Source organism: Nonomuraea sp. PA05, assembly GCF_008086045.1.
Classification (GTDB): Bacteria; Actinomycetota; Actinomycetes; order Streptosporangiales; family Streptosporangiaceae; genus Nonomuraea; species Nonomuraea monospora.
The window spans coordinates 111773-168587 of the sequence record NZ_VSEY01000021.1 but is presented as its reverse complement, the minus strand read 5'-3'; the positions used below and the strand labels follow the sequence as shown (position 1 = coordinate 168587).

Here is a 56815-nt window from a genome sequence, read left to right as displayed (position 1 = left end):
AACGCCCGGCCATTCACCTCCCCGCAGCCGTCACCTACACCCATCCCAGCGCCTCCACCCCTCAGATCCTTCTGATCAGGAGCCGCGCGGAGCACGTGTTGAGGGCCGAAGCCCCAGCCAGGTGACAAAAGGTGATGAATCAGTGACGCATGTCGCTGGTGCGCTCTAGGATCGGAACTGCCCGAACCCCCCGGCGGCAAGGAGACGACGGTTGATCGCGACGGCGGCGGCGCGGTGACGCTGCTCGCGGGCCGCTACCGGCTGCTGACGGAGCTGGGGCAGGGCGGCATGGGCACCGTCTGGCGGGCCATGGACGAGCTGCTCCGCCAGGAAGTGGCGATCAAGGAGGTCAAGCTCCCGCCGAACCTCGGCGAGGCCGAGCACACCGAGCTGGTGGACCGCACGCTGCGCGAGGCGCGGGCCGCGGCGGCGCTGCGTGACCACCCCTCCATCGTGACCGTGCACGACGTGGTGCTCGACGACGGACGCCCCTGGATCGTCATGGAGCTCGTCCGGGGCCGCTCCCTCGACCGGGTGGTACGCGACGAAGGCCCCCTGCCGCCGGGCCGGGTCGCCGGGATCGGCCTGCGGATGATCGAGGCGCTGTCGGCCGCCCACGCGTCGGGCATCCTGCACCGCGACGTCAAGCCCGCGAACGTGATGCTCACCGACGACGGCCGCGTCCTGCTGACCGACTTCGGCATCGCCACCATCGCGGGCGACGTCGCGCTCACCCAGACGGGGCTGCTGAGCGGCTCGCCCGGCTACATCGCCCCCGAGCGGCTGCGCGGCGAGACAGACGGGCCGCCCGCCGACCTGTGGTCGCTCGGCGCCACGCTGTTCACGGCGGTGGAAGGCGCCCCGCCGTTCTCGCGGCACAACGAGGCGGCAGCGCTGGCGGCGGTGCTGATGCAGGAGCCTGCCCCGTTCCGGCTGGCGGGGCCGCTCGGGCCGGTGCTGGCCGCGATCCTGGACAAGGACCCGGGACGGCGCTGCTCCCCGGAACAGGCGAGCGCCTGGCTGGCCACCATCGCACAGGGCGCCGCCGCACCTCCCGGCGAGGGCCGGCCCTTGGCTCAATCCCTGACCGGTGCCCCAAGCACCCGAACCCCCCATCCGCCCGGCCTGGCCTCCGGACCGGCACCGACCATCCCGTCGCGCCTCCGTCACCGCCGCTCCAAGGTCATCCTCGCCACCGCCCTCGCCCTCACCCTGACGGCCGCCGCACTCGTCGTGGTCATCCCGCAGATCTATCCGAACGCCATCCGCCTCATCGGCTACGCCCTGACCCCGCGGAACACCTCCACCCCCACCCCTCGCCCGGCCACCCCCACACCCTCGAAACCACCACCCGCCCTGATCGGCGAGTTCGAAGCCTGCGACCTGCTGACGAACGCCCAGGTCCGCTCCCTCTTCGCCCACTCGGCCAAACGCCAATGGCTGGTGGAGGCGAGCTGCACCTGGCGCGGCGGCGACTACCAAACCCTGTCAGTGATGGCCTACCGCGCCCCGAACGCGTCAACGGCCGCCATGATGCACCAGCAGACCCTGAAGTTCATGCGGGACGAACCCAAACGCACCCCCGGCACCAAGGTCCGCCAGGGCCCGGCGGTCGGCGACGACGCGTTCAGCCACACGGGTCCGATGTGGCAGGGCTCCCCGGTCACCACCACCAAGATCGCTTTCGTGGTGGCGAACGTCTCGGTGACCGTCACGATGCAGAGCCCGCAGCGCGGCCACGCCGCCGCCGACAAGGCCGCCAGGCTGGTCGCGGCGGCACTGGGAAAGCGCAGGCAGGCAGCGGGCACAGGGTGACGCCTCATCTAAAGTGATGCCATGCCTCGTTTCCGCCACATCCTGGACACCATGGCCGCCTACAAGCCGGGCAAGGCCGTCGCCGCCCCCGACGGGCGTTCGTACAAGCTGTCCTCCAACGAATCCCCGTACGACCCGCTGCCTTCCGTGGTCGAGGCCATCGCCGAGGGCGCGCGGCAGGTCAACCGCTACCCCGACCCTGGCTCCGTCAAGCTGACCGAGGCCATCGCGGAGCGCTTCGACGTGCCGGCCGAGCACGTCGCGCTCGGCCCCGGGTCCGTGACGGTGGCGCAGCAGCTCTTCGAGTCGGTGGGGGAGCCGGGCGTCGAGGTCGTGTACGCGTGGCGGTCGTTCGAGGCGTACCCGCTGCTGGCCGACCTGGCCGGGGTGAAGTCCGTGATGGTGCCGCTGGCGGGCGAGGACCACGACCTGGACGCCATGGCCGAGGCGGTCACCGACAGAACCAGCATGATCTTCGTGTGCAACCCGAACAACCCGACGGGCACCGCCATCCGCCGGGGCGCGCTGGAGTCGTTCCTCGACCGGGTGCCCGAGGACGTGCTGGTGGTGCTGGACGAGGCCTACCGCGAGTACGTGCGCGACGAGGACGTCCCCGACGGCCTCACGCTCTACCGCGAGCGGCCGAACGTCGCCGTCCTGCGCACCTTCTCCAAGGCGTACGGGCTGGCCGGCCTGCGGGTCGGCTACCTGATCGCGCCCGAGCCGGTGGCGACGGCCGTCCGCAAGACGGTCATCCCGTTCGCGGTCAACCATCTCGCCCAGATCGCCGCCATCGCCTCGCTGCGGGCCGAGGACGAGCTGCAGGAGCGCGTCGAAGCGGTGGTCAAGGAGCGCACGCGGGTGCGGGAGGCGCTCATCGCGCAGGGCTGGACGGTGCCGCCCACCGAGGCGAACTTCGTCTGGCTGCGCCTCGGTGCGCGCACCCCCGTCTTCGCCGAGGACTGCGCGTCGCAGGGCGTGGCGGTGCGACCGTACGGGGAGGAGGGCGTGCGGGTGTCGATCGGCACGCCGGAGGCGAACGACGCGTTCCTCGCCGCGGCGGGGGAGTTCCTTCACTCGAAGTAGCGGCCCAGGTCAAGGTCAGGCGAGGTAGTGGCCCAGGTCGGGTTCAGGCGAAGTAGTGGCCCAGGTCGAGGTCGGCGAGGAGGCCGGGGTGGGCCGGCTGCCAGCCCAGCAGGCGCCGGGTGCGCTCGCTGGAGGCCGGGTTGTCGAGCGGCACGATGCCCGCGAGGAAGCCGAAGTGGGCCTCGGCCTGGTCGGACGGGATGGCGGCGACGGGCACGTCCAGGCGGCGGCCGATGACCTCGGCGATCTTCAGGAACGGCACGCCCTCGTCGCCCACGGCGTGCAGCCGCGCTGCCGCGGGCGCCTGCTCCAGGGCCAGCCGGTAGACGCGGGCGGCATCGCGGGTGTGGACGGCGGGCCAGCGGTTGGCGCCGTCACCCAGGTAACCGGACACGCCGGCGGCCCGCGCGGCGGCGATGATCAGCGGGATGAAGCCGCCGCGGTCCAGCTCGCTGTGCACGGTCGGGGGAAGCCGGACGACCGAGGCCCTGATGTCGCTCGCGGCCAGCTCGATCGCGTAGTTCTCGGCGCCGATCCTGGCGTGCAGCCCGGCGCCGGAGGGCAGCACGTGCTCCTCGGTGCCGGTGCGTCCTGACGGGTGCGCCAGCACCGCCGTCCCCGCCGTGCCGACGAACGGCTTGCCGGTGCCGGCGAGCGCCTCACGGAACGCCCGCAGCGCCGCCAGGTCGGCCTCGACGGCGGTGCCGAAGTCGCCGGCCATCATGGCGTCGTGCTCGAACGCGAGGTGGATGACGCCGTCGGCGGCGGAGGCGGCCTCGCGCAGGCCGTCGAGGTCGTCGAGGTCGCCGCGCCTGACCTCGGCGCCGAGCGCCTCCAGCGCTGCGGCGGAAGCCTCGGAACGGGCGAGGCCGACGACCTCGTGACCGGCGGAGAGCAGCTCGGGGACGACGGCGGAGCCGATGTGGCCGCTGGCTCCGGTGACGAGAACACGCATGGGGAAGCCTCCTAGGCCCTCAGTGATGGGACTTGGTCTTATCACCGTAGCATGCGACGGGACCGAGTCTCATCGCGCTAGAATCCGACCATGGCACGATGGGAGCCGAACGCACGCGAACGCCTGGAACGGGCGGCACTGGAGCTGTTCGTCGAGCGCGGCTACGACAGCACCACCGCGGCGGAGATCGCCGAGCGGGCGGGGCTGGCCAAGAGCAGCTTCTTCCGGCACTTCAGCGACAAGCGGGAAGTGCTCTTCGGCGGCCAGGACGTGCTCAACCGCCTCTTCGCCGACGCCATCGCGAGCGCCCCCGCCGAAGCTACGCCGATCGAGGCGCTCGGCGCGGGGCTGGAGGCGCTGGCGAGCGTCTTCAACACCGAACGGCACGGCTGGGCCCGTCAACGCCAGGCCATCGTCGTCAGCCATGACGACCTGCGGGAGCGCGAACTGCTCAAGATGGCCGCGCTCACCGCGTCCATGGCGGACGCGTTGCGCGAACGCGGCGTCCCCGACCCGGCCGCGAGCCTGGCGGCGGAGGTCGGCTGCCTCGCCCTCCGCAACGCCTACACGCGGTGGGTCGACCCGGCCAACGACCAGGGCTTCGCCGCCCTCGCCCGCCAGTCACTGCACGACCTCAAGACCGCCACCGCCGCCCTCACCTGAACCCGCCTTCCCGCCGCACCCGCCATCGCGCCGCGTCCGCCACGCGCCCGCCTCCGCGTTGCGCCCGCGACCCCCGTCTACCGCGCGCGGCGTCGCCGGGCGATGAGGAGGCCGGTGATCCCGGCGCCTCCGGCCAGCACGGTCGCGCCCCCGACGAGCCAGCTCGCGTCCCTGCCCCCACCCGCCGCGGCCGCGACGACCGGCGCCCCCACGGCGGCGGCCCCACCGGAGGCGCCAGCCCGCCGGAAGACCACATCCGAGCACGAGTAGTAGGTATCCGGAGTGTCGGAGTTCCGCCAGATCGTGTAGATCAGATGCCGCCCACTCCGCGCAGGAAGCCGCCCCGAGATCCGATAACTCCCATCCCTGAACGCAGGATCCCGAGCCTCAAGAAACGGCTCCCCCTCAAGATCGCCCCACCTCAACGGCTTCCCCGGCCGATACCCCTTCTTGGTGACGAACATCCGGAACGTCCCCCGGCGCGCAATGGTGCCGCGGTACTTGAAGACGAACCGCGCCCCGGCCCGCACAGTGGTGGCGGGCCAGTCGTCCCGAGCCAGGTCGAGCCCCTTGAACGCGTCCAGCCCACCGCTGCACAGCTTCCCGTCGGGGATCACCCGCCGATCCCGCCCGCCCACGTCCGCGACCCGCACCTCGTCCCAGCCCCGCGGCAGCACACCCCCGCCGGCCCGCACCGCGGCCCGGCAGGCAGCGGACCGGACGGTTCGCGCGGGCCCTTCTGAGCCGCAGGCGGCGGCCCGGCTGAGCGGGTCCTCCAGTGCGCCGTGCGCGCCCGCGGGCGCACCGGCCACGAGAACTCCCGGCAGCAACGCCACGACCACGACACCCACCCGGTACGACCACATCCGGCGGCACCTCCCACGGGAGGTACGGCCCTCCGGCGGCGCAGGTTCAGGCGGTGACCTTTTCGGGTTCCGGCACGGCCCTGGCTCTGGCGCGCCGCTCCGTGGAGACGACCAGGGCGACGCCGACCAGGATCACCAGGCCGCCGAGCACGATCTGCAGGGTGACGTGCTCGTTCACGACGAGCACGCCCAGGATGACGGCCACGATCGGGTTGACGTAGGCGTACGTCGAGACGAGCGAGATGGGCGCGTTGCCGAGCAGCCACGTGTAGGCGGTGAACCCGACGAGCGACCCCACCAGGATCAGGTACGCCAGCGCCGCCCACGACCGCCCGGAGATGGCCGCCACGTCGAGCCGTTCCCCGACGGAGGCGCTGACGACGGCCAGCCCGACGCCGCCGGCGAGCATCTCGACGGCGCTGGCGGTCCACACGTTGGGCGGCATCGGGATGCGCGACGACAGGAACGAGCCGAGCGACCACGACACGGACCCGAGCAGGATCACCACGATCCCGGTCGTGCCGGCGCTCTCGCCACCGCCGTTCAGCGACAGCGCGGCCACCCCGCCGAACCCGACCAGCACGCCGACGAGCGTCAGCAGCGCGGGCCGGTCCCTGAACGCGAGCCTGAGCACGACCAGCCACAGCGGCACGGAGGCGACGAGCAGCGCGGCGAGGCCGCTGGAGATGTGCTGCTCGGCGACGGCGACCATGCCGTTGCCGCCGGTGAGCAGCAGCAGCCCGACGAGGGCGGCGCCGGCGAGTTGCTTGAGCGTCATCCTGAAGGGCGCCAGCCGTTTGGTGACGAGCAGGAAGGCGGCGAGCAGCAGGGCGGCGGAGACGAACCGGAGGGAGCCGTGGAACAGCGGCGGCATGGTCTCGATGGCGATCTTGATGCCGAGGTAGGTCGAGCCCCACACCACGTAGACGATCGCCAGGGCGCCCCAGACCATCAGGGTCCGGCGGCTGTCAGGGGTGTTCGCGCTCATGACTCATGAACTTACAGGGCAATACCGACAAAAGCCCGCGAGTATCAGACTTCGGACTGTGGCGGGATATTAGCGATAGGCGGCTTTCGTGCCACTGGTGGCGTCACCAGCGCGAACGGCAGGATCGAGGCATGCAGAACGAGTCCGCCATCGCCCACTTCGCCGCCCGCCTGTCCTTCGAGACCGACGTCTCCGACGTCGCCGCCGACCTGGCCGCCGGCACCCCCGGCCTGGTCGTCGTCGACTCGCGCAGCCACGAGAGCTGGGATCAGGGCCACATCGAGGGCGCCGTGCACCTGCCGACCCGCGAGATCGCCGCCAGTGCCGAGGCGATGGTGGCCAAGGACGCGACGGTCGTCACGTACTGCTGGGGCCCCGGCTGCAACGGCGCCACCCGTGCCGCGCTGGAGTTCGCCAAGCTGGGTTACCGGGTCAAGGAGATGATCGGCGGCTTCGAGTACTGGGCGCGGGAGGGCTTTCCCGTCGAGACCGCCTCAGGCGTCACACGTCGCCCGGTGGACGCGCTCACGGCACCGATCTCCGGCGCCGTCTGTGCGTGTTGACCGGAGCGTGAACGGCGCTCCAGCGCCCCCACAGCGCCGTACAACCGTCTTTCCGGCCCCGTTATGCCCACAAGTCAGCCCGAAACCCGCCAGATCACTACCACCGAACGAGCCGGCCGCTCGAAATCGGCTGTAAGTCATCGCAATCGCCCGACAACGACGACGCGCCGCGGCGGGGGAGGGATTTGGTGCCCCCGTCCGAATCTCGTCGATCGGGGGCGTCGGAGAACATACCCCCTTCTACACGGGCCAACCAATTAGTTCACAAGAGTCAAGCCGCAAGTTCGCGAAGCTGACACCTGCCGTCAATGTGCAGGGCATGCGAAGGGGCGGACCCGCTTGTGGCGGGCCCGCTCCATGGTGGCCGGCTCAGCGCGGACCGAGTTTCTCCACGATCAGCCGGTAGAGCTGGCGTGGCCTGCCGGGTTGCGGAGTACGGTTCGGCGGAAGCGGCCACGCGAGTCCCTCGTCAACCAACGTGCGCAGCAACCGCCGGGCCGTACGAGGCGTGACCCCCAGCATCTTGCCGGCGCCCTCGGCGTCGACCACGGTGTCGCCGCCTTCGAGCTTGGCCGCCAGCCTCGCCAGCACCTCCACCCCCTTCGGCTTCAGTGCGGTGGCCCCGGTCGGCGGCATCCGCGGGGCCGGGATGAGCGCCCGCCCCTCGCGGTCCACCGCGAAGCCCTGTGCCTGTTTGCCCGCCTGTGTACGGGCCAGCGCGGCCCTGGCGTGCGACTCGGCGTCGTGCGTCGTGCGCCCCATGCCCACACCGACCTCGACCGCCAGCCCCAGCTCGTCCCTGATCCTGGCGGCGAACGGCAACACTCTGAACCCGTCGGTGGCCGCCGCGATCGAGCCCCTGGTCGCTGTCACCAGGTAGCTGTGATCGTCGATCGGCCAGACGGTGGCGTTGATCCTGTTCGCCTCCTGGACCAGGAGCCGGTGCAGCGACAGCCGCAGCTCGTCGCGCCAGTAGCGGGGCGCGGCGCGGCGTACGGGCTCACGCAGCGTCGGCACCTCCACCAGCACCACGGTGAGCTGCGACTCCTCCAGCCGGTGGTGTGCACCGAGCAGCGCCGCGGTGTGCAGCGCCGTGCGGACCGCCGCGGAGGTCGGCCTGATCCTGATGACCGGCACGCCCGCGGTGTGCAGGCGTTCGGCCACCGCCGGCAGGCACGTCAGCGCTCCCGTCGTGGCGCCCTGCCGGGCCAGGCGTTCGTGGTAGGCCGCGATCGTGCCGGTGGCGCCCGGCTCGTCGCGGCTGTGCACGTCCGCCGCGGGGATGCCGAGGTCGGTGTAGGCCTCCTCGACATCGGCCCTGCTGACCACGTCGATGCTGACCCGTTGCGGGTCCATGCGGGTGTCCAGCGCCGCTTTCGCCAGCGCCGCCACCAATGCTGCTCCGCCGAGTTGCACGTACGTCGCGGGCATCGTCAGCACGCCGGAACGCCTGGCCAGGTCATAGGGGACCGGGCTGGCGAACAGGCACGCGTCGACACCGGGACCGAGCCTCGTCACCTTGTCGGGCGCCTCCTGCTCGTCGCGGTACGCGGCGGCGACCAGGCGACACGGAAGTGGTGCCGCGGCGTGACCCATCAGCATGACTCGCTCGACCAGGTCGTGGGGTCCGACCACGCCGATGGTGAGGTCCGGTGTCATAGCGCCCGGGCGTGACACTCGGGGAGTTTCTTCGGCCCTCTCGACCAATGTTCGTCCCATCCTGCCGTCCGTTGCAGTGCTCTCTTTTGGAACGATCGCTCGCGGGGGCCGTAATGTCACGCCCGACTTTTCCGGAAAGCCGTTCTGGTTGACCGCCCGACAACATGTTTTAGCAGCTCAAGGAGGTATTTCTCGCGTTTTTTAGCGCTCGGAAATCTCTCGTGTAATGTCCGCCCCGAGAGCGCGCATTCGCGCGGCGAGATGCGCGTGGCCGCGGTCGATCAGGTAACCGGAGTCGATCACGGTCTCCCCTTCGGCCGCCAGCCCGGCCAGCACCAGCGCGATGCCGGAGCGCAGGTCGTGCGCCGTCACCTCGGCGCCCTTCAGCGGCGTGCGCCCGCGCACGACCGCCCGGCTGCCGTCGACCTCGACGTTCGCGCCCATCTTGTTCAGCTCGCCGGCCAGCGCGAACCGGCCGTCGAAGATGCGCTCGTGGATGTAGCTGGTGCCCTCGGCCAGCGCGGCGACGGTCATCATCGGCGACTGCAGGTCGGTGGCGAAGCCGGGGTAGGTGTCGGTGATGATGTTGATCGGACGCAGCGGGCCGTCGCAACGGACGTGCAGGACGGCGCCCTGGCGGTGGAACTCGACCCCCATCTGCTCCAGCTTGTAGCGGACCACCCCCAGGTCGAGGCCGGTGCCCACCAGGCTGACCTCGCCCCCGGTGAGTGCCGCCGCCATCGCGAAGACGCCGGCGTCGAGGCGGTCGGGCATCACGGTGTGCTCGACGGCGTGCAGCTCCTCGACGCCCTCGACGGTGATGAACCCGGTGCCGCCGCCGCTGATGCGCGCGCCCATTTTGGTGAGCATGTCGATGACGTCGAGCACCTCGGGCTCCAGCGCCGCGTTCTCGATCACGGTGGTGCCCTTGGCCAGGGCGGCGGCCATGATGAGGTTCTCGGTGCCGGTGTGCGAGGGGGTGTCGAGGTAGAGCGTGGCCCCGGTCAGCCCGGCCGCCTTGACGTGGATGACGGTCTCGCCCTCGTCGACGATCGCGCCCAGCCGTTTGTAGCCGAGGTAGTGGAAGTCGAGGTTGCGGCTGCCGAGGTTGCAGCCGCCGACCCCTTCGACGACCGCCTCGCCGAGGCGGTGCAGCAGCGCCGGGGTGAACAGCACCGACCCGCGGAACCGCCTGGCGATCTCGGCGGGCAGGACGGGGCTGTTCACCCGGGAGGCGTCGATGACCAGCGTGCGCTCGGACTCGTGCAGCTCGACGTAGGCGCCGATCGCCTCGGCCAGCTCGACCGCGCGGCGGACGTCTTCGATGATCGGCACATTGCGCAGGACCGTGCGGCCCTTCGGGGCGAGCAGGGCCGCACCGATCATGGGCAGCACGGCGTTCTTCGCGCCCTGAATGAACGCGGTTCCACGCAGTGCGTTGCCACCGCGCACGCGGTAACGGACCATTCGTGCGGCTCCTTGAATTCAGCGGTGAGGGCTCGATCGGGCCAACAGTAGTCGCTCACACCACATGACCCAGCCGAATCATCCGCTAAAGGAAGACCCCGTGACGCGCTCATACGCTTCTAGGTATCGCTGCCGTGTGCGCTCGACGACGTCGTCAGGAAGCCGAGGTGGTGGGTTTCCTGAGGCTTTGTCCCATCCGGATTCGGGCGATAGTAGCCAATCGCGTACAAATTGCTTGTCAAAAGAAGGTTGCGACCTTCCCGGCTTCCATTCGTCGGCCGGCCAGAAGCGGGAGGAGTCGGGGGTCAGCACCTCGTCGCCCAGCGTCAGCACGCCCTCGGAGCTCCAGCCCAGCTCGATCTTGGTGTCGGCCAGGATGATGCCCCGCTCGCGGGCGATCTCCGCGCCGCGCGTGTAGACGGCCAGCGTGATCCGCCGCAGCTCCGCCGCGAGCTCCGCGCCGACCTCCGCCTCCACCTGCTCGTACGAGATCGGCTCGTCGTGCTGCCCCATGGGCGCCTTGGTGGACGGTGTGAAGATCGGCTCGGGCAGCCGCGACCCGTCCTCCAGCCCTTCCGGCAGCCGCACGCCGGACACCGTGCCGTCGGCGCGGTATTCGTTCAGCCCGCCGCCGGCCAGATATCCCCTGGCCACGCACTCGACCTGGACCATCTTCAGCGGCCTGCACAACACGCTGCGCGGCTCGTCGCCCGGCGCCACCACGTGGTTGGGCACGACGTCCTTGAGCTGGTCGAACCACCACAGCGACATCTGTGTGAGGATGGCGCCCTTGTCGGGGATGTCGGGCTCCAGGACGTAGTCGAAGGCCGACAGGCGGTCGGAGGCGACCATCAGCAGCAGGCCCTCGTCGGTCTGGTAGAGGTCGCGTACCTTGCCGGAGTGCAGATGCCTCATCGGGCGATGTCCGTTCTGTGGAAGGAGCCGCGCATCGTGATCCGGCCGGCCAGCTCGTAGGCCGCACGGCGCGCGCTCTCCTGGTCGGGGCCGTGGCCGACGACGGTGAGCACCCGCCCGCCGCTGGAGACGAGAGTGCCGCCGTCGAGCGCCGTGCCGGCGTGCAGCACGTACGCGCTCTCCGTCGGCTCAAGCCCCGTGATCGCGTCGCCCTTGACCGGCGCCTCCGGGTAGTTCTCCGCCGCGACGACCACGGCCACCGCGGCGCCGTCCTTGAAGACCGGGTCGAGCCCCAGCTCACCGGTCGCCGACGCCATCAGCAGCCCGCCGAGCGGCGTCTCCAGCCGGTCGAGCAGCACCTGCGTCTCCGGGTCGCCGAAGCGTGCGTTGAACTCGACGACCTTCGGCCCCTTCGAGGTCAGCGCCAGCCCGACGAACAGCACCCCCTGGAACGGCAGCCCGCGCCGCGACAGCTCGCCGATCGTCGGGTGCACGACCTCCCGCATGACCTGCTCGGTCAGCCCCTCGGGCGCCCACGGCAGCGGCGTGTAGGCGCCCATGCCGCCGGTGTTGGGGCCCGCGTCGCCGTCGTAGGCGCGCTTGAAGTCCTGGGCGAGCTGCAGCGGCACCGCCGTGCTCCCGTCGCACAGGGCGAACAGCGACACCTCGGGACCGTCGAGGTACTCCTCGATCACCACCCGCTCGCACGCCAGCGCGTGCGCGAGCGCCTTGTCCCTGTCCTCGGTGACGACCACGCCCTTGCCCGCGGCCAGCCCGTCGTCCTTGACCACGTACGGGGCCCCGAACTCGTCGAGCGCCGCCGCGGCCTCCTGCTCGGTGGCGCACGTCCTGGACCGCGCGGTGGGCACGTCGGCCGCCTTCATGATCTCCTTGGCGAACGACTTGGAGCCCTCGATCATGGCCGCGTCGCGGGAGGGCCCGAAGCAGGCGAAGCCCGCCTCGCGCACCGCGTCGCTCACCCCCGCCACGAGCGGCGCCTCGGGCCCGACCACCACGAGATCGACCCGCAGCCGCCCGGCCAGCGCGGCGACCTCCCCTGGGTCGAGCGGATCGACGGCGTGTACGGTCGCGACCTGCGCGATGCCAGGGTTGCCTGGCGCACAGTGGAGCTCGCTGACCTGGGGATCGAGGCTGAGTGAACGGCACAGGGCGTGCTCACGCCCTCCGGAACCAATGACTAGAACGCGCACGCGGTCCATTGTCGCAGGCCCGCCGCCTGGCACAGGCGCAGGTCGCCAGGACACCAAATGCCGGAATAGGCAAGGAACTTTGTGGAGTTCTACCTGAGCCGACGCCCTCCTGACGAGTATCGTCGGATAGGTTCACCCGCCTGTGGTAACTTAGGGCGGCTTTATGGCGTCTCGTGTGATTGGAGGTGGTCCGGGATGAATCCTGGTGATCCCAGCAGTACGTGCTTCCGCACGTACGGCCCACGTACCCCCGACCGCTCCAATCCGGCAGCCTGATCGTGCCTCCACGCCATATCTGTGTTGATTGAGGTGACTTCATCGCGCGTGGAGCGTCCCTGGTCGGGCGGAGAGGGACTGCCATGCGCTCGTCCACCCTTTTCCGTCGCATCAACCGTCACCCCGTGCCGTCGCGTGTCCCGCACTCGCTCCCGAAGCAGCCTGTGCGTGAGGTCTGCGTGCCGCCGGTCGCTTCGATAGTCGAGTTCGGCGCCTACGTCCAGGGCAGGAAGGTCGTCGCCCCTGGCATCGTCGAGGCGCTCGACCTCGTCCGCGCGCACAACAAGAGCACCGACGGCGCCCGGGCGTTCGTCTGGGTGGGCCTGCACGAGCCGGCCGCGCCCGAGGTGGAGTGGCTCTCCGAGGTCTTCGGCCTGCACCCGCTGGCCGTCGAGGACGCCGTCAAGGCCCACCAGCGGCCCAAGGTCGAGCGGTACGGCGAGTCGCTGTTCATGGTGCTCAAGACCATCGCCTACCTCGACCACGACGAGCTGACCGCCACCAGCGAGATCATCGCCACCGGCGAGATCATGGTCTTCCTCGGCGCCGACTTCGTGGTGACCGTCCGCCATGGCGAGCACTGTTCGCTCGCGGGGGTGCGCGAGCGCCTGGAGGACAAGCCGAAGCTGATGAACCGCGGCCCGGCCGGCGTCCTGCACGCCATCTCCGACCACGTGGTCGACCAGTACCTCCAGGTGGCCGACCTGATGCAGCTCGAACTGGAGGAGGTCGAGGCGACGGTCTTCGCGGACGTCAGCTCCCGCGACATCAACCGCATCTACCAGCTCAAGCGCGAGATGCTGGAGATGAAGCGGGCCATCACCCCGTTGCAGTCGCCGATGGCCGCGCTGCCCCAGCGCCGCGTCATCCCCTCGGAGATGCGCGACTACTTCCGCGACGTCGGCGACCACCTGTCACGCGTGTGCGAGCAGGTCGAGTCCTCCAACGAGCTGTGCAGCTCGATACTGCAGGCCGCACTGGCCCGCTCGAACGCCCTGGCCAACGAGGACATGCGGAAGATCTCCTCGTGGGTCGCCATCCTGGCCGTGCCCACGATGATCGCCGGGATCTACGGCATGAACTTCGACTTCATGCCGGAGACCAAGGCCGTCTGGGGCTATCCGGCGGTGCTGGCCGTGATGGTCACGGCCTGCGTGCTGCTGCACCGCGGGTTCCGCCGCAACGGCTGGCTCTAGACACCCACAGGCTTGAGCGGGCCGACCGGCTCGGGCAGCTCCAGGCCCCGCTCCCGCCACAGCTCCCGCATCCGGTCGGGGTAGTCGGTGACGATCCCGGCCACCCCCAGATCCAGCATCCTGGCGCCCAGGGCCTGGTCGTTGACGGTCCAGACGGCCACGTCGAGCCCGGCGGCGGCGGCCTGCGCCATCAGCGTCTCGTCCACCATGACGTGCTCGGGCGAGAGCGTGGTCGCTCCGGCGTCGCGCGCGGCGGCCGGCACGTCGCCGCCGTTGACGGTGCCCTCGTTCCAGTGCAGGGTGTCGAGCTCGATCAGCGCGAAGCGCCGCGTGCCCGGGGCGATCTTGGCGGCGTGCGCGATGATCCGCCAGTCGAAGCTGAGGATGGCGGCGTTGCCGAGCCTGCCGTGCCGGTCGAGCTCCTCGACCACCATCTCGGTGAACAGCTCGGGGTCGGCCGTCAGCGCGGGACGCGTCGGGTCGGACTTCAGCTCGACGTGCATCCGCACGTTCTCGGCGTCGTAGGCGCCCGCCAGCCCGAGCACCGCGCCGAGTGTCGGCATGCGCGTCTCCGGCATCGCGACCTGCGTCAGCGCGAACGGGTCGTCGGGGTGCCGCGGCAGCCGCACGCCCACGTCGAGCGTGCGGAGCTGGCTCAGGGAGAGCGAGTTGACGGGCTTGCCGACGTACGGGTACAGCGGGTCGCCGGCATGCAGCGGACGCCGGTCGGCGCTGGTGACCGCGGAGACCGTGAGATCGTGCGTGAGCACGAGGCGGCGGTCGGCGGTGAGCGCCACGTCGAACTCGAGCGCATGCACGCCCAGCTCCATCGTGCGGCTCATCCCGGGCAGGGTGTTCTCCGGCCAGAGGCCGCGAGCCCCCCGGTGACCATGAATCTCAACGCGCACAACCGGGACCCTACCTGGCACGAGGCGTGTCAGGGAGGTGCCACGCCGTGTCCTTTTTATCCTGCTACGCCCGGTCATGGCGTTCCGGGTAGACAATAGGCTGTTCTCTATGACGGAGGTCCTCAAAGGTGCCCATATCCCGACAGTTCGGGCATGGGTAGAGGGGTGGGTCATCTCCCGCAACGCCCCCCAACCCGTGGCCGAGCCCTGGGGCCTGCGCGTGGACGTCGGCCTGCCCGGCCACGTGGCCAGGCACATCGTGGCCGCCCCGACCCCGGACACCCTCCGCCGCCTCATCGGCACGATCACCGCTCCGGGAACCTGGCTCAAGCTGTGCGCCCCCGCCGAGGCCGTCGCCCCGCTGCTGGCCTCGCCCTGGGCCGTCCAGGACCCGGAGTTCATGATGACGGCCACGCTCACGCGCGGCACCGTACAGCCGCCGCCGGGCTACCATCTGGCCGTCACCACCAGGGCGGGCGTCACGGCGGCCCGCCTGCTGACGGACGCGGGCGAGGTCGCCGCGCGCGGCCAGTTCGCCGTCGCGGGCAGGACCGCCGTCGTGGACCAGGTCGAGACGGCCGCCGGCCACCGCCGTCGCGGGCTCGGCACGGTCGTCATGCGGACGATCGCCGCCACGGCCGCCTCGATGGGCGCCCGCACGGGAGTGCTGGTGGCCACCGCCCAGGGTCAGGCGTTGTACTCGACCCTGGGCTGGACCCTCCACACGCCGGTGACGGCGGCCGTCCTGACGTCGGGCTAGACCAGCGAGCGCACCACGATCGTCTGGTCGCGGCCCGGGCCCACGCCGATCGCGGAGATCGGCGCGCCGCTCATCTCCTCCAGCGTCCGCACGTAGGCCTGCGCGTTCGGCGGCAGGTCCTCGAACGACTTGGCGCTGGTGATGTCCTCCTGCCAGCCGGGGAACTCCTCGTAGATCGGCTTGGCGTGGTGGAAGTCGGTCTGCGTCATGGGGATCTCGTCGTGCCGCACCCCGTCCACCTCGTACGCCACGCACACCGGGATCCGCTCCAGCCCGGACAGCACGTCCAGCTTGGTCAGGAAGTAGTCGGTGACGCCGTTGATGCGGCTGGCGTACCGGGCGATCACCGCGTCGAACCAGCCGCAGCGGCGGTTGCGGCCGGTCGTGACGCCGTACTCGCCGCCGGTCGTGCGCAGCCAGTCGCCCATCTCGTCCGTCAGCTCGGTCGGGAACGGGCCTGAGCCGACACGCGTGGTGTACGCCTTCAGGATTCCGATGATCTTCGTGAGCCGGTTCGGCGGGATGCCGGCGCCCGCGCACGCGCCGCCCGACGTGGGGGAGGAGGACGTGACGAACGGGTACGTGCCGTGGTCGATGTCGAGCAGCGTGCCCTGACCACCCTCCAGCAGCACGAACTTGCCCTGGTCCAGCGCCTTCGACAACACCAGCGAGGTGTCGGCGATGTGCGGCTTGAGCCGCTCGGCGTAGGCGAGGTACTCCTCCAGCACCGCGGCCGGGTCGATGCCGCGCCGGTTGTAGACCTTGGTCAGCAGCTGGTTCTTCTCGGTCAGCGCGACCTCGATCTTCTTGGCGAGGATCCCCGGGTCGAGCAAATCCTGGACGCGCACGCCCATGCGGTAGATCTTGTCGCCGTAGGCGGGCCCGATGCCGCGCCCCGTCGTGCCGATCTTTGCCTTGCCGAGGTAGCGCTCGGTGACCTTGTCCAGCGCTTTGTGGTGCGGCATGATCAGGTGCGCGTTCGCGCTGATCAGCAGCCGTTCGGCGGAGATGCCCCGCTCGGCCAGCCCGTCGATCTCGGCGAGCAGGACGCCAGGGTCGATCACCACGCCGTTGCCGATGACCGGCACCACCTCCGGCGACAGGATCCCCGTGGGGAGCAGGTGCAGTGCGTATTTCTGATCACCGATGACCACGGTGTGGCCAGCGTTGTTGCCCCCCTGATAGCGGACGACGTAGTCGACGTCGCCACCGAGCAGGTCGGTGGCCTTGCCCTTGCCCTCATCGCCCCACTGGGCACCAACGAGAACGGCAGCCGGCATGGTTCAGTCTCCCGAGCACAAAACGAAAACCCCTGGCGCAAGCGCGACAGGGGCTCTTGCGTAGAGAGACTACCCGAACGTGCCTATTCGTCCCAAGGGCTAGCCCTTGGTCAGCGCGTCGTAACCCGTCTCGGTGCTGTCCTTGAGGAACTGCTGGCACCGCTCGGCCTCGTCCTTCTCGCCGATCGACTGCGCCGCCCTGGCCAGGGCGTACAGGCAGCGCAGGAACCCGCGGTTCGGCTCGTGCTCCCACGGGATGGGACCGTGCCCCTTCCATCCGCTGCGGCGGAGCGCGTCGAGCCCGCGGTGGTAACCCGTGCGGGCGAAGGCGTAGGAGGTCACGGCGTGCCCCTGAGCGAAGTACTCCTCCGCTAGAGCGGCCCAGGCCGCCGGGTAGGCGGGGAAACGGGCGGCCACGTCGGAGGCCTTGACACCCGACTCCAGCGCCTCCCTGGCCTCGGGCAGGTCCGGCAGGTGAGTCGGGGGCGGCCCGGCGAGAAGGTTATCCATAGGACAAGTCATACCCGCCGGGCCGCTGAACTGGCTAGGAGATCTTCGTCCCAGCGCTCTTGAGGCTCTGGCACGCCTCCAGCACGCGGGCCGCCATGCCCGCCTCGGCGGCCTTGCCGTACGAGCGGGGGTCGTAGGCCTTCTTGTTGCCGACGTCGCCGTCGATCTTGAGCACGCCGTCGTAGTTCTTGAACATGTGCTCGGCGACCGGGCGGGTGAAGGCGTACTGCGTGTCGGTGTCGACGTTCATCTTGACGACGCCGTAGGAGATGGCTTCCTGGATCTCCTCCAGCAGCGAGCCGGAGCCGCCGTGGAAGACCAGGTCGAACGGCTTCTCCTTGCCGTACTTGGCGCCCACCGCGTCCTGGATCTCCTTCAGCACGCTCGGGCGCAGCTTGACGTGGCCCGGCTTGTAGACGCCGTGCACGTTGCCGAACGTGGCGGCCAGCATGTAGCGGCCCTTGTCGCCGACGCCCACCGCCTCGGCGGTGGCCAGCGCGTCTTCCGCCGTCGTGTAGAGCTTCTCGTTGATCTCGCCGACGACGCCGTCCTCCTCGCCGCCGACGACGCCGATCTCCATCTCCATGATGATCCGCGCGCGGGCGCACTTCTCCAGGAGCTCCTTGGCGATCTCCAGGTTCTCGTCCAGCGGTACGGCGGAGCCGTCCCACATGTGCGACTGGAAGAGCGGGTCGAGGCCCTTCGAGACCCGCTCCAGGGAGATGTCGATCAGCGGCCGCATGAAGCCGTCGAGCTTGTCCTTCGGACAGTGGTCGGTGTGCAGCGCCACCGTGACGGGATACTTGGCGGCCACCACCCTGGCGTACTCCGCCAGCGCTGTCGCGCCCGTGACCATGTCCTTGATCGTCGCTCCCGAGAGGAACTCCGCGCCACCCGTCGAGACCTGCACGATGCCGTCGCTCTCGGCCTCGGCGAAGCCGCGCAACGCGGCGTGCAACGTCTGCGAGGACGTCACGTTGATCGCCGGATAGGCGAACCCGCCGGCCTTGGCCCGGTCGAGCATCTCAGCGTAGATCTCCGGAGTCGCAATAGGCATGATTCATCTCCCTGAGAAGTTGCGGCTGCACGCCAGGGCCCAGTATTCCGGCTCCCTACCCTCTCGGGTAGTGACAACGCGTGCTTGTTGGTCATCTCCCCGCCCTCCGCTACAGGTAGGCTCCTCGTCGTGGACTGGCTTTTGAACCTCCTCGACCCGACGTGGTGGCTGACGATTCTGGGCGCGTTCGCCACCGTCGGCGTTCTCGCGATCATCTTCGCCGAGACGGGTCTGCTGCTCGGGTTCTTCCTGCCCGGCGACTCACTGCTGGTGGCGGCGGGGATTTTCAGCTCGGCGTCGGTGGCCGGCGGAATGGGCATCGAGCCGCTGTCGTTCCCCGTGTTGCTGATCGGCACTCCGCTCTGCGCGATCGCCGGCGCACAACTCGGGCATTTCCTCGGGGCGCGTTTCGGCCGCAAACTCTTCGACAAACCGGATTCGCGGTTGTTCAAGCGGGAGCACGTCGATCGTGCCGAGGTGTTCTTCGAGAAGTTCGGTCCCGCCAAGGCCGTCATTCTGGCCAGATTCGTGCCCATCGTCCGCACGTTCATGAATCCCGTCGCGGGCGTGCTGGAGATGACCTCCAAGCGCTTCTTCCTGTGGAACGTCGTGGGCGGCGTCGTCTGGGTCGAGGGCCTCATCCTGCTCGGCCACTTCCTCGGCGGCCAGGTCGATCCCAAGCAGATCGACCGCTACATCCTGCCGGGCGTCTTCCTGATCGTCTTCATCTCCCTGATCCCGATCATCGTCGAGGCCGTCAAGCACCGCAGGGCCGCCAAGGCGCTCCCGATCCCCAGCGGCAAGCACCACCGCGTCCCCTCCAGTCCGTCCAGCTTCGACGGGCAGCTCTGACCCGGGCTTTCCCCAGGCCGTCCACACTCACGGCGACGGCGGATCATCGCACGGTACGCTGCCCCTTGTGGGACGCCACAGGTCAGATCCGATGGGCCTCGCCCGATTAGCGCTCGCCGTCCTGGCGGCGGGAGCCGTCGTGACGCTCCTGGTCATCGGCGGTCGCGCGCTCCTCGACCTCCTGGACGCGCCGGCGCCCGACCGCGAGCCCGCCGCCGCACCCGCCTCCGGCACGGCCACCGGTCCGGCGGCCACCGCGCAGGTCCCCACCGTGCGCATCGAGTGCGTCGCGGAGATCTGCCCCCTGGTCACGGTCCGCGTGCCGGGGGGCGACGTGCTGCAGCACCGGGAGATGAGCCGGGGGGAGGAGGTCCGCTACTTCGAGCCCGAGCTGGACGTGGTGCTGAGCGACGCGGGCACGGTCCGCGTCACGGAGAACGGCACGCCCCGCGCCCAGGGCAGGGCCGGCGCACGCGAGGCCTTCACCGTCCGCGCCGGCTGACCGCTGTCCGTCAGAGCCCCAGGTCCGCCACGGTGTAGGCCGTGCGGTACTCCAGGCCTTCGCTCTCGACCCGCTCCCTGGCCCCCCGGTCCACGATCGTGGCCACGGCCACCACCACGGCGCCGGCCTCCCGCAGCGCCTCCACGGCGGTCAGCGGCGAGCCTCCGGTGGTGGAGGTGTCCTCCACGGCGAGCACCCGCCGCCCCTTGACCTCGGGCCCCTCGATGCGCCGCTGCATGCCGTGCGCCTTCTGCGTCTTGCGCACCACGAACGCGTCCAGCGTCCGCCCACGGGCCGCCGCCGCGTGCAACATCGCGACCGCCACCGGGTCGGCGCCCATGGTCAGCCCGCCGACCGCCTCGTAGTCGAGGTCGGCGGTCAGGTCGAGCATCACGCTGCCGACGAGCGGCGCGGCCACGCCGTCGAGCGTGATGCGGCGCAGGTCGAAGTAGTAGTCGGCCTCCTTGCCCGACGAGAGCGTGACCTTGCCGTGGATGATGGCCTTGCTCTTGATCTCGGCCAGCAGGTTGTCGCGATCAGTCATGCGTCCAAGCTTAGGACCGCCGCCCGCGCGGCCTCGGGCCGGTCACACGCACCCGCTTCCGATCAGCGGCTTCGGGTCGGTCACGCGCCCATGCTCCTGATCAGCGCCAGAGCCTGCCCGTACGCCTTCGGCAACGGCCGCACCCTGACCCGCGGCCTGCGCCCGTACAGGATCCGGGAGTCGCGCAGCCGCGCGACCTTGCCCGGCAGCCCGTCGTCCATCCGGGTGACGGCCCCCACCCGGACGGGCCCGAGCAGCGCGAGGGTCTCGTCGCCGGGGAAGGCCCTGCGCAGCGCGGTGGCCAGGTTGAGCGCAGCGGCGAGACGTTCCGCCAGCTCCTCCGGCGGCGCCGACGGCTCGGCGGCCACCAGGCACGTCCCCTTGGCCGTGCCGCGGTAGAGCTGCGCGAGCCTGGTCCGCAGGTACGCCGCCGTGACGAGCCCCGTCAGCGGGTCCTCGCAGGACAGCTCGCCGAGCGGCGCGAAGCTGTGCTCGGCCCAGCCGGCCGCGAACGAGCGCAGCGCGGCGAACGGCGGCCCGCCCGCGCCCGTCACGGCGAACAGCGCCGCCAGGTCGTTCATGCCCTCGGCGACGCCGACCCCGGCGGTGGCGCGCGCCGAGCCGAGCGCCCAGCACGCGTGCGACAGGTCGCAGCCGCCGCACACCGCCTTGACCATCAGCTCCACCTCGGGCGTCCACCAGTCCTCGGCCAGCGACCAGCCGGCCGCCATGCTCCTGCGACGCCAGCGCGACAGCACGTTCGCCTCCATCCCGTTCCCCTCCGTCGGATCTCCCCGGAGTAAAGACGTGCGCGCGGTTTAGTCATGACGGGGAATGCGGAATGATTGCGCGGGGCAACCCCGCGTAATCGTGAGGTCACTATGGGTGTCGAATCGCCGCAAAGCGATGCAGATCTGCTTCAGGCGGTAAGAGAAGGCAACGCCGCAGCATACGGGGAGCTCTACGAGCGCCACGTCACCGCGGCGCGCGCGCTGGCCCGGCAGCTCGTGCGGGGCGCCGAGGTCGAGGACGTCGTCGCGGAGTCGTTCACGAAGATCCTCGACCTGGTGGGCAGGGGCGGCGGGCCCGACTCGGGCTTCCGCACCTACCTGCTCACCGTGGTGCGGCGCACGGTCTACGACCGCTCCAGGGTGGAGAGCCGCCAGGTGACCACGGGCGAGATCGAGCTGTACGACCCCGGCGTGCCGTTCGTCGACCCAGCCCTGGTCGGCCTGGAGAAGTCGCTGATCGCCAGGGCTTATCTCTCGCTGCCCGAGCGCTGGCGCGCGGTGTTGTGGCACACCGAGGTCGAGCGCACCAAGCCGGCCGACGTGGCGCCGCTGCTCGGCCTGTCCGCCAACGGCGTGGCGGCACTGGCGTACCGGGCCAGGGAGGGGCTGCGGCAGGCGTACCTGCAGATGCACCTGGGGTCCCCGCCGCAGCACGACTGCCGGCCCGTGCTGGGCAAGATGGGCGCGTACGTGCGGGGCGGGCTGGCCAGGCGCGACTCCAAGGCGGTGGACGAGCACGTCAGCGCGTGCGAGGAGTGCCACGGCGTGCTGCTGGAGCTGACGGATGTCAACCGCGGGCTGCGCGTCATGGTCGGGCCGCTGATCGCCGGCCCCCTCTTCGGCGGCTACGCGGCGGCGCTGAGCAAGACGGGCATCGCGGGCGCGGGCGGCGCGCTGCGGCTGTTCGGGCGGCTGCGGCGGGTGCCGAAGCAGCAGCAGGTGGCCGTGGCGGGCGGCACGGTGGTGGTGACGGCGGCGGTGCTGGCCTCGTTGCTGCTGGTCGCCGACGAGAAGCCGATCGTGAGACCGTCAGTGATCACGCCGGTGGCGCAGCCGCCCGCGTCGGTGGCGCCGGTCCCGGTGCCGGTGCCGGTGCCGAGCGAGCGGCCGGTGCAGGTGCCGCCCAGCAAGAAGGCCAAGCCGGGCAAGGCGCGGCTGCGGGCCACCATCGACGCGCTCGGCTCCCTGGTACGCGCCCAGCCCGGCATCGTCGGCATCCGCCTGCGCAACTACGGCGAGAGCCCCAGCGAGGAGCTGGCGGCCCAGGTCGACCTGCCCGACGGCGTGACCCTCATCCCGCCCGCCCGGCGCGGCCACAGCGCGGCTCTGCTCGCCCCCGTCGGCACGGTCGACGGCTGGGCCTGCCGCCCGGTCAGCGGCGGCGCCAGGTGTGCCAGGCAGGCGCTGGAGGCGGGGCAGGGCACGGCGGTGTTCCTGCGGGGGCTGGTGGCCGACGAGGCGCCGGAGGGCGCGGGGCCCGCCGTCAGCATCGCCGCCGGCTCGCTGCGGCTGCGGGCGCGGGCCGAGGAGGGCGTGCGGACGGCGGGCGCGCCCGCCAGGTTCGCCACCGACGGCAAGGTGACCGTGCGGGCGATCGGCAACACGCTGCTGAGCTGCCCGTCCGAGCGCGCGGGCTGCGCGGAGACCAGGCGCAGGCAGGGCACCCAGCGCGACAACGACCTGTGGCCGATGACCCCGGTCGACCAGGACGAACGCCCCGACACGGCCTCCTCCAGCGGGGCCGACCTGTCCCTGCCGAAGGGCAGCGAGGTCGTCTGGGCGGGGCTCTACTGGTCGGCGGCCGACGACGAGCCTGGGCCGATCAAGCTCAGACCACCGGGCCGGCGCAAGTACCTCACCGTCCAGCCGGGCGAGGTGACGATGCGCGAGCTGCCGCTGGGGCCCGTCTACCAGGCCTTCGCCGACGTGAGCGCGCTCGTCGGCGACGTGCGCAGGAACGGCACGTGGTGGGCGGCCGACATCCCGATGAAGGAAGGGGTCTCCCGCCATGCCGGATGGAGCCTCGTGCTGATCGTCACCGATCCCGCGGAGCCGTACAGCCAGGCCGTGGTGCTCGACACGGCCACCGTCGTCGGCGGCGAGTCGCGGCGGGTGCGGGTGCCGCTGGGCGGGCTGAGCCCGGCCGCCTCGCCCGCCAGGGTCGAGCTGGTCACCTGGGAGGGCGACGCCGACCTGAAGGGCGACAAGGTCTCGCTCGGCTCCGGCGCGCTGACCTCCTCGGGCGGCGACCGCGATCCGGCCAACGTCTTCGACGGGTCGTCGAACGGCGTGGCGGAGATGACGTTCGGCACGGACGTCGATACGGTCGGCGCTGAGCTCGGGGTGGATCCCGGGCTGACGATCGTCACGGACAAGGACGTGATCCTGTTCGGAGTGGCCGCGCTGAGCGTGCGGGCGCGATCGTGACCGTAAACAGGACAAACTGGTACGGTCTGCCTAAGTGGTCTGGCGCAACGGTGAGCGGGGGCCGAACTGTCGGGATTAACCCTCGCGCGATCACCTGCTTTCATTACCCTGAGAGAGGGCCGCCGAGTCCGGTCTCTGACGGTGCAGAGCCAGCAAGGTCGGACCACCAGGAAAGGGGCGGTGTCAGTGGATCGCTGCGCGCTGTTCGTGGACGCTGGCTATCTGCTGGCTGATGGAGCCATGGCCGTGCACGGCACGCGTCATCGCGAAGCGGTTTCCTGGGACTATCCAGGGCTGCTGCAACTCATGACCAGCCTGTCGCGCGAGCGCACCGGGCTGCCGCTGCTGCGCTGCTACTGGTACGAGGCGACGGTCGAAGGCCGCCGCACGCCGGAGCACGACGCGCTGGCCGACATCCCCGGCCTCAAGCTCAGGCTGTCGCGCATCAGGCCGGGCAGGCGCGAAGGCGTCGACGCCCAGGTCCATCGTGACCTGATGACGCTCGCCCGCAACAACGCCATCTGCGACGCGGTCGTGGTCAGCGGCGACGAGGACCTCGCGCAGGTCGTGTGCGACGCGCAGGACCTCGGCATCAGGGTGAGCGTGATCCATATCGCGGCCGACGGCGGCTGGGCCGTCTCCCGGTCGCTGCGCCAGGAGTGCGACGACCTGGTGGAGCTCGGAGCCGTGCACCTGAGGCCGTACGTGAGCGTCATCTCCGGCGTCACCGAGTCCTCCAACGGCCACCACCAGCCGACCAGCAACGGGCACGCCACCCCCTCGCTGCCGCCCGCGCAGCCGCAGGTCCTGCCGCCCTCCTCGCTCCCGCCGTCCTCCCTGCCTTCTTCGTCGCTCCCGCCGTCCTCGCTCCCGCCCTCCTCGCTGCCCCAGAGCAGCTCGGCCGGCGGCGGCAGCCACGCCGCGCCCTCCTCCGGCAACGGCCAGTCCTCCAACGGGCGCGGCCAATCGTCCACGCCGCCCGTGCTGCCGTCCTACACCAGCTACCAGGCCGAGCAGCCCCCGCCGCCCCCCTCCGCCCCGGCCACCGGGCCCATCCAGGCGCAGCCCCAGCAGTCCAGCCCCACCACCGGGCAGTTCTCCACGTCGTCGAGCGGCACCTACCAGCCGTCGCAGCTCGGCCCCTACACCGGGCCGCAGCCCGCCCCCGTCGTCCCGGCCGCCGCCACCGCGGGCGCCACCACCCTGGCCGACGCCGTCAAGGCCGCTCACCGCGAGGGGCATGACTTCGGCGAGTCCGTGGCCCGCGACGCGCCCGCGCTGTGGCTGGAGGCGGTGCTGGCGCGCAAGCCGCGCATGCCGTCCGACCTGGAGGCGCGGCTGTTGCAGGGCTCGTCACTGCCGATCGACTTCCTGCTGCACGACGAGGTACGGCACGCGCTGCGGCGCGGCTTCTGGGACGCCCTGGAGCGCGCCCGCCACTGACCCGGGCCAACCCGGCCCCGCTCGCCTGCCTGCGCGGCCTGCCGCGCCGGTGCTGCGGCATGAAGCCCGGGTGGCGCCATCCCACGGCACCCACCCGCGCATCCGGCCGGGCACCCGGCCGGGCACGGCAGCCGCCCTCGCATGCGAACACCCCCGGGCGGATGGCGAGCCCCGGGGGTGGTGCGGGATACGTCAGGAGAGCGCGTCGAACCCGGCGCGCAGGTGGCTGAGCCGATCCGTCAGATCAGCGAGCGGCACGGCCAGAGCGGGGTCCTGCGACTTGCGGGCCAGCTCCCTCACCCTGGCCAGCTCGTCCTCGACGGCGGTCAGCCGCCGCGACAGCTCGGGCAGCACCGACGCGTGGTCACCGGCCCCCGGCGGCAGTTCGCCGCTGAGGCGGTCGCGGAGCATCGACCCCTGCTCGGCCAGGCGCTTGTTCATGTTGTACAGCTCGGCGAACACCGACACCTTCGCCCGCAGCACCCACGGGTCGAACGGCTTGGTCAGGTAGTCCACCGCGCCCGCCGCGTACCCGCGGAAAGCGTAGTCGGGAGCGCTGTCCACCACGGTCAGGAAGATGATCGGGATGTTGCGGGTGCGCTCCCGCCGCTTGATGTGGGCGGCGGTCTCGAAGCCGTCCATGCCGGGCATGCGCACATCCAGCAGGATGAGCGCGAACTCGGTGTTGAGCAGCGCCTTGAGCGCCTCCTCACCCGACCTGGCACGCACCGGCACCAGGTCGAGTGAGCTGAGGATGGCTTCGAGGGCGATCAGATTCTCCTCGCGGTCATCGACGAGGAGGATCTTGGCACGATCCGGCATCGATCACGACCCTTCGGATGGCGAGGCTGATGAGTCGGACGCGGAGCCCCGGCCGCGGCTGAGCCAGCCGCGCAGCCGTTCGAGCAGGCGATCCACGTCCACAGGCTTGGGCACGTAGTCGGACGCGCCCGACGCGATGGACTTCTCCCGGTCGCCGCGCATGACCTTGGCGGTCAGCGCGATGATCGGCAGGTCGGCGAACTGAGGCATGCGCCGGATGGCCGAGGTGGTGGCCCACCCGTCCATCTCCGGCATCATGATGTCCATCAGCACGAGTGCGACGTCCTCGTTCCGCTCGAGCTGCTCGATGCCCTCCCGTCCGTTCTCAGCGTAGACGACGGTGGAGCCGTGTCGCTCCAGCACGCTGGTCAGCGCGAAGACGTTGCGGATGTCGTCGTCGACGATCAGGATCTTGGCGCCGTTCAGCGGGTCGTCGCCCTGCCACTGGCTGGGCGTCTCGGCCGGCGGCTCGACCAGCTCGGGCAGCGGCAGGTCGAGCGGCAGCGGCGGCTCGGGCGTGGCCGAGCTCGGATCCTCGCTCGGCGGGGTCATGAGCTGCCTGCGCGCCGTGCCGGGGTCGGTCGCGGCCAGCGGGCCCGCGTACGAGGCCGGCAGGTAGAGCGTGAACGTGCTGCCCTTGCCCAGCTCGCTGTCCACGTGGATCTCGCCGCCGAGCAGCCGGGCGATGTCGCGGCAGATCGCCAGGCCCAGGCCGGTGCCGCCGTACTTCCTGCTCGTCGTGCCGTCGGCCTGCCTGAACGCCTCGAAGATGACCTCGCGCTTGTCGGGCGCGATGCCGATGCCGGTGTCGATCACCTGGAAGGCCAGCAGGTCGGTGGAGTCGTGCAGGCTGTCGTCGTCGAAGTCGATGCCCGGCGGGGCCATCGACACGCGCAGCTTGACCTCGCCGCGCGGGGTGAACTTCACCGCGTTCGACAGCAGGTTCCGCAGCACCTGTTGCAGACGCTGCTCGTCGGCGCGCAGCTCCTGCGGCACCTCGGGCTCGACGTCCACGCTGAACGACAGCCCCTTGTCCTGCGCGAGCGGAGCGAACGCGGCCTCCAGCAGGTCGACCATCTTGGGCAGCGACACCTGGATCGGATGGATGTCCATCCGGCCCGCCTCGACCTTCGACAGGTCGAGCATGTCGTTGATGAGCTGCAGCAGCGCCGAGCCCGCGCTGTGGATGGTGCGGGCGAACTCGACCTGCTGCGAGGTCAGGTTGCCCTCGGCGTTCTCGGTCAGCAGCTTGGCCAGCACCAGCAGGCTGTTGAGCGGCGTGCGCAGCTCGTGCGACATGTTCGCGAGGAACTCGGACTTGTAGCGCGAGGACACCGCGAGCTGCTCCGCGCGCTCCTCCAGCGTGCGGCGGGCCTGCTCGATCTGGAAGTTCTGGATCTCGATCGCGCGGTTCTGCTTGGCCAGCAGCGCCGCCTTGTCCTCCAGCTCGGCGTTGGACCTGCGCAGCTCCTCCTGCTGGCGCTGCAGCTCGTCGGAGCGCTCCTGCAGCTCGCGGGTGAGCCGCTGCGACTCGGTGAGCAGGTCCTCGGTGCGCGAGTTGGCGATGATCGTGTTCATCGTGACGCCGATGGTCTCGACGAGCTGCGTCAGGAAGTCGAGGTGCACTTCCCCGAACGGCGTGAACGAGGCCAGCTCCAGCACGCCGAGCACGCGGTTCTCGAACAGGATCGGCAGCACCACGATCTGCGCCGGCGTGGACCGGCTGAGCCCGCTGTCGATGGTGACGAACTGCGGCGGCACGTCGTCCAGCACGATGTGCCTGCCCTCGCTGGCCGCCTGGCCGACGATGCCCTCGCCGAACTCGAAGCGCTGGCGCGGGCCCCGGTCGGGGCGCACGCCGTAGCCGCCGATGAGGATGAGGTTGCGCTCGTGCTCGGGCTCGATGCTGTAGAAGGCGCCGTAGCGGGCCGAGACCAGCGGCGTCAGCTCGCTCATCGTCAGCTTGGCCACCTCCAGCAGGTCGCGGTGGCCCTGCATGAGGCGGGAGATGCGGGCCAGGTTGGACTTCAGCCAGTCCTGCTCCTGGTTGGCCTGCGTGGTCTCGCGCAGGCTGCCCACCATCGAGTTGATGTTGTCCTTCAGCTCCGCCAGCTCGCCCTGGGCGTCGATGGCGATGGAGCGGGTCAGGTCGCCGCGCGCCACGGCGCTGGTCACGGTCGCGATGGCGCGGATCTGCGTGGTGAGGCTGCCGGCCAGCTCGTTCACGCTCTCGGTGAGCCGCTTCCAGGTGCCCTCGACGCCCTCGACGCGGGCCTGGCCGCCGAGCTGGCCCTCCGTGCCGACCTCTCGGGCGACTCGGGTGACCTCGGAGGCGAACGACGAGAGCTGGTCGACCATCCGGTTGACCGTGGTCTTCAGCGCGAGGATCTCGCCCTGCGCGTTCACGTCGATCTTGCGGGTGAGGTCGCCGTTGGCGACCGCGGTGGTCACCTCGGCGATGTTGCGCACCTGGTAGGTCAGGTTGTTGGCCATGGAGTTGACGTTGTCGGTGAGGTCCTTCCAGACGCCCGACACGCCCTTCACCCTGGCCTGTCCGCCGAGCTGGCCCTCCGTGCCGACCTCCCTGGCGACTCGGGTGACCTCGTCGGCGAAGGAGGAGAGCTGGTCCACCATCGTGTTGAGGGTGTCCTTGAGCTGCAGCATCTCGCCCTGGGCGTCAACGGTGATCTTCTTCGACAGGTTGCCCTGCGCCACCGCGGACGACACGGCCGCGATCTGGCGCACCTGCGAGGTGAGGTTGTTGGCCATCGAGTTGACGTTCTCGGTGAGGTCCTTCCAGACGCCCGAGACGCCGCGCACCTGCGCCTGGCCGCCGAGCTGGCCCTCGGTGCCGACCTCGCGGGCGACTCGGGTCACCTCGGAGGCGAACGACGAGAGCTGCTCGACCATCGTGTTCATGGTGGACTTGAGCTCCAGGATCTCGCCCTGGGCGTCCACGTCGATCTTGCGGGTGAGGTCGCCGTTGGCCACGGCCGTGGTGACCTGGGCGATGTTGCGTACCTGGTAGGTCAGGTTGCGCGCCATGGAGTTGACGTTGTCGGTGAGGTCCTTCCAGACGCCCGACACGCCCTTGACCTCGGCGCGACCGCCCAGCTTGCCCTCGGTGCCCACTTCCCTGGCGACTCGGGTGACCTCGTCGGCGAAGGAGGAGAGCTGGTCCACCATCGTGTTGAGGGTGTCCTTGAGCTGCAGGATCTCACCCTGCGCGTCAACGGTGATCTTCTTTGACAAATTGCCCTGAGCCACCGCCGTCGCCACGGTCGCGATGCTGCGCACCTGCGAGGTCAGGTTGTTGGCCATGAAGTTGACGTTGTCGGTGAGGTCCTTCCAGACGCCCGACACGCCGGTCACCTGGGCCTGGCCGCCGAGCTGGCCCTCGGTGCCGACCTCGCGGGCGACTCGGGTCACCTCCTCGGCGAAGCCGGAGAGCTGGTCGACCATCGTGTTGACGGTGTTCTTCAGCTCGAACATCTCGCCCACGGCGTCGACCGTCACCTTGCGGCTCAGATCGCCCTTGGCCACCGCCGTGGTCACCACGGCGATGTCGCGCACCTGCGCCGCCACGCGGGACGACATCGTGTTCACGGCCTCGGTCAGGTCGCGCCAGCTTCCCGACATGCCGCGCAGGTTGGCGCTGCCGCCCAGCCGCCCCTCCGTGCCGGCCTCGCGCGCGACCCTCGTCACCTCGGAGTTGAACAGCGCGAGCTGGTCGACCATGCCGTTGATGGCCTTGCCCAGCCGGCGCACCTCGCCGCGCGCCGAGCGGTCGAGGTCGATGCGCCGGGACAGGTCGCCCTTGGCCACCGCGTCGATGACGTCGGCCGCGCCGCTTACCGGGCTCACCAGCGCGTCGATGAGCATGTTCACCGACTCGACGCTCTCCGCCCACGCGCCGACACCCGGCCCGGGCGTCAGCCGCTCGCCGAAGCGACCTTCCTTGACCACTTCTTTGCGTACGCGTGACAGCTCGTTGGCCAGGTGCTCACGCCGGTCGGCCACTTCGTTCAGCAGCAGCCGCACCTCGCTGAGGATTCCAGGAGGCGCGTGAGGAACCCGACGCCGGAAGTCTCCGTCACGCCAAGAGAAGAGAGTCTCCAGGATGGGAACGAGATCCGATTCGGTGTAAGTCCTCTCCTCGGGGCTTAGAGCGGCCTTGGCCGTGGTCATGGGGCCTCCTTCACCCGCCGTCGCCGCGCGGCGAGTGATTCAAGTCTGTCACGATGAGTAGCTCGTAGTCCTGTCCTTGGATTTACCCCAAGTCAGCGGGAAGTGTGGTAGGCACGTTGGGATGACTGCTTCTCCCCATGCGGTGCTGGCTGCGACGTTCGCGCCCGGCGAGACCGCTGTGACGGCTGCGATGAGGTTCACACGCGAGGTGATGACCGCGTGGGCCACCGGCGGCGTGCTCCATACCGCCGAGCAGGTCGCCGCGGATCTGGCCGAGCAGGTCGCTGACGAGCCGTTTGAGGTGATTTGGAAGCATTTCGGGGACGCAGTCCAGGTTGAGCTGCGGCAGCGAAACCTATCCCACGGTGATCCGAAGGCTCCTTCCGTCAACGTCGAGGAGTGGGGAGTCACCTTTGCGGGCGATTCCCGTGTCCATTGGGCAAGGCTCACGCTACCCGGCTCCGCGGACCGGGTGGCCGCCGAATGGCTGCAGGAGAGCAGCCGCGGGCCACATTGGCTGGGGTTTCTCGCCGATGCCAGCGACCTGCTCGCCGGCACGCTCGACCCCGACATGGTGCCGGCGATCATCGCGCAGGTCGTGGTGCCGCGGCTGTCGAGCTGGTGCGCCGTCTACACCTCTGACAACTCCGGGCCGCTGCGCCTGACCTACCTCTGGCACGCCGACGAGGCCAGGATCGACGGCCTGCGCGAGCAGCTCGCCGACATGGCCATCGACGCCGCCGACACCCGCGTCACCTCCATGATCCACCTGCCCGAGTCGCAGGTGCTGGCCGTGCCGCTGATGGCGCGCGGCCGCAGCCTCGGCATGATGTGCCTGGGCCGGCCCGACCGTTTCCCCGACGAGGTCATCCAGTTCGCCGAGGACATCGGCCGGCGCGCCGCGCTGGCCATGGACAACGCCCGGCTCTACGCCCAGCAGGCCGCCGCCAACCGCGCCCTGCAACGCAGCCTGCTCCCGCCGAACGAGCCCGAGGTGCCCGGCCTCGACTACGGCGTCATCTACGAGCCCGCCGGCGAGGTCAACGAGGTCGGCGGCGACTTCTACGACCTGTTCAAGGCGACCGACGACTCCTGGCGCTTCGCCATCGGCGACGTCTGCGGCACCGGCCCCGAGGCCGCCGCCGTGACCGGCCTGGCCCGCCACACGTTGCGGCTGCTGGCCCGCGAGGGGTACGGCGTGGCGGCCGTGCTCGGACGGCTCAACCAGGCGATCCTGGAGGAGGGCGAGCGGGCGCGGTTCCTCACGCTCCTGCACGGTGACATCACACCCGTGCCGGACGGGCTGGAGGTGCGGCTGGTGTCGGCCGGGCATCCCGAGGCCCTGCGGCTCAAGCCGAGCGGCAAGGTCGAGGCGGTGACCACGCCGCAGTCGTTGCTCGGGGTGTTCCACGAGGTCGTGTTCGAGGCCGACACCATTCACCTCGATCATGGGGATGTGCTGCTGGCCGTGACCGACGGGGTGACCGAGCGGCGCTCCGGCGGGCGGCTGCTCGATGACGACGGCGGGCTGGCCAAGCTGCTGGCCGAGTGTGCGGGGCTGTCGGCCAGGGCGGTGGCCGAGCGCATCCGCAGGGGTGCGGCGGAGTTCGCGGCCGAGCCCAGCGCCGACGACCTGGCCATCGTGGTCCTGCGCGCCCGCTGAGTGCCTTTGCGCGCCCGCTGAGCGCCTCTGTGCGCCCGCTGAGCGGCTCTGCGCGCGCGCCGAGCGGTCCTGGGCGCCCGCTGGACGGTGTCGCGCGCCTGCCGAGCCTGAGCCGTGTCGCAGGCCCGCTGGGCGGTGCTGGGCGCCCGCCGAGCCCGAAGTAGTGCTGGTCAAGGTGCGCCTTCCGGCTGACTACGGGTGGCGCGATGATGACAGGCGCGTCGCCCGACCGTCAAGGGAACGAGTCAGGATCCCCGGCGCGCCGTGTCAAACGTCACGGCGCGCCCACGTGCTTGCGCGCGAAGTCGAGCTGCAGCGCCGTCTGTGCGATCCGCTCGGAGACCACGAGCGAGCCCCGGATGGCGTCGTAGGTGTAGACCTCGTGATGCCGCCCGTGCTCCTCGAGCTTGGTGACGTACTTCTCGATCTGCCGCAGCGGGCACCGCGTGTCGTTCTCGCCCGCGAGGATCAGCAGCGGGCTCTTGACCTGGTCCACGTAGGTGATCGGGGAGCTGGCCGCGTACCGTTCCGGCTGCTCGTCGGGCGAGCCGCCGAGCAGGGCGCGGTGGTAGGCGCGCAGGCTCTCGGCCTCGTCCTCGTAGGAGGTCTGGTGGCAGGCGATCGGCACCGCGGCGATGCCGCACGCCCACAGGTCGGGCTGGGTGCCGAGGCCGAGCAGCGTCAGGTAGCCGCCCCAGGCGGTGCCGGCGAGCACGGTCTTGCCCGGGTCGGCGATGCCGTGGTCGACGACCCACTGCCGGACGGCGGCCACGTCGGCCAGCTCGATGTGGCCCACGTCGCCGCGCAGGGCGTCCCGCCAGGCGGAGCCGTAGCCGGTGGAGCCCCGGTAGTTGACCCGTACGACCGCGAACCCGGCGTCCACCCAGGCGGCCACCGTCGGCGAGAACGCGTCGCGGTCGTGCGACGTCGGGCCGCCGTGCAGCAGGAAGACCGTGGGGTGCGGGGCCGTGCCGACCTCCGGCTTGGAGACCAGCGCGTGGATGCGGCCGGCCTCGCCCTCGACGTCGATGTCCTCCACCGGGACGCTCGGCGGGGCCGGCGGGCCGATGGGGTTGACCACGACCTGGCCGTTGCTCGACCGGACGACCGGCGGGCGCGAGGCGCTGGACCAGGAGTACTCGACGTGCCCGCCGGGCCGGGGCGTGGCCTCGTCGATCACGCCGTGCGGCGTCTCGATCGGGGTCAGGCCGCCGCCGCCCAGGTCGTAGCGGTGCAGGTAGCTGCGGGCGCGGTCGTCGCGCAGGATGAGCAGGCCGCGGCCGTCGTCGTACCACTCGGCGTCGAGCTCGCCCGGGTCGCGCAGCCAGATCTCGCGCTGCTCGCCCGTCACCGGGTCCCAGACCAGGGGCTCGTGGCGGCTGCGGCGCTCGTGCAGGGCGAGCAGGCGGCGGTCGCCGGGGACGGGGGCGAAGCTGAGGCCGACCACGCCCTTGGCAGGGCCGTCGTGCAGCTCGCCGACGACGTGGCCGTTCTGGCGGACGACGCGCAGCGCCGGGTGCCTGAAGTCGCCGTACTCGCCGTGGTTGATGGCGATGAGGGAGCCGTCGAGGGACATGGCGGCGACCCAGGCGGCCTCGGTGTGCTCGTAGAGCGTGTCGGCGGGCTGGCCGGGGCGTACCAGGTGGATGCGGAAGGTGCCCTCGCCGGCCACGCTGATCGCCGCGACGCCGGTCGTGGACAGCGCGATGCCGCCGGGCTGGCCCGGCGGCAGGTCGGGGGCGAGGGGCTCGTCGGCGCCGCCGGTGAACGGCTGGCGCCACCAGCCGCCGTACTCGTCTCCGTCGGTGTCGGCGAACCAGTGGATCCACTGCCCGGTGGGGTCGATCGCGGCGTACGCGGTGCCCTTGGGCTGGTCGGTGACCTGGCGGGTGGCACCGGTCACACGGTCCCAGGCGTAGACCTCCCACTTGCCCGTGGCGTTGGAGCGATAGATGGAGCGGTTCGGGGCTTGGCGCGCCCAGGCAGGCAGCGTCATGCGCGACGCCCGGAACCTGGCCTGCCAGCGTTCCTCCGCCTTCATCCGGCGCGCCCCCTCCCGTTGATGTCCCGCGCCTCCAGGCCCGGGATGCCGTCCAGTATTGCGCCTGTGCCGGGGAAATACTCCGAGAATGTGGGGGAATTTCGGACTAAATGCCCCATCAGTAACACCAGTCGCACATGCCCGTCAAGGAACAGGTCTTGATCGGTGTGCCGGCTCGAAGATAGACAGATGAAACGCGGCGCGCGTTACTACTTTTTGCTGTCTTTTCGCGACATTTCGGGATACAACTGCGGCGATTCGCTCATCAAGCGTGTTCGCCTGGTGATGCCACGCACTCGGGCCCATCCCGACGACCTGGGCGATGTCGTCATGCCCCAGCTCCATCTCGAACTCGATCGAGCGCCGCGCCGTCTCGGTGAAACCCTCCAGGCTCCGCGCGACCCTGCGTTCCTTCTCCTCGTCGACGGAGAGCAGCCCGAGCTCCTCGACGAGCGGGCTGAGATGCTCCGGTGCCGGCGTGACCACCACCGCGGCGCCTTCCGGCCGCAGCACGCGCCGGAACTCGGGCCCGTTCCTGGGCGCGAAAACGTCGATCACCACGTCGGCCACCCCGCTCCCGATCGGAAGCGGACGCCACACGTCGGCCACGAACGCCCCTGCCCTGGGATGCACCCGCGCCGCCCGGCGTACAGCGTGCTTCGACACATCGAACGCCATCCCGATGCCATCGTTCACCTCGTTGAGCACGGCCGCCAGGTAGTGCCCTGTGCCCGTGCCCGCGTCGACGATCACCGGCGCGGTCCTGCCCTCCGCGCGATGCCCCTCGGCGACTTCCGGCTCCCGCCCGCCGTCCGCAGCCGGCGCGCCGTGACCGGCCTCCACTCCCGCCCCACGGTACGCCTTCGTTTCCGCGCCGTCATTCGTTTCGGTAGAGGACTCATGTTTTCCTGGAACGTTCTCCCGCACCAGGTGTTCGCGCACCGCCTGCGCCACCGCGTCCGCCAGCGGGGCGTAGTGACCCTTGTCGAGGAAGGCCGCCCTGGCGGCCACCATCTCGGGAGTGTCGGCGGTGCCCGGCTGCCCCGAGCCGGTGAGCAGGCTCACGTAACCCTGCTTGGCCACGTCGAAGGCATGGTTGCCGGCGCATCGCACGGTCGCGCCCGCCAGGTGCAGGTCGGCGCCGCAGACGGGGCAGATGAGGTATTCGACGATGTCAGCCAGCATGGGGCCATTGTGGTGCACGGCCGCGCGTCAGGCCGCGTTGGCCGCTTCGAGGAGGAAGGCGGCGTTGGACGGGGTGGAGCGGAGCTTGTCCACGAGGATCTGCATGCCCTGCTGCTTCTCCAGCGCCGTGAGCATGCGCCGCAGCCGCCACACCACCTCCTGCTCGGCGGAGTGCATCAGGATCTCCTCGCGCCTGGTCCCGGAGGCGTCGAGGTCCACGGCGGGGAACAGGCGGCGCTCCGCCAGCTCGCGGACGAGGTGCAGCTCCATGTTCCCCGTCCCCTTGAACTCCTCGTAGAGGTTGTTGTCCATCCGCGACCCGGTGTCCACCAGAGCCGTGGCCAGGATGGTCAGCGAGCCGCCGCCCTCCACGTTGCGGGCCGCGCCGAAGAAGCGCTTGGGCGGGTAGAGCGCGCGGGCGTCGATGCCGCCCGTCAGCACGCGCCCGCTGCCGGGCGGCGTGACGTTGTTGTACGCGCGCCCCAGCCGCGTCAGCGAGTCGAGCAGCACGACCACGTCGCGCCCCGACTCGACGAGGCGCTTGGCGCGCTCGACGGCCAGCTCGGCCAGCGTGGTGTGGTCGCGGTCCGGGTGGTCGAAGGTCGAGGAGAAGATCTCGCCGTCGATGGTGGCGCGCATCTCCGTGACCTCCTCGGGACGCTCGCCCACCAGGACGACCATGAGGTGGACCTCCGGGTGGTTGCGGGTGATCCCGGCGGCCAGCGCCTGGAGGACCATGGTCTTGCCGGCCTTGGGCGGCGCCACGATGAGGCCGCGCTGCCCCTTGCCGATGGGCGCGAACAGGTCGATCACGCGGGTGCTGAGCGACTCGGTCTCGATGCTCAGCCGCTCGGTCGGATGTACGGGTGTGAGCTGGTCGAACCGGGGCCGGTCACGCCACGAGGTGGCGCCGTTGACCGTCTCGACCCGCATCAGTTTGTTGCCGGCGAAGGACGCGGTGACGTGGTCACCGGGACGCAGGTCCCACTGGCGTACCTTCTCGGGTGTCAGGCGTACGTCGCCCGGCCCCGGCAGGTGGCCCGCCCGGATGAACGCGGACTTGTCGCGTACGTCCAGGAGGCCGTCCACCTGGCGGAGCGGCTCGGCGGCACGCTGCTCAGGAATGGTGTGCACAGACATGATGAGCCCCTTGGGGGAGATGCGCCGGACGCCTCGCACGAGGACCGGCGGGTGATGAAGGAAAGGAGGCCGGGGCTCTCACGAAGAGGAGGGCCGGGGCCGACTTTGGAAGATCAGGCGGAGCTGAAGCTCAACGCCTGGTGGCAAGATACCACACCGTCCGACCCATACAACGCCTAGCCCTCTTGGGCTATTCCTGGGCTGTTATCGGCGCTTCGCCCGCGCATCGGGGACGCGGCGCGTGACAATGTTCTTCTCGGCAGCGCGCAGCGAGGAAAATTACCGCGCCCGGTGTGCCGAGCAGCACAGAACCCCCGTCGGTGCAGCGTCATCGTGTCAAGTGGCATGCAGGGTCCCTGCAACTCGGTGAGGGTTCCATAGGGACGAAACAGAAAAAACTCCTTGGGGGAGCACCATCATGAAGACCGTCAACTGCCCGCGGTGCCACAGCGAACTCGACGAAGGCCCGATCATGTACCGGTGCGCGAGCTGCTGCCGCGCCGTCTACGCCGCCGACCTCGAGAACGAGTACGTTCCTGCGCAGCCCGTGGCCGCCTAGTCTGGGCGAGTGCCGCATCAACCGATAACCGTGTCAGGCGTCGAGATCACACCTCTCTGCGACGCCGTGGGCCCCATGGGAGCGGCGATCCGCCGCCCGCCGGCCGAGACGTTCCCCGGCTCCGATCTCCCGGACGAGCCGTGGGTCCTGCACTTCCACTGCTACCTGGTCCGCGACGCCGCGGATCGGCTGACGCTGGTCGACACCGGCATCGGCGGGGCGGGCTCGCCCGCGTCGAGCTGGGCGCCCGTTCCCGGCACGCTGGCCGGTGAGCTGGCCGCCGCCGGCGTCACGCCCGCCGAGATCGGCACCGTCGTCCTCACGCACCTGCACAGCGATCACGCCTCGGGCGCGGTCGCCGATGGCCGGCCGATGTTCGACAACGCCCGCTACGTGGTGCAGCAGGCCGACCTGGACGTCGTCAGGGGCCCGGTGCTGGACGACGTCATCACCGTCATCAAGGCGCAGCTCCACGTCGTCGACGGCGACGCCGAGGTGGCGCCCGGCGTGCACGTCAGGCACACGCCGGGGCACACGCCCGGCCACCAGATCGCCAGGGTCGGCGAGGTGGCCATGACGGGCGACCTGGTGCTGCACCCCGTGCAGCTCGACGACCCCAGCCTGCCCTACGTCTACGACGACGACCAGGAGACCGCCACGCGCAGCAGGACCGAGGTGCTGGCCGCGCTGCGGGCCGAGCGGGCGATCCTGGCCACCGCGCACTTCAGCGAGCCGTTCCTGCGTCTGTGATCAGGCTCGGGCACCATGTCGTGTCATGAAGACTCTCGTTGCGGCAGGTGCCGTCGCGCTCCTGACCACCTCGCTCCCGGCGTCGGCCGCCGCACCCGAGCTGTCCGGAGCCGCCGTCTACGCCACCGCCTCCGGTAACCAGCTCAACAGGTACGAGGACGGCGACTGGAGCACGATCGCCAAGTCGGGCTCCATGCCCCAGTACGCCGCCTCCCCCGACGGCAGGAAGGCGGCCTGGGTGACGACGGGCGGCAAGCTCCAGGTCAGGGATGGCGCGAAGACCACCACGATCGTCAGCGGGCTGCAGGGCGGCACGCCGTGCCTGACCCCGGTCTGGTCCGCCGACTCCAAGCAGGTGGCGTACACGCAGGGCGGCGACACGATCATGGCCGTCAAGGCCGACGGCAGCGCCGCCCCGCGCAGGCTCGGCAGGTCGGCGGGCGTGTGCCACCTCGCCTGGTCCGCCGACGGCCGGTACGTCGCGGGCTACACCGGCGAGGCGAACGCCCTCTACCGGCTCGACGTCAAGACCGGCAAGGCGGCCAGGGCGAAGGGCGTCACGTGGATCACCCACGTGCAGAGCCTGTCGCCGAACGGCCGCAACGCCGTCGTGGAGGTCCCGGCCAACCCTGACACCCTGGGCGACGGCAGCTGGCCGACGGCGTTCAAGCCGGTCGTCCTCGACATGGTGACGGGCAAGAAGCGCGCGCCCGCGGTCAAGGGCAAGCTGATCGGCGCCCTGTACCTGAAGGACGGGCGGATGGTCGTCCGGGTCGCGGGCGCCTCCCACAACACGCTGGTCGTGCTCGACGGCGCGGGGAAGGAGACGCAGCGCATCGCCGAGCCCGCCAAGGCCAGGAAGCAGGCGCTTCTGCAAGTTCTTCCCTAGGGGCTCACCTGCCGGCCAGCGCGGGCTGGTCGGCGAGCAGGGCGGCCGGCAGGGCCACCACCGCGGTCAGGCCGCCGTACGGCGAGGGCACCAGGGCGACCTTGATGCCGTGCCTGGCCGCGAGCCTGGAGACGACGAACAGCCCGAGCCGGTCGCTCTGCGCCAGGTCGAACTCGGGGGTGTTGGTCAGCCGGTCGTTCAGCTCGTCCAGCTCGGTGCGCGGCAGGCCGAGGCCGCGGTCCTCGACCTCGACGACGAGGCCGTGCGGGGTGACGGAGCTGCGCACGTCCACCCGGGTCTGCGGCGGCGAGAAGAGGGTGGCGTTCTCGATCAGCTCGGCCATCAGGTGGGCGACGTCGGTGACCACCGAGCCGAGCAGCGCGACGGGCGGCGGCTGCATCACCTCGACCCGCTCGTACTCCTCGACCTCGGCCACGGCGGCGCGCAGCACGTCGAGGACCGGCACCGGGTTGCGCCAGCCGCGGCCCGGCGCCTGGTCGGAGAGGATGATCAGGCTCTCGGCGTGCCTGCGCATGCGCGTGGTCAGGTGGTCGAGCTTGAACAGGTCGGCCAGCGTCTCCGGCGCCTCCTCGGCCCGCTCCATGCTGTCGAGCTGCAGGAGCTGCCGGTGCAGCAGCGACTGGTTGCGCCTGGCCAGGTTGACGAAGACCTGGCTGACGCCGTGGCGCAGCCTGGCCTGGTCGACGGCGGCCTCGACGGCCGTCGACTGCACGTCGTTGAAGGCGCGGACGATGTCGGCGACCTCGGAGGTGTGCGCCTTGACCTCCAGCGGCGCCACCTCGGCGGCCGTCGGCGGCTCGGTGTTCGTGCGCAGCCGCTTGACCAGCCCCGACAGCCGTACCTCGGCCAGCTCGGTGGCCGCGTCACGCAGCCCGGCCAGCTCGCGGACCAGGCGCTTGCGGAAGCGCAGCGAGAGCAGGATCGAGGCGATGACCGCGATGAGACCCACACCGCCCGCCACGCCGATCTTGACGAGCATGCCGACGGCGGTCGGCGTCACCCGGCTCACGATGCCCTGGGTGGCCTTGGCCTGGTTGCGTTCGACGGCGGCCCACAGGTTCTGGGCGTCGATGGGCCAGGTGGCCGCGCCCGCGGGCAGCCCGTTGACGGCCGCCTGCCCCTTGATGGCGTCCTCGGTCCGCAGGAACTCCTCGTAGACGGGCGAGTCGGCCATCTTGCCGTACGGTCCGCGCAGGCTGCCGTCGAGGTGCGACAGCGCCTGGGAGAACAGCAGCCGCCTGGTCGCGACCATCCCCGTGAACGCCTCGCGCTCGCGCGGCTCGACCCGGCCGGTGGCGAGCACGATCGCGATGACCGCGCGCTCCCTGGAGAGCACCTCCTTGGCCTCGCCGAGCATGGTGACCGCGCGGCCCTGCTGGTAGAGGGCCATGTCGGGAACCAGGATCATGGCGTCGTACATGCGGAAGGAGGCGTCCACGATCTGGCTGTAGCCGTCGATGACGTCGAGTGGCGCGACGAGCGTGCCGTCCACTTCCTTGCGCACGTCGGCGAGCTGGTCGAGCTTGAGGTTCAGGGCGCGCAACTGCGTGGTCATCTCGGGTGAGAGGTCGCGCAGGTTACCGGCCAGCGAGCGGAAGGTCTTCACGGCCCGGTCGGTGCGCCCGCGCTGCTCGGCCATGGCGGCCGTGCCCTGCCCGGTCACCAGGAACTCCACCGAGGCCAGCCGCTCCTTCTGCAGCTCGATGTTGACGGTCTCCGACGGTTGCGCCAGGTTGGTCGCCAAATCGGTGATCGACAACAGGCGCATGCCGGCTCCGCCGGTCAGGCCCGCCGCGAACGCCCACAGACCCACCAGGGAGAGCAGGGGAACGAGCAGGAGGATGAGCAGTTTCAGCGCGATGGGGCGGCCACGCGTGGGGGGCATGCGACCTCCGGGTGCATGATGAGATCGCCTCGCAGAGTACACCCCCCTTTGGAAGGATTTCTGTGCGTCTTCCGCGTTCTTTCTCCGGCTGGACCATCGCGGTCTTCGGATTCCTCGCCTTCGCACTCGGTCTGCTCGGGCTGATCTCGCCCGACACGCTGCTGGCCATGCTGGGATTCGAGGTGCTCGACGAGCGTCCCGCCGGGGACTACACGCTGGTCTATATGGCCGCCAGCTCGATGGCGGCCGTGAACATGGGCGTCTACTACCTGTTCGCCGCCTCGCACGACTACACCCCGTTCTTCCGCTGGACCGTGCCGTTCAGGCTCGTCACGTTCGCGGTCTTCACCACGCTGGTCCTGACGGGAGCGGCGCCGGGCAAGTTCTTCGGCGTCGGGCTCTGGGAGGGGCTGGGAGCGGTGATCACCGGATTCGCGCTCTGGCGGGAGGGCAAGCTGGTGCCCTCCCGCCAGAGCGCGAACGCGGTCTGACGGTGCCTGCGCCCTAGCTCCGGTTCTCGCCGCGGGCGACGAGACGGTCACCGGAGCGGTCGCTGAGCGCGTGCTCGGTCTGAGCTTGCTCAGCCTGCGCGTGCTCGCGCTCCAGCTTCCGCTCCAGGTCTCGCTTCTCGCCCTCCAGCCGGGCGACCCGGTCGGAGGCCTCGGCCCTGGCGCTGCGCAGTCGGCGGCGCTGCTTGGCGGTCCTGCGCGATCCCGAGCCCAGCATCCACAGTCCCAGCAGCAGGACGGCCGCGGCGGCCGCCCCCGCGAGGAACATCTCCACGTGGTTGGGCTCGAAGGTGTAGCCGAACAGGATGTACCTGGCGCTCTCCTCGGTGAGCACCAGAGCGACAGCAGCGCCGGCGAGCAGGATCAGGAGAACTCCCAGTACGATCATCCAACTCACCCCTTGTCGTAAGAGGCGTTTCCTCTGCCCGTAGATCGGCCGGGTATGCGCGATGATGGCGTCCATGAGACCCGAGCGGGGCGAGGTCCTGCACTTCTCCGAAGATCCGACGATCGAGCGCTTCGTGCCGCACGTGGCGGTGACCAGCAGAGAGAGCGAGCCGTACGTGTGGGCGGTCGGCTACGACCGGTGCCCCGACTACTGGTTCCCCAGAGCCTGCCCCCGCGCGCTGGCCTGGCGCGGGCCGCGCACCACAGAGGAGGACGCGGCCCGGATCATCGGCGCCGGGTGCGGCGAGCGGGTGCACGCCGTCGAGTACTGCTGGCTGAAGGCGCTGATGGACGTGCGCCTGTTCGCCTACCGCCTGCCCGCCTCCGGCTTCAAGCCCATCGGCGACCCGCCGCACGCCGTGGTCTCCAGGGGGCCGGTGATTCCGCTCGGCCCGCCCGAGCCGGTGGGCGACCTGTTCGAGCTGCACGAGCAGGCGGGGATCCAGCTCAGGGTGCTGGACAACCTGTGGCCGTTCTGGAACCAGGTGACGGCCAGCAGTCTGGAGTTCAGCGGGATCCGGCTGCGGAACGCGCGTCGATGAGGGACCGCAGGGTCTCCAGCGGCATCGAGCCTGGCGCCTGCTTCTCGCGGGCGAACCTGTTGGCCTCGCGCCGCAGCGTCTCGTTGACCGGGGTGGCCAGCCCGTGCTCGCGGCCCAGCAGGACGATCTCGCCGTTGAGGTAGTCGGCCTCGATCGAGCCGGCGGCCCTGGCCAGGCTCTGCCACGACGACCCGCCGCTGCGGGTGACGCCCTCGATCTCGCGCGCGTCGACCTTGTTGCCGCGTACCGCGGCCTCCTCCTCGGGGCTGGTGTACGCGATGCCGGCGCGCTCCAGCACGGCCGTGGCCTCGGCCTTGGCGCGCTCGGCCACCTCGGCCGTGGCGGGGCCGCCGCCGAGGAGGGCCTGGGCGGCGTTGCCCAGGTTGCTGAGGAGCTTGGCGTACTTCCAGCGCATCACGTCGGGCACGGCCCGTCCGATGAGGCCGCGCTTGCTCAGGTCGTCGGCGATCCGCTCGGCGAGGCCGTCGTCGTCCACACCCTGTGGATAGCGGCCGACGTGCAGTATGCCGGAGTAGGGGTGGCCGTGGGCGGCGATGGCGCCGGGCTGGGGGATCTGTGCGGGCAACCACACGCACATGCCGTAGACACGCTCGAACCGCCGCAGGACCATGCGCTCGTTGGCGACGCCGTTCTGGGCGCACACCACGGGCAGGTCGGCCGGCCAGGGCGCGAGCGCGGCGATCGTGTCCTGCGACTTGGTCGCCAGGATGAGCACGTCGTCATCGCGCGTGGGCACGGGGCCGTCGGCGGCGGGGATGTCCAGGGTCTCGGAGGACTCGGGGGTGATCAGTCGCAGGCCGTCGCGCCGGAGGGCCTCGTAGTGGGCTCCTCTCGCGATGAGCAGGACCTCGTGCCCGCCTTGATACAGGCGGGCGCCGATGGTTCCCCCGACTGCTCCTGCTCCGATCACTATGTAGCGCATTGTTCGAGGATGTCACTCCCTACTTGGCGAGTGCCACTTGGGCGGCCTGGGCGGCCGCGGTCACGGCGGTGCCGCGGGCGCGCTCGCGCCAGATCGTCCTGAGCACCCGCCAGCCGTCGCGCACCGCGTTCAGGTTGCTGACGCCGTGGATGCGGGAGCGCTCGTGGCTGGGGACCTCGCGGATGATGAGACCGGCCTGGGCGGCGCGGACGTTCATCAGGGTCTCGATCTCGAAGCCGTCGCAGTCGAGGTCGAGGGCGTCGAGGTGGCGGGCCCAGAAGGCGTTGTAGCCGTAGCAGAGGTCGGTGTAGCGGGTGCCGTAGAGGAAGTTGGTGAGGCCGGTCAGGGCCTTGTTGCCGAGCGAGCGGATCGGACTGAGGTCGTCCGAGCCGCCACCAGGGGCGTACCTGGAGCCCTTGGCGAAGTCGGCGCCGTTCATCAGAGTGGCGACGAAGGAGCGGATCTCCCGGCCGTCGGTGGACCCGTCCGCGTCGATCATGACGATGATGTCGCCCTGGGCGGCCTGGAAGCCCTCGATGAGGGCGTTGCCCTTGCCGCGCCGGCTCTGCACGACGACCCGCAGGTCGGGGCGCAGCCTCCGCGCGACGGCGATGGTGTCGTCGGTCGAGTTGCCATCGACGAGGATCACCTCGTCGATCCAGTCGGGCAGCGTCGCGAAGACGTGGGGAAGGTTCTCGGCCTCGTTCATCGCGGGAACGATGACGCTGACGCTGGCGGCGAAAGGCTGCTTGTTCATGTCATCAAGGTGCGCCCCGACGCATGCAGACCGCTTAACAGCTCCTTGCATAGATCATGCGTATGGCGAAATCTCAGGCGATTTGGGCCTCCCCCGCCCTGGCGATGATCTCGTCCACGGTCTCCCCGGCGCTCTGCCGGGTGGTGTCGAGCCACAGGCCGAGGCGGGGGGTCTCGTGCCGTAGTGACGCGTCGAGCTGGGCAATCGTCCAGCCGCCCGCGTAGCCGGACTTGGCGCGGGCGGCCTCGCGGCGCTCCACCTCGGCGGCGTCGGGGGCCAGGACGATCACGTGCAGGGGGCGCGTACCGACCAACTTCGTGAACAGCTCCAAATCCCCACCGAGAATGACATCCTGAACAATCGGCGTGAATCCGGCATCGAAATACATGTCCGCTGTTTTTGCTGCAATTCGGTAACGAAGATGAAGCTGACGTATCGACTCGCCGGTCAAATCCGGCGTCATGTCGGCGCGCCCGCTGACCACCATCCGGCGGAACGTGTCGCCCCGGACGTGGGCCGCCCGCGGCAGGCGCTCGGCCAGCGCCTGCGCCACGGTCGACTTGCCCGACGCAGAGATCCCCGTGATCAGTACGGCGCCCTTCACACGCCGACCAGCTTGCGCACCCGGTCGGCGCCCACCGCCATCAGCAGCGTGGGCAGCCTGGGGCCGGTGTCGGAGCCGACGAGCAGGCGGTAGAGCAGCGTGAAGAAGGCCCGCTGCGCCGTCTTCAGCTCGGGCGTGGGCTTGGCGTCGGCGGGCAGCCCCGCCTGGACCTTGGGCACGCCGTACACCAGCGCGGTCAGCCCGTCCAGCGTCCAGTCGTCGAGGCCGTCGGCCAGCAGCCGCAACCCCTCGCGCTCGGCCCGCCCGAGCGAGTCGAGCAGCTCCTGGTCAGGCGACTCCCGCACCCGGGTGCGCTGGTCGGCGGGCAGGTGCAGCTCCACCCAGCGCTCCGCCCGCTCCAGCCGGGGACTGACCTCGTCGAGCGTCTCGACGCCGTCGAGGTCGCGCAGGATGCGCAGGGTCTGCTCGGCGTGCCCTGTCGTGATGTCCACGACGGAGGCCAGCGTGCGGTAGGCGACCGGGTGCGGCGTGGCGGGCAGCGGGCCGGCGGCCGTGCTCACCGCCCGGTTGTAGGCGGCCAGCTCGGCGGGCTGAGCCTGCCCGGCCTCGACCTTGCGGCCCAGGGAGTCCCACTCGTCGTAGAGCCGCTGGATCTCCTGATCGAAGGCGATCTTGAAGGACTGCGCAGGCTTGCGCCGGGCGAACAGCCAGCGCAGCAGCGGCGCCTCCATGATCTCCAGTGCCTCGGCCGGGATCGGCACGCCGCCCTTGGAACTGCTCATCTTGGCCATGCCGGTGATGCCGACGAAGGCGTACATCGGGCCGATCGGCTGCTGCCCGCCGAACACCTCGCCGACGAGCTGGCCGCCCACGATCCACGCCGAGCCAGGGGAGTGGTGGTCGACGCCGGACGGCTCGAAGATCACTCCCTCGTACGCCCAGCGCATCGGCCAGTCGACCTTCCACACCAGCTTGCCGCGGTCGTGCTCGGCCAGCCGCACGGTCTCGCCGAAACCGCACTCGCAGGTGTAGGCCAGCTCGGTCGTCTCGTCGTCGTAGTTGGTGACCGTGGTCAAGTCGCGCTCGCACAGGTCGCAGTACGGCTTGTACGGGAAGTAGTCGTCGGCCGCCCGCTCGGCCCCCTCGGCCTGCTTCAGGCGGTAGCGCGACAGCACCGCGTCGATCCTGGCCCGCCCGCGCACGGCGGTCAGGATCTGCTCGCGGTAGACGCCGGAGGTGTACTGCTCGGTCTGGCTGATGGCGTGGTACTCCACGCCCAGCTCCGCCAGCGCGGTGATCAGGGGCGCCTTGAAGTGCTCGGCCCAGTTGGCGTACGCGCTGCCGGGCGGGGCGGGCACCGAGGTCAGTGGCTTGCCGATGTGCTCGGCCCACGACGGGTCGATGCCCGCGGGAACCCTGCGGAAGCGGTCGTAGTCGTCCCACGACAGCAGGTGCACGCAGTCCAGGCCGCGGCGCCTGATCTCGTCGGCGACCAGGTGAGGTGTCATCACCTCGCGCAGGTTGCCGAGGTGGATCGGGCCCGACGGGCTCAGCCCGGAGGCGCAGACGATCGTTTTGCCCGAGGCACGTCGCTCCGCCTCGGAGATCACCTCGTCCGCGAACCTGGAGACCCAGTCGGTCTCGGCACTGTCAGCCATCGCGCCATTCTTGCGGGTCCGCACGATTCAAGCCAACGCGTCACCGATCCTGTCCGCTCAGCAACCCAACGCGTCACCGATCCTGTCCGCACGGCAACCCAACGCGTCACCGATCCTGTCCGCACGGCAAGCCGCGCGTCACCGATCCTGTCAGCTCGGCGAGCCCGCGCGTCACCGGTCCTCGGGCTCCTGCGGCTCGACCCGCGGATCGGAGAAGACGTCCACCAGGTCCCTGGGGACCCGCCCGGCCGCGAGGTCGCCGATCAGCCGGCGGGCCGCCTCCTCGGTGACGCGCAGGACCTGCAGCCCCGGCACGACCGCCACCAGGCCGTAGCCCACGTCGGCGTCCTGTTCGGACAGGCCGAGCAGCCGCAACGCGTCGGCGAGTGAGGCTTCCGGCGGCAGCCGTACCTGGACCATGGTCATGTCAGGCGGCGCGGTTGCGGTTCTGCCTGCCGAGCGCGGCCAGGATGGCGGGCGGGTCGATGACGCCGTAGCCGTAGTCGTGGTCGAAGCCGACGGTGCTGCGGTCGTCGGCGGTGCGGTGCAGCAGCGTACGGAGCTGCGCGGGCGACAGCTCGGCCGCGGAGCGGTGCGTGCGCACGGCGGCCACCACCCCGGCGGCCACAGGACAGGCCGTGGAGGTGCCGGTGTCGGCGGCGCCGACCGCCTCGGACCCGGCGAAGTGGGTGTACGCGCACAGGTCGGGCTTGCGCTCCGACAACCGCCCCGGCCCCTGGGAGGAGTAGCCGACGCGTTCGCCGCGCGTGTCGACGCCGCCGACGGACAGCACCTGCGGGTGCGAGTTGGCGCCCGCGATCGACCGCTCGGGGAAGCCGCACCGCCCGTCGGGGCACTCGCGCCCGCAGTTGCCCGCGGAGAACAGGATGTCGGCGCCCGCCTCCTCCAGGCTGCCGACGATCACGTTGAACGGGTGCGCCGGGTTGTCGGAGTAGTTGCCGGGATGGCCGGGCGGGAAGTCCATGTCGGGCGAGAACAGGCCCCAGCTGTTGCTGATCACCAGCGATCTGGAGTCGGCGGGCATGGCCCGCAGCACGCCGCCCAGGTGGGAGTAGGCGGCCACCGCGTCCGACAGCAGGCCGTCGGCCGTCGGGCCCGGCCGGCGGCTGAGCAGGACCGGGATGTCGAGCAGGGTCGCCTTGGGCGCGGCGATCAGGGTGTCGAAGGCGCACATCGAGCCGTGACTCACCGGGTAGCGGCCCGGGGCCTTGTCGACTCCCGGCGGGCTCCAGCTCCGGTCGGCGTCGATGGTCACGTCGTGGCCGATGCGGGCGGCGACGTGGTCGGCGTTGATGCCGGTGTCGACGATCGCGATGGCCACGCCCTCGCCGTCGTGGCCGGCCGACCACAGGTCGTAGGTGTGCAGCAGCCGCCTGACCTCCTCCCAGTCGCCCACCGGCCCGCTGTCGCCACAGGTGGGATGGGACTGGATCACGGGGTCGGCGAACACGCCCGCCACCTCACGCACCGAGGAGGACAGCAGCGAGGTGCGCGTGCTCAGCTCGGCGTCGGAGATCTCGCCGCGGACGAGGACGGAGGCGTCCTCCGGCGCCATCGAGAACTGCACCCGCTGGTGCGGCGAGAGCGTGGCGCCGGAGGCGGAGACGGGCCTGGGCACGGCCACGGGGGTGAACGCCCGGTCGAGGAGGACTCCGGGGAGCTCGGCGACGACGTCGGAGACCACGCTGCGGACACCGGGGTCGATCACGGACGCGACGACGTCAGGGGCCGGGCGGAGCTGGATCAGGACGCGCATGGGATCCCCTTCGGAGTGCTGTTACGGAACGATTACTCACCGTAACAGTGCCCAGTCCGAAAGGTGATGACTCCTTTGTGTGAGGATGAAGTAACTTTGCGTGGGCGGCGGCGGCCCGCCGCCCACGGCGTCAAGAGAGCGTCAGGACAGGGTCGCGGCGTAGGGGTCCCAGCCCTCGGGCAGCGGCTCGGGCGCCGTCACGGTGGAGGCGACGGGCGCGAACCGCGCCTGCTCACCCGACTCGGTGATCGCCGACATCAGTTCGAGCACGTGGTAGGCCAGCGCGCCCGACGCGCGGTGCGGCGTGCCCGCGCGGATCGACCTGGCCATGTCCAGAACGCCGATGCCGCGCCCCGCCGTGGTGCCCGACACCGGCAGCTCCCGCCAGTCCAGGTCACTCGGCCCGCGGACGAGCAGCGGGCCCTCGAACGTGTTGGGGTCCGGCAACGACAGGGCGCCCTCGGTGCCGATGATCTCGATCATGCGGCGGTTGACGGCCGAGTCGAAGCTGAACGTGGCCGACGCCGTCGCCGAGCCGGGGAAGTCCAGCAGGGCGTTGACGTGGGTGGGCACCTCCACGGGGAACAGGGTGCCCGCCTTGGGCCCCGAGCCGATGACGCGCTGCTCGCGGGCCTTGCGCGTGCCGGCCGCCACCCGGGCCACCGGGCCGAGCATGGACACCAGCGCGGTCAGGTAGTACGGGCCCAGGTCGAACAGCGGGCCGCCGCCCCGCGCGTACAGAAACTCCGGGCTGGGGTGCCAGGACTCCGGGCCCAGGCTCTGCGTGGCGGCCGTGACGGCGACCGGCTCGCCGATGGCGCCCGCGCGCAGGGCGTGCACGGCGGACTGCAGCCCGGCGCCGAGGAAGGTGTCGGGGGCGCCGCCCACCCGCAGCCCGCGCTGCTCCGCCTCGGCCATCACCTTGGCGGCCTCGTCCAGGTCCATGGCCAGGGGCTTCTCCCCGTACACGTGCTTGCCGGCGCGCAGCGACTCCAGCGCGACGGCCGCGTGCGCGGCCGGGATCGTCAGGTTGACGACGAGCTCCACCTCCGCCAGGGAGAGCACGGCGCCGAGGGTGCCGGACACCCGCACGTCGTGCTCCCTGGCCACGGCGGCTGCCCGGTCGGTGTCGAGGTCCGCGACGGCGACCACGCGCACGTCGGGGAAGGCGTTGAGGTTGCGGAGGTACTGGCCGCTGATGACTCCGGCGCCGACGATGGCGACGCCGACCGGGCCGTTGCTCAAGAGCCCTCCAAGGAGGTGAGGTAGGCGTGGCTGTCCGCGAGGGCGGCGAAGATGTCGGTGGCGCACTCGTCGAGCTCGACGATGCGCCACGCGCCGGGGGCGGCGGCGAGGATCTGCGGCACCGGCATCACGCCCGCGCCCACCGCGACGTGCGGCTCCCCCTTGACCCCCGGGCCGTCCTTGACGTGCAGCGCGTCGATCCGCTCCGACAGGCGGCCGAGCAGGGCGGGCACGTCGGCGCCGCCCACGGCCGCCCAGTAGGTGTCGATCTCCAGGAACACCTGCGGGGCGAGCAGGTCGGACAGCACCTCGATGGCGTGCCGGCCGTCCACCCGCGGCTCGATCTCCCACCAGTGGTTGTGGTAGCCGATCCGCATGCCGTACGGGGCGGCCTGCTCGCCCAGGGTGTTGAGCAGGTCGGCCGTGCGCGCGAGGCCGTCGCGGGTGGTGAACTCCTCCTCGGCGATGCCGCCAGGGATGATCACCTTGTCGGTGCCGACCGTGGCGATCGCGTCGAAGACCCGCGCGGGCTCCTGGCTGAGCAGCGCGTACGCGTGCGTGCTCGACACGGTGAGCCCGAGGTCGTCGGCCACCCGGCGGAAGCCCTCCGGGTCGGCCGTGGGGTCGTAGGGCTCGACGGCCCGGTATCCGATCTGCGCGATCCGGGTCAGCACGGCGTCGCGGTCGGCGGCCAGCTCGTCCCTGACGGTGTAGAGCTGGACACTGATCGGTCGGGTCATCCGCGTACCCCCATGAGGTGCTCGAGCGCGAGCTGGTTGAGCCGGGTGAAGTGGAAGCCGCGGGCGGCGGCGGCCTCGACGTCGAAGTCATCCTTGGCCAGGTCCTGCCAGGTCTCGCCGGCGGCCAGCGTGGGCTGGGCCAGCTCGTCCACGCGGGAGGCGCGCAGGGCCTCCTGCACCTCGGGGTCGGCGCGGAAGACGCGCGACTTCTCCTTGAGGATCAGGTACGTGCGCATGTTCGCCGCGGCCGAGTCCCACACGTCCTGGGGGTCGTCGGTGCGCAGCGGCTTGTAGTCGAAGACGAGGGGGCCGTCGTAGCCGTGCGTCTCCAGCAGGTCCACCAGGAAGAACGCGCTCTTCAGGTCGCCGTGGCCGAAGATCAGGTCCTGGTCGTACTTCGGGCCGTGCTGGCCGTTGAGGTCGATGTGGTAGAGCTTGCCGTGCCACAGGGCCTGGGCGATGCCGTGCACGAAGTTGAGCCCGGCCATCTGCTCGTGGCCGACCTCGGGGTTGACGCCCACCATCTCGGGGTGCTCCAGCTCGTTGATCAGCGCCAGGGCGTGGCCGATCGTGGGCAGGAGGATGTCGCCGCGGGGCTCGTTCGGCTTGGGCTCGATGGCGAAGCGGATGTCGTAGCCCTTGTCGATGACGTACTGGCAGACCAGGTCGAGGCCCTCCTTGTAGCGGTCCATCGCGGCCTTGACGTCCTTGGCGGCGTCGGACTCCGAGCCCTCGCGCCCGCCCCAGCACACGTACGTCTTCGCGCCCAGCGAGGCGGCCAGGTCGAGGTTGCGCATGACCTTGCGCAGCGCGTAGCGGCGCACGTCGCGGTCGTTGCTGGTGAAGGCGCCGTCCTTGAACACCGGGTGGGTGAACAGGTTCGTGGTGGCGGCGGGGACCTTCATGCCGGTCTCGTCCAGGGCCTTCTTGAAGGCGGCGATGGCCTTGTCGCGGTCGGGCTCGACGGCGAGCAGGTCGTCGTCGTGGAAGCTGACGCCGTGGGCGCCCAGCTCGGCCAGGCGGTGGACGGTCTCGACCGGGTCGAGCGCGGGGCGGGAGGCGTCGCCGAACGGGTCGCGGGCCTGCCAGCCCACGGTCCACAGGCCGAAGCTGAAGCGGTCATCAGGAGTCGGGGTGAAAGCGGTCATTTCCATCCTTCGCGGGCTTTAGTCCATAATCTGTATTAATCCTGAGGAGGTGGGCATGGTGTCGTCAAGAGGGGTCCGGCATGATTCCATGCGCGCCCGTAACCTGGCCGTAGTCCTGGCGACCATTCACCGGTCAGGACCGCACACCCGCGCGGCGCTGGCCGAGAGCACCGGGCTCACCAAGACCACCGTATCCAGCCTGGTCGCGGACCTGCTGGAGGCGGGCGTGGTGACCGAGAGCGGCACCGTGCGGGGCGGCGAACGGGGGCGGCCCGGCGTGGCGGTCAGCCTGAGCGGGCACCGCGTGGCCGCGCTCGGGCTGGAGATCAACATCGACTACCTGGCGGCGTGCGTGGTCGACGTCACCAGGGACGTGCGGCTGCGGCGCGTCAGGCCCGCCGACAACCGCAACTCCGATCCCGCGCGCATCCTGGCCGAGCTGCGCGACCTGGTCAAGGAGGTCACCGCCGAAGCCGAGGCGGGCGGCCTGCGGGTGATCGGCGCGGCGCTGGCCGTGCCGGGCACGGTCGAGGGCGGGGTGCTGCGCAGCGCGCCGCACCTGGGCTGGCGGGACGTCCGGGTCGAGGACCTGGTGGACCTGCCGTTCGTCGTCGACAACGAGGCCAACCTGGCGGCGCTCGGCGAGCTGTGGTTCGGCTCGCGCGAGCCCGACTTCCTCTACGTGTCCGGCGAGATCGGCATCGGCGCCGGTCTGGTGGTCGAGGGCATGGTGTTCAGGGGCACGTTCGGGCTGGCCGGCGAGCTGGGGCATGTGGTCGTGGTGCCGGACGGGCCCACCTGCCGGTGCGGCGGGCGGGGCTGCCTTGAGGTGTACGCGGGCCAGGACGCGCTGCTCGGCGACGTGGCCTCGGTCGGCGAACTGGTCGCGCGGCTGGAGTCGGGCGACGGGCGGGCGCGGGAGGCGTGCGATCGGGCCGGGCACGCGCTCGGCGTGGCGCTCACCTCCGCCGTGCACCTGCTCGACCCCGGGCGGATCGTGCTCGGCGGGGTCTACGCGCCGCTGTTCCGCTGGCTGGAGAGGCCGGTGACGGAGGGGATGCGGGCCCGGCTGGGGCAGATGCGGGGGACGCCGCCCGCGCTGGTGGTCTCGGGGACGGGGGGCGACGCGGCCGTGCTCGGGGCGGCCGGGTCGATCATTCAGAAGATCCTGGCGGAGCCTGCCCAGATGCTCGGGTTGTAGGGCATTTCGTACCATGTCGGGGTGAAGATCGAGGAGCGGGCCGTCGCGGACCGCGAGCTGGCCGTCCTGCTCGACGCGGCCTTCGCCGAGCTGGTCGCCAGGTACGGGGCCGAGGGGCGCTCCCAGGTGAAGGAGGAGGCCAGGTATCTGGTGGCCTCCGTGGACGGGCGGGCCGTCGGGTGCGGGGCCGTGCAGCCGGTGGACGACGTCACCGGGGAGCTCAAGCGCATGTACGTGGTGCCGGAGCAGCGGGGGCGGGGGATCGCCACCTCGCTGCTCTCCGCCCTTGAGGAGCTGGCCAGGAGGCTGGGGTACGAGCGGCTGCGGCTGGCCACCGGGTTGCGGCAGCCCGAGGCCATCGCGTTGTACGAGCGGTGCGCGTACACGCTCACCGAGCCGTACGGGCGGTATGTGGACGCGCCCCTGACCCGCTGCTACGCGAAGGCGCTGACGCCGTAGCGGGCGCCTTCGCGTAGCCGGTCACGTCCGGGTGCTGAGGGCGAGGATCTTGATGTTGGCGGCGGCCGGGCTGGTGAACGAGACCGCCTCGCGGGCCGCGTCCACCGGCACCGAGACGCGCCAGACGCTCACCTTGCGCCCGTCGGCGGTGCCGTTGACGTTGTAGCGGGTGTCCGCCGTGACGGCCGCCTGTTCACCGAAGCGCGGGGCCGCCGCCGCCCAGTCGGTCACCTTGAGCGGCGCCGCGGACGTCGTCCCGTCCGCGTAGGTGATCGTCAGCTCGGTCTGCTGGTCGCCGTTGACGGCCGTGACCAGCAGGTCGAGCGCCTGGTAGCGGCCCGGCGTGAGGTAGGTGCGCTGGCCGCGCAGGCTGTGGAAGTTGCCCGCCGTGCCCTTGGTGCCGGGGATGAGATAGCTCTCGTACGGGCCGGGGGCGGGGAGCTGCTCGGCGGGGAAGCTCCAGCCCTTGCCGTCCAGGTTGCCCTGCGCCTTGGCGTCGGCGGTGGCCACGCCGTCCACGTCGTACTGGAGCCGCTGCGCGCAGGCCGTGCCGACCGGCTCGCACGCGGCGGGCAGGTTCGGGATCGGGGTCTGCGCGGCGGGCACGTGGTCCACGGGCAGGTCGGCGGCGGCGGTGGCCCACTGCTGGTTCGCGGTGGCGCCTACGTTCACGACGACCTCGCCGCCGCGGTTCAGCAGCGACTCGGGCAGCCAGGACTTGCCGTACGCCCGGCCGTTGACCTTCACGTCCTGGACGTAGATCGCGTCGGGGGCGGCCTGCGGGGCCGTCACCGTGATCGTGCGGCCGTTGCCGCGCTTGATCGACGCCTTCGGGAACATGGGGCTGGACAGCAGCATCTCGGCGCGGCTGGGCGTCTGCGGGTACATGCCGAGTGCGGCGAAGACGTACCAGGCGGACATGGTGCCGAGGTCGTCGTTGCCGGGCAGGCCGCTGGGGCCCGTCTTGTAGACCAGCGACGCCATCGCGCGCACCGTCTCCTGGGTCTTCCACGGCTGGCCGAGCGCGTTGTAGAGCCACGGGACGTGGATGCCCGGCTCGTTCGTCGGGTCGTAGCGGAAGCCGTCGCCGCCGGTCGCCCACGAGCCGTCGGGCCGGTGGAAGAACGTGTCGAGCCGCTTGGCCGCCTGCTCCTTGCCGCCCATGGCGGCGGCCAGGCCCGACACGTCGTGCTGGACCATCCAGGTGTAGGTGGCGCTGGTGCCCTGGGCGAATCCGGCATCCGAGGTCGCCGAGAACGGCCACAGCCAGCTTCCGTCGGCCTTGCGCGCCTGCTGGTAGCCGCCCTCCGCGCCGGCGGACGGGTTGAACGTGTTGCGCCACCAGCTCGCGCGCGGCAGCAGCTCGTCGCGCTCCTGCTCGCGGCCGATGCGCCCGGCCCAGTCGGCCAGCGCGAAGTCCGCCGTGGCGTCCTCCAGGGTCTCGGCGGCGCCGCCCCAGCAGTGGCAGGTGTCCTGCGGGGCGTAGTGCAGGCGCAGGTACTCGGCCAGGTTGGGGCGCTGGCCCTCGCACTGGCCGGGGCAGCCCTTGTCGGACAGCCCGGACTCGTGCGGCACGGTGGCCTGCTCGTAGAGCGAGTCGAAGGCGCCGCGCACGTCGAAGTTGCGCACCCCGAGCGCGTGGAAGCCGGCCAGCGTGGGGGCCGACGGGTCGCCGGTCATGACGTGGGTGGGGCCGTTGACGTGCACCCAGCGGTCCCAGACGCCGCCGTTCTGCCGCGCCAGGTTGTACAGCGACTGGGCGTAGTCGCCGGCGACCTGCGGTTCGAGCAGGGCCAGGAGCTGGGTGTGGGCGCGGTACTGGTCCCAGCCGGAGAAGTTGCCGTACTGGACGCGCTGCCCCCTGGCCAGCCGGTGCACCTTCTGGTCGCTGCCCAGGTAGGTGCCCGCCACGTCGCTGGTGACGTTCGGCTGGAGGTAGGAGTGGTACATCGCGGTGTAGAACGTGGTGAGCTGGTCGGCCGAGCCGCCCGACACCTCGATCGAGCGCAGGCTGTCGTTCCAGGCGCGGCGAGCCCTGCCGGCCACGGACGCGACGTCGTCGCGGCGGGAGATCTCCTTGGCCAGGTTCTGCCTGGCCGCGTCGAGGCTGGTGTAGGAGATGCCGACCTTCATGCGCACGTCGGCGTCGGAGGTGGTGTCGAAGCTGACGTACCCGCCGGAGCCCTTGCCCGCGCGGTCGGCGCCGGTGGCGTAGCCCTCGCCGCCGGCGGCCGTGGTGGTGTCCTTGCGCAGCTCGCCGTTGACCCACGTGCCGGTGCCGGAGAAGGCGCGGTCGAAGGTGGCGGCGAAGTGCAGCCGGTAGTAGGTCTTGCGGTTGTTCACGCCGCCGTTGGCGCGGCGGCCGCAGAACGCGCCGGTCAGGACGGAGCCGGTGACCGTGCGGGTGGCGGGGTCGATGGTGATCTCGGCGTCCTCGCTGCCGTTCAGCGAGTTCGACACGCGGAAGAGCAGATTGGCCTGCTTGTCCTGCGGGAAGGTGAACTCGCCGACGCCCGCGCGGGTGGTGACCGACAGGTCGGTTCTGACGCCGGAGTCGAGTGTGACCGTGTAGCGGCCGGGCTGGGCGCTCTCGTTGTCGTGGCTGAAGGTGCTCGCGTAGACCGCGTCGGTGGTGTCCGCGGTGGGGGACGAGGTGACCTCGCCGGCGAACGGCATGATCGGGACGTCCCCGGCGGCGCCCGGATGGCAGCCCGCGCCGTTGACGTGCGTGAGCGCGAAGCCGCGTACGCGCGGGGTGTTGTAGGAGTAGCCGTTGGCGCCGGCGGCGTTGGTCTGGTCGCCGGCCGTGTTGGTGGGGCTCCAGGAGATCATGCCGAACGGGACGACGGCCCCGGGATAGGTGTTGCCGCCTCCGGCGGAGCCGATCAGCGGATCGACATGGGCGGCGGGGTCACGGGTGGGAACGGATGCGGCTGATGCCGGGACGGCGACGACGGTGCTGATTAAGGCGCCGGTGATCGCCGTGGCAAGCCACGAACGGGGAGAGAGCACCTCAGGATCACACTGCTTTCCCTTAACCGGACAATGAACGCATAAGTAAGCAGAGGAAAAACTCCGGCGGGGTGTCTTCGACGAAGGGCGCTCTGATCAGGGCCAGAAGTCGGTGGAGCGGCGGCCTGCCGCGACGATGGCGGCGCCGTCGAGCTCGACGATGGTCAGCCCGATGCCGCCCATCGGCCACTCGACGGCCAGCTCGAACGGCTCGGGCGGCGGCAGCGGCCACAACCACAGCCGGGTCCCGCCGAGCATGGAGCCGGTCTCGCCGCCGCCCTGGTGCATCGCCTGGAGCAGCGGCGCGGACGGCTCGCCGCTCCTGTCGTCGATGCTGGTCAGCTTCGTGCCGTTGCTGAAGCGCACGCCCCACCGCAGCAGCCGGTCGGGCAGCGGCTCGCCGGCGCGCAGCGTGAACCGGGGCGTGGCGTACATCGCCATCATGTGCAGCTCCAGGAAGTCGCCGCCGTGCAGGTCGCCCTGCCTGAAGGCGATCTCCACCTGGAACGAGCAGCCCGCCCGGTAGGCGCGGACGAACGCCAGGTTGAGCACCACGTTGTCGCTGCGGGCCAGCAGCCGCTCCATGGGCAGCAGCGTGCCCATCTCGGTGACGGGCGGGCCGAGCCAGGCGGGGAGCTCGATGTCGGCTAATCGGGGGTTGATCTCTTCAGTCCGTACTGACTCGAAGAACATGCCCTCATGCTAGGTCCGGCGTTCGAAGGCGGCACGGAGCGCGGTGAGGTCGGCGTCGGTCAGGCCGTGCGGGTCGAGCAGCGCGCGCACGTCGCCCAGCTCCGTCAGGAACGCGAGCATGGCCTCGGCGGGCGCCCGCATGAGGATCTCCGGGATCGCCGTGAGCATGGGGACCTGTGCCGCGGCCGCCTCCCAGCTCTTCATGAGCGCGGGCATGGCGGCCTCGGTGAGCGCGTAGTCCTCGCTGATGCGCGCCGCCTCCACGCCGAGCAGCGACAGCGTGATCGCGATCACGACGCCGGTCCTGTCCTTGCCCGCGGCGCAGTGCACGAGCGCGGGCCCCTCGGACAGCAGGCGGACGATCCTGACCAGGTCGGCCGCCGACTCCCTGGCCATGTGCGCGTACATGACGCCCATGTCGGCCGGCCCGATGATCCAGGACAGGTTGTCCACCGACGTGGTGCCGGGGCCGAACGGGATGCTGTGCACGCGGACGCCGTCCGGCAGGAGCGGCCACGGCACGGCCTCCTGCTCGGGGAGCGAGCGCAGGTCGATGATCGTGCGCAGGCCGAGGTCGGCGGCGAGTGCGGCGGCGTCGGCCACGGCCAGGCCGTGGGGCTGCGCGGAGCGGTACAGGGGCGCGCCGGCGAGGTGGCCGACGTCACGCAGATTGATCAACATGACTTCTCCCGTGATTTCACGATATTTCAGGACAGGCGGGCGCGGAGGAAGGCGCTGAGCCGGTCGATGGCGGTCACCAGAACGACGATGCAGATGATGATCGCCAGCAGGTGGCCGAAGTCGTACAGCCGCATGGCCAGGGTCAGCTCCAGCCCGATGCCGCCCGCCCCGACCAGGCCGAGGATCGTGGCATGCCGGACGTTGCCCTCCCACAACATCAGCGTGTACGACGTGATCATGGGCATGGCCTGCGGCAACATGGCGAACACCACCGTCTGCGCACGCCCGGCGCCCACGGCCCGCATGGCCTCCACCGGCCCCGGGTCGATGGACTCGATGGCCTCGGCGAAGATCTTGGCCATGGTGCCGATCACGCCGATGGCCAGCGCCAGGATGCCGGCGAACGGCCCCAGCCCCACGGCCGTGACGAACATGAGCGCGAACACCAGCTCGGGGATCGAGCGCAGCACGTTCAGGACGAAGCGGCTGACCAGGTAGACGGGTCGCGGCGCGATGTTGCGGGCGGCGGTGAAGCTGAGCAGCAGCGAGGCGACGGCGCCC

Annotated in this window: 52 protein-coding genes (2 of these 52 cut by a window edge); 19 read left to right on the top strand and 33 right to left on the bottom strand. The window is 70.9% G+C overall.

Annotation, left to right across the window (positions count from 1 at the left end; all coding sequences use genetic code 11):
- From FXF51_RS31120 to hisC, 3 genes are all read left to right on the top strand, one after another.
- On the top strand, nt 1-125 hold the 3' portion of the coding sequence (locus FXF51_RS31120; RefSeq protein WP_148438246.1) for a hypothetical protein. 91 nt of this gene lie to the left of the window's left edge; only the last 125 of its 216 coding nucleotides appear in the window; the start codon falls outside the window, past its left edge; its stop codon occupies nt 123-125.
- Between the two features lie 109 nt (nt 126-234).
- Nucleotides 235-1815, top strand: coding sequence for a serine/threonine-protein kinase (locus FXF51_RS31115; protein WP_148438245.1), 1581 nt, complete (start codon nt 235-237; stop codon nt 1813-1815).
- Between the two features lie 21 nt (nt 1816-1836).
- Nucleotides 1837-2901, top strand: coding sequence for a histidinol-phosphate transaminase (hisC, locus tag FXF51_RS31110; RefSeq protein WP_187414664.1), 1065 nt, complete (start codon nt 1837-1839; stop codon nt 2899-2901).
- Between the two features lie 43 nt (nt 2902-2944).
- On the opposite strand, the gene FXF51_RS31105 is transcribed toward hisC, so the two are convergent.
- Complete coding sequence (locus FXF51_RS31105; protein WP_148438244.1) at nt 2945-3856, bottom strand: SDR family oxidoreductase; 912 nt, start codon at nt 3854-3856, stop codon at nt 2945-2947.
- 90 nt (nt 3857-3946) lie between these two features.
- Here FXF51_RS31105 and FXF51_RS31100 point away from each other — a divergent pair, with 90 nt between their 5' ends.
- The gene (locus FXF51_RS31100; protein WP_148438243.1) at nt 3947-4519 is read left to right on the top strand and encodes a TetR/AcrR family transcriptional regulator; all 573 of its coding nucleotides are present in this window, start codon (nt 3947-3949) and stop codon (nt 4517-4519) included.
- A gap of 77 nt (nt 4520-4596) precedes the next feature.
- On the opposite strand, the gene FXF51_RS31095 is transcribed toward FXF51_RS31100, so the two are convergent.
- Together FXF51_RS31095 and FXF51_RS31090 are read right to left on the bottom strand one after the other, a co-directional pair.
- Nucleotides 4597-5385 carry a lytic polysaccharide monooxygenase gene (locus FXF51_RS31095; RefSeq protein WP_148438242.1) on the bottom strand — a complete coding sequence of 263 codons (789 nt, stop codon included), beginning with the start codon at nt 5383-5385 and terminating at the stop codon, nt 4597-4599.
- 46 nt (nt 5386-5431) lie between these two features.
- A complete protein-coding gene (locus FXF51_RS31090) occupies nt 5432-6373 on the bottom strand; it encodes an EamA family transporter (protein WP_262379951.1) in 942 nt (313 codons plus the stop codon).
- 131 nt (nt 6374-6504) lie between these two features.
- On the opposite strand from FXF51_RS31090, the gene FXF51_RS31085 reads away from it, so the two are divergent.
- The gene (locus FXF51_RS31085) at nt 6505-6936 is read left to right on the top strand and encodes a rhodanese-like domain-containing protein (protein WP_148438241.1); all 432 of its coding nucleotides are present in this window, start codon (nt 6505-6507) and stop codon (nt 6934-6936) included.
- A 369-nt stretch (nt 6937-7305) separates the two neighbouring features.
- Here the strand turns inward: FXF51_RS31085 and FXF51_RS31080 are convergent, their stop codons facing one another.
- The 4 genes from FXF51_RS31080 to purD all read right to left on the bottom strand — a co-directional run bounded on the left by FXF51_RS31080 (nt 7306) and on the right by purD (nt 12188).
- Nucleotides 7306-8595 carry a GTP cyclohydrolase IIa gene (locus tag FXF51_RS31080; RefSeq protein ID WP_148438240.1) on the bottom strand — a complete coding sequence of 430 codons (1290 nt, stop codon included), beginning with the start codon at nt 8593-8595 and terminating at the stop codon, nt 7306-7308.
- A gap of 201 nt (nt 8596-8796) precedes the next feature.
- A complete protein-coding gene (gene murA / locus FXF51_RS31075; RefSeq protein WP_148438239.1) occupies nt 8797-10062 on the bottom strand; it encodes a UDP-N-acetylglucosamine 1-carboxyvinyltransferase in 1266 nt (421 codons plus the stop codon).
- A 78-nt stretch (nt 10063-10140) separates the two neighbouring features.
- Entirely contained in the window at nt 10141-10977 is an 837-nt protein-coding gene (locus FXF51_RS31070) for a phosphoribosylaminoimidazolesuccinocarboxamide synthase (RefSeq protein ID WP_148438238.1), read from the bottom strand.
- Nucleotides 10974-12188 carry a phosphoribosylamine--glycine ligase gene (gene purD / locus FXF51_RS31065; RefSeq protein WP_148438237.1) on the bottom strand — a complete coding sequence of 405 codons (1215 nt, stop codon included), beginning with the start codon at nt 12186-12188 and terminating at the stop codon, nt 10974-10976. Before purD ends, FXF51_RS31070 begins: the two co-directional genes overlap by 4 nt.
- 401 nt (nt 12189-12589) lie before the next feature.
- Here purD and corA point away from each other — a divergent pair, with 401 nt between their 5' ends.
- Complete coding sequence (gene corA, locus FXF51_RS31060) at nt 12590-13660, top strand: magnesium/cobalt transporter CorA (RefSeq protein ID WP_262379950.1); 1071 nt, start codon at nt 12590-12592, stop codon at nt 13658-13660.
- On the opposite strand, the gene FXF51_RS31055 is transcribed toward corA, so the two are convergent.
- The gene (locus FXF51_RS31055) at nt 13657-14568 is read right to left on the bottom strand and encodes a glycerophosphodiester phosphodiesterase family protein (RefSeq protein ID WP_262379949.1); all 912 of its coding nucleotides are present in this window, start codon (nt 14566-14568) and stop codon (nt 13657-13659) included. The genes corA and FXF51_RS31055 overlap by 4 nt on opposite strands.
- Nucleotides 14569-14764: 196 nt before the next feature.
- Here FXF51_RS31055 and FXF51_RS31050 point away from each other — a divergent pair, with 196 nt between their 5' ends.
- Nucleotides 14765-15328, top strand: a complete 564-nt coding sequence (locus tag FXF51_RS31050) for a GNAT family N-acetyltransferase (RefSeq protein WP_262379948.1) — start codon at nt 14765-14767, stop codon at nt 15326-15328.
- Here FXF51_RS31050 and FXF51_RS31045 read toward each other — a convergent pair.
- The 3 genes from FXF51_RS31045 to fbaA all read right to left on the bottom strand — a co-directional run bounded on the left by FXF51_RS31045 (nt 15325) and on the right by fbaA (nt 18175).
- Nucleotides 15325-16608, bottom strand: coding sequence for an adenylosuccinate synthase (locus tag FXF51_RS31045; protein WP_148438234.1), 1284 nt, complete (start codon nt 16606-16608; stop codon nt 15325-15327). The genes FXF51_RS31050 and FXF51_RS31045 overlap by 4 nt on opposite strands.
- 99 nt (nt 16609-16707) lie before the next feature.
- A complete protein-coding gene (locus tag FXF51_RS31040; RefSeq protein WP_222871541.1) occupies nt 16708-17118 on the bottom strand; it encodes a DUF3151 domain-containing protein in 411 nt (136 codons plus the stop codon).
- Nucleotides 17119-17152: 34 nt separating this feature from the next.
- Nucleotides 17153-18175, bottom strand: coding sequence for a class II fructose-bisphosphate aldolase (fbaA, locus tag FXF51_RS31035; protein ID WP_148438232.1), 1023 nt, complete (start codon nt 18173-18175; stop codon nt 17153-17155).
- Between the two features lie 129 nt (nt 18176-18304).
- Between fbaA and FXF51_RS31030 the strand changes: the two genes are divergently transcribed.
- Together FXF51_RS31030 and FXF51_RS31025 are read left to right on the top strand one after the other, a co-directional pair.
- Nucleotides 18305-19027 carry a DedA family protein gene (locus FXF51_RS31030; protein WP_262379947.1) on the top strand — a complete coding sequence of 241 codons (723 nt, stop codon included), beginning with the start codon at nt 18305-18307 and terminating at the stop codon, nt 19025-19027.
- A 67-nt stretch (nt 19028-19094) separates the two neighbouring features.
- Nucleotides 19095-19529, top strand: coding sequence for a hypothetical protein (locus tag FXF51_RS31025; RefSeq protein WP_148438231.1), 435 nt, complete (start codon nt 19095-19097; stop codon nt 19527-19529).
- A 10-nt stretch (nt 19530-19539) separates the two neighbouring features.
- Here FXF51_RS31025 and pyrE read toward each other — a convergent pair whose 3' ends face one another.
- Both pyrE and FXF51_RS31015 read right to left on the bottom strand, forming a co-directional pair.
- On the bottom strand, nt 19540-20073 hold the full coding sequence (gene pyrE / locus FXF51_RS31020; RefSeq protein ID WP_148438230.1) for an orotate phosphoribosyltransferase: 534 nt from the start codon (nt 20071-20073) through the stop codon (nt 19540-19542).
- An 80-nt stretch (nt 20074-20153) separates the two neighbouring features.
- Nucleotides 20154-20843: a hypothetical protein gene (locus tag FXF51_RS31015; protein WP_148438229.1), complete on the bottom strand. Its 690-nt coding sequence runs from the start codon at nt 20841-20843 to the stop codon at nt 20154-20156.
- A 111-nt stretch (nt 20844-20954) separates the two neighbouring features.
- Between FXF51_RS31015 and FXF51_RS61060 the strand changes: the two genes are divergently transcribed.
- Both FXF51_RS61060 and FXF51_RS30990 read left to right on the top strand, forming a co-directional pair.
- The gene (locus FXF51_RS61060) at nt 20955-23291 is read left to right on the top strand and encodes a sigma-70 family RNA polymerase sigma factor (RefSeq protein ID WP_187414663.1); all 2337 of its coding nucleotides are present in this window, start codon (nt 20955-20957) and stop codon (nt 23289-23291) included.
- 180 nt (nt 23292-23471) lie between these two features.
- Complete coding sequence (locus FXF51_RS30990) at nt 23472-24734, top strand: NYN domain-containing protein (RefSeq protein ID WP_411268388.1); 1263 nt, start codon at nt 23472-23474, stop codon at nt 24732-24734.
- Nucleotides 24735-24926: 192 nt separating this feature from the next.
- On the opposite strand, the gene FXF51_RS30985 is transcribed toward FXF51_RS30990, so the two are convergent.
- Together FXF51_RS30985 and FXF51_RS30980 are read right to left on the bottom strand one after the other, a co-directional pair.
- Nucleotides 24927-25556: a two-component system response regulator gene (locus tag FXF51_RS30985; protein ID WP_148438228.1), complete on the bottom strand. Its 630-nt coding sequence runs from the start codon at nt 25554-25556 to the stop codon at nt 24927-24929.
- A 3-nt stretch (nt 25557-25559) separates the two neighbouring features.
- Complete coding sequence (locus FXF51_RS30980; RefSeq protein WP_148438227.1) at nt 25560-29744, bottom strand: HAMP domain-containing protein; 4185 nt, start codon at nt 29742-29744, stop codon at nt 25560-25562.
- A gap of 472 nt (nt 29745-30216) precedes the next feature.
- Between FXF51_RS30980 and FXF51_RS30975 the strand changes: the two genes are divergently transcribed.
- Nucleotides 30217-31407: a PP2C family protein-serine/threonine phosphatase gene (locus FXF51_RS30975; RefSeq protein ID WP_148438226.1), complete on the top strand. Its 1191-nt coding sequence runs from the start codon at nt 30217-30219 to the stop codon at nt 31405-31407.
- 274 nt (nt 31408-31681) lie between these two features.
- Here the strand turns inward: FXF51_RS30975 and FXF51_RS30970 are convergent, their stop codons facing one another.
- From FXF51_RS30970 to rho, 3 genes are all read right to left on the bottom strand, one after another.
- Nucleotides 31682-33448, bottom strand: a complete 1767-nt coding sequence (locus FXF51_RS30970; RefSeq protein WP_148438225.1) for a prolyl oligopeptidase family serine peptidase — start codon at nt 33446-33448, stop codon at nt 31682-31684.
- A 144-nt stretch (nt 33449-33592) separates the two neighbouring features.
- Nucleotides 33593-34633, bottom strand: a complete 1041-nt coding sequence (locus tag FXF51_RS30965) for a putative RNA methyltransferase (RefSeq protein WP_187414662.1) — start codon at nt 34631-34633, stop codon at nt 33593-33595.
- 27 nt (nt 34634-34660) lie between these two features.
- Nucleotides 34661-35812 (bottom strand): transcription termination factor Rho, encoded by a 1152-nt coding sequence (gene rho / locus FXF51_RS30960; RefSeq protein WP_262379945.1) that lies wholly within the window; start codon nt 35810-35812, stop codon nt 34661-34663.
- Nucleotides 35813-36191: 379 nt separating this feature from the next.
- On the opposite strand from rho, the gene FXF51_RS61055 reads away from it, so the two are divergent.
- From FXF51_RS61055 to FXF51_RS30950, 3 genes are all read left to right on the top strand, one after another.
- A complete protein-coding gene (locus FXF51_RS61055; protein ID WP_187414661.1) occupies nt 36192-36332 on the top strand; it encodes a hypothetical protein in 141 nt (46 codons plus the stop codon).
- A 75-nt stretch (nt 36333-36407) separates the two neighbouring features.
- The gene (locus FXF51_RS30955) at nt 36408-37082 is read left to right on the top strand and encodes an MBL fold metallo-hydrolase (protein WP_148438223.1); all 675 of its coding nucleotides are present in this window, start codon (nt 36408-36410) and stop codon (nt 37080-37082) included.
- A gap of 25 nt (nt 37083-37107) precedes the next feature.
- Nucleotides 37108-37971, top strand: a complete 864-nt coding sequence (locus FXF51_RS30950; RefSeq protein WP_148438222.1) for a TolB family protein — start codon at nt 37108-37110, stop codon at nt 37969-37971.
- Between the two features lie 4 nt (nt 37972-37975).
- Here FXF51_RS30950 and FXF51_RS30945 read toward each other — a convergent pair whose 3' ends face one another.
- Complete coding sequence (locus FXF51_RS30945) at nt 37976-39877, bottom strand: nitrate- and nitrite sensing domain-containing protein (protein WP_148438221.1); 1902 nt, start codon at nt 39875-39877, stop codon at nt 37976-37978.
- Nucleotides 39878-39939: 62 nt separating this feature from the next.
- Between FXF51_RS30945 and FXF51_RS30940 the strand changes: the two genes are divergently transcribed.
- The gene (locus tag FXF51_RS30940; protein WP_262379944.1) at nt 39940-40368 is read left to right on the top strand and encodes a hypothetical protein; all 429 of its coding nucleotides are present in this window, start codon (nt 39940-39942) and stop codon (nt 40366-40368) included.
- A 13-nt stretch (nt 40369-40381) separates the two neighbouring features.
- On the opposite strand, the gene FXF51_RS30935 is transcribed toward FXF51_RS30940, so the two are convergent.
- Nucleotides 40382-40774, bottom strand: a complete 393-nt coding sequence (locus FXF51_RS30935) for a hypothetical protein (RefSeq protein WP_148438220.1) — start codon at nt 40772-40774, stop codon at nt 40382-40384.
- Nucleotides 40775-40847: 73 nt separating this feature from the next.
- Between FXF51_RS30935 and FXF51_RS30930 the strand changes: the two genes are divergently transcribed.
- Nucleotides 40848-41375 carry a DUF6886 family protein gene (locus FXF51_RS30930; RefSeq protein WP_148438219.1) on the top strand — a complete coding sequence of 176 codons (528 nt, stop codon included), beginning with the start codon at nt 40848-40850 and terminating at the stop codon, nt 41373-41375.
- Here FXF51_RS30930 and FXF51_RS30925 read toward each other — a convergent pair.
- From FXF51_RS30925 to xylA, 9 genes are all read right to left on the bottom strand, one after another.
- Nucleotides 41341-42318 carry a ketopantoate reductase family protein gene (locus FXF51_RS30925; RefSeq protein WP_148438218.1) on the bottom strand — a complete coding sequence of 326 codons (978 nt, stop codon included), beginning with the start codon at nt 42316-42318 and terminating at the stop codon, nt 41341-41343. The genes FXF51_RS30930 and FXF51_RS30925 overlap by 35 nt on opposite strands.
- Nucleotides 42319-42337: 19 nt before the next feature.
- Nucleotides 42338-43075 (bottom strand): glycosyltransferase family 2 protein, encoded by a 738-nt coding sequence (locus FXF51_RS30920; protein ID WP_148438217.1) that lies wholly within the window; start codon nt 43073-43075, stop codon nt 42338-42340.
- A 73-nt stretch (nt 43076-43148) separates the two neighbouring features.
- The gene (locus FXF51_RS30915) at nt 43149-43679 is read right to left on the bottom strand and encodes an AAA family ATPase (protein WP_148438216.1); all 531 of its coding nucleotides are present in this window, start codon (nt 43677-43679) and stop codon (nt 43149-43151) included.
- A complete protein-coding gene (gene lysS, locus FXF51_RS30910) occupies nt 43676-45298 on the bottom strand; it encodes a lysine--tRNA ligase (protein ID WP_148438215.1) in 1623 nt (540 codons plus the stop codon). The genes FXF51_RS30915 and lysS overlap by 4 nt, the downstream gene beginning before the upstream one ends.
- Before the next feature lie 171 nt (nt 45299-45469).
- Nucleotides 45470-45724 (bottom strand): hypothetical protein, encoded by a 255-nt coding sequence (locus FXF51_RS30905; RefSeq protein ID WP_148438214.1) that lies wholly within the window; start codon nt 45722-45724, stop codon nt 45470-45472.
- Nucleotide 45725: 1 nt separating this feature from the next.
- Nucleotides 45726-47075 (bottom strand): S8 family serine peptidase, encoded by a 1350-nt coding sequence (locus FXF51_RS30900; RefSeq protein WP_148438213.1) that lies wholly within the window; start codon nt 47073-47075, stop codon nt 45726-45728.
- 141 nt (nt 47076-47216) lie between these two features.
- Entirely contained in the window at nt 47217-48320 is a 1104-nt protein-coding gene (locus tag FXF51_RS30895) for a Gfo/Idh/MocA family protein (RefSeq protein WP_148438212.1), read from the bottom strand.
- Nucleotides 48317-49060, bottom strand: a complete 744-nt coding sequence (locus FXF51_RS30890; RefSeq protein WP_148438211.1) for a sugar phosphate isomerase/epimerase family protein — start codon at nt 49058-49060, stop codon at nt 48317-48319. The genes FXF51_RS30895 and FXF51_RS30890 overlap by 4 nt, the downstream gene beginning before the upstream one ends.
- Entirely contained in the window at nt 49057-50208 is a 1152-nt protein-coding gene (gene xylA / locus FXF51_RS30885; RefSeq protein ID WP_148438210.1) for a xylose isomerase, read from the bottom strand. The genes FXF51_RS30890 and xylA overlap by 4 nt, the downstream gene beginning before the upstream one ends.
- 88 nt (nt 50209-50296) lie before the next feature.
- On the opposite strand from xylA, the gene FXF51_RS30880 reads away from it, so the two are divergent.
- Both FXF51_RS30880 and FXF51_RS30875 read left to right on the top strand, forming a co-directional pair.
- A complete protein-coding gene (locus tag FXF51_RS30880; RefSeq protein WP_262379943.1) occupies nt 50297-51409 on the top strand; it encodes an ROK family transcriptional regulator in 1113 nt (370 codons plus the stop codon).
- 21 nt (nt 51410-51430) lie between these two features.
- Nucleotides 51431-51868: a GNAT family N-acetyltransferase gene (locus FXF51_RS30875; protein WP_148438208.1), complete on the top strand. Its 438-nt coding sequence runs from the start codon at nt 51431-51433 to the stop codon at nt 51866-51868.
- 21 nt (nt 51869-51889) lie between these two features.
- On the opposite strand, the gene FXF51_RS30870 is transcribed toward FXF51_RS30875, so the two are convergent.
- The 4 genes from FXF51_RS30870 to phnE all read right to left on the bottom strand — a co-directional run.
- On the bottom strand, nt 51890-54880 hold the full coding sequence (locus FXF51_RS30870; protein WP_222871540.1) for a GH92 family glycosyl hydrolase: 2991 nt from the start codon (nt 54878-54880) through the stop codon (nt 51890-51892).
- A 96-nt stretch (nt 54881-54976) separates the two neighbouring features.
- Entirely contained in the window at nt 54977-55573 is a 597-nt protein-coding gene (locus tag FXF51_RS30865; protein ID WP_148438207.1) for a hypothetical protein, read from the bottom strand.
- Nucleotides 55574-55582: 9 nt separating this feature from the next.
- A complete protein-coding gene (locus FXF51_RS30860; protein ID WP_148438206.1) occupies nt 55583-56254 on the bottom strand; it encodes a tyrosine-protein phosphatase in 672 nt (223 codons plus the stop codon).
- 26 nt (nt 56255-56280) lie between these two features.
- Nucleotides 56281-56815, bottom strand: partial view of a phosphonate ABC transporter, permease protein PhnE gene (phnE, locus tag FXF51_RS30855; protein ID WP_148438205.1) — the 3' portion only. It continues 305 nt past the right edge of the window; the window shows 535 of its 840 coding nt (coding positions 306-840); its start codon lies off the right edge, out of view; the stop codon is at nt 56281-56283.

Coding starts and splice junctions, on each gene's coding strand:
- FXF51_RS61055 (WP_187414661.1), top strand. CDS start 36,192: ATGAAGACCGTCAACTGCCCGCGGTGCCACAGCGAACTCGACGAAGGC.
- FXF51_RS30950 (WP_148438222.1), top strand. CDS start 37,108: ATGAAGACTCTCGTTGCGGCAGGTGCCGTCGCGCTCCTGACCACCTCG.
- FXF51_RS30980 (WP_148438227.1), bottom strand. CDS start 29,744: ATGACCACGGCCAAGGCCGCTCTAAGCCCCGAGGAGAGGACTTACACC.
- FXF51_RS30860 (WP_148438206.1), bottom strand. CDS start 56,254: ATGTTGATCAATCTGCGTGACGTCGGCCACCTCGCCGGCGCGCCCCTG.
- FXF51_RS31040 (WP_222871541.1), bottom strand. CDS start 17,118: ATGGATAACCTTCTCGCCGGGCCGCCCCCGACTCACCTGCCGGACCTG.
- FXF51_RS30920 (WP_148438217.1), bottom strand. CDS start 43,075: ATGAACAAGCAGCCTTTCGCCGCCAGCGTCAGCGTCATCGTTCCCGCG.
- FXF51_RS30970 (WP_148438225.1), bottom strand. CDS start 33,448: ATGAAGGCGGAGGAACGCTGGCAGGCCAGGTTCCGGGCGTCGCGCATG.
- hisC (WP_187414664.1), top strand. CDS start 1,837: ATGCCTCGTTTCCGCCACATCCTGGACACCATGGCCGCCTACAAGCCG.
- xylA (WP_148438210.1), bottom strand. CDS start 50,208: ATGACCGCTTTCACCCCGACTCCTGATGACCGCTTCAGCTTCGGCCTG.
- FXF51_RS31045 (WP_148438234.1), bottom strand. CDS start 16,608: ATGCCGGCTGCCGTTCTCGTTGGTGCCCAGTGGGGCGATGAGGGCAAG.
- FXF51_RS31070 (WP_148438238.1), bottom strand. CDS start 10,977: ATGAGGCATCTGCACTCCGGCAAGGTACGCGACCTCTACCAGACCGAC.
- FXF51_RS30965 (WP_187414662.1), bottom strand. CDS start 34,633: ATGCTGGCTGACATCGTCGAATACCTCATCTGCCCCGTCTGCGGCGCC.
- FXF51_RS30985 (WP_148438228.1), bottom strand. CDS start 25,556: ATGCCGGATCGTGCCAAGATCCTCCTCGTCGATGACCGCGAGGAGAAT.
- FXF51_RS31105 (WP_148438244.1), bottom strand. CDS start 3,856: ATGCGTGTTCTCGTCACCGGAGCCAGCGGCCACATCGGCTCCGCCGTC.
- pyrE (WP_148438230.1), bottom strand. CDS start 20,073: ATGACTGATCGCGACAACCTGCTGGCCGAGATCAAGAGCAAGGCCATC.
- FXF51_RS31095 (WP_148438242.1), bottom strand. CDS start 5,385: ATGTGGTCGTACCGGGTGGGTGTCGTGGTCGTGGCGTTGCTGCCGGGA.
- FXF51_RS31015 (WP_148438229.1), bottom strand. CDS start 20,843: ATGGAGGCGAACGTGCTGTCGCGCTGGCGTCGCAGGAGCATGGCGGCC.
- FXF51_RS31085 (WP_148438241.1), top strand. CDS start 6,505: ATGCAGAACGAGTCCGCCATCGCCCACTTCGCCGCCCGCCTGTCCTTC.
- FXF51_RS30890 (WP_148438211.1), bottom strand. CDS start 49,060: ATGACCCGACCGATCAGTGTCCAGCTCTACACCGTCAGGGACGAGCTG.
- FXF51_RS30900 (WP_148438213.1), bottom strand. CDS start 47,075: ATGCGCGTCCTGATCCAGCTCCGCCCGGCCCCTGACGTCGTCGCGTCC.
- FXF51_RS30925 (WP_148438218.1), bottom strand. CDS start 42,318: ATGCGCTACATAGTGATCGGAGCAGGAGCAGTCGGGGGAACCATCGGC.
- FXF51_RS30880 (WP_262379943.1), top strand. CDS start 50,297: ATGCGCGCCCGTAACCTGGCCGTAGTCCTGGCGACCATTCACCGGTCA.
- murA (WP_148438239.1), bottom strand. CDS start 10,062: ATGGTCCGTTACCGCGTGCGCGGTGGCAACGCACTGCGTGGAACCGCG.
- FXF51_RS61060 (WP_187414663.1), top strand. CDS start 20,955: ATGGGTGTCGAATCGCCGCAAAGCGATGCAGATCTGCTTCAGGCGGTA.
- FXF51_RS31090 (WP_262379951.1), bottom strand. CDS start 6,373: ATGAGCGCGAACACCCCTGACAGCCGCCGGACCCTGATGGTCTGGGGC.
- FXF51_RS30955 (WP_148438223.1), top strand. CDS start 36,408: ATGGGAGCGGCGATCCGCCGCCCGCCGGCCGAGACGTTCCCCGGCTCC.
- fbaA (WP_148438232.1), bottom strand. CDS start 18,175: ATGCCTATTGCGACTCCGGAGATCTACGCTGAGATGCTCGACCGGGCC.
- FXF51_RS30905 (WP_148438214.1), bottom strand. CDS start 45,724: ATGACCATGGTCCAGGTACGGCTGCCGCCGGAAGCCTCACTCGCCGAC.
- FXF51_RS30865 (WP_148438207.1), bottom strand. CDS start 55,573: ATGTTCTTCGAGTCAGTACGGACTGAAGAGATCAACCCCCGATTAGCC.
- FXF51_RS30930 (WP_148438219.1), top strand. CDS start 40,848: ATGAGACCCGAGCGGGGCGAGGTCCTGCACTTCTCCGAAGATCCGACG.
- FXF51_RS31080 (WP_148438240.1), bottom strand. CDS start 8,595: ATGACACCGGACCTCACCATCGGCGTGGTCGGACCCCACGACCTGGTC.
- lysS (WP_148438215.1), bottom strand. CDS start 45,298: ATGGCTGACAGTGCCGAGACCGACTGGGTCTCCAGGTTCGCGGACGAG.
- FXF51_RS30935 (WP_148438220.1), bottom strand. CDS start 40,774: ATGATCGTACTGGGAGTTCTCCTGATCCTGCTCGCCGGCGCTGCTGTC.
- FXF51_RS30945 (WP_148438221.1), bottom strand. CDS start 39,877: ATGCCCCCCACGCGTGGCCGCCCCATCGCGCTGAAACTGCTCATCCTC.
- FXF51_RS31100 (WP_148438243.1), top strand. CDS start 3,947: ATGGCACGATGGGAGCCGAACGCACGCGAACGCCTGGAACGGGCGGCA.